The sequence below is a fragment of the Syntrophales bacterium genome (genome assembly GCA_030018935.1).
Classification (GTDB): Bacteria; Desulfobacterota; Syntrophia; order Syntrophales; family CG2-30-49-12; genus CG2-30-49-12.
On the sequence record JASEGZ010000009.1, the window covers coordinates 1 to 51,962 of the forward strand.

Annotated in this window: 51 protein-coding genes, 1 tRNA gene and 1 other RNA gene; 26 read left to right on the top strand and 27 right to left on the bottom strand. The window is 48.7% G+C overall.

Annotated features, from left to right (window positions below):
- A partial coding sequence (locus tag QMD03_03135) for an integron integrase (protein ID MDI6776225.1) occupies positions 1 to 656 on the top strand: 656 nt, incomplete at its 5' end.
- A 64-nt stretch (positions 657 to 720) separates the two neighbouring features.
- The gene (locus tag QMD03_03140) at positions 721 to 858 is read left to right on the top strand and encodes a hypothetical protein (protein ID MDI6776226.1); all 138 of its coding nucleotides are present in this window, start codon (positions 721 to 723) and stop codon (positions 856 to 858) included.
- A 38-nt stretch (positions 859 to 896) separates the two neighbouring features.
- Here the strand turns inward: QMD03_03140 and QMD03_03145 are convergent, their stop codons facing one another.
- From QMD03_03145 to QMD03_03155, 3 genes are read right to left on the bottom strand one after another with little or no spacing between them, the layout of a single operon-like run.
- The gene (locus QMD03_03145) at positions 897 to 1,760 is read right to left on the bottom strand and encodes an enoyl-CoA hydratase/isomerase family protein (protein ID MDI6776227.1); all 864 of its coding nucleotides are present in this window, start codon (positions 1,758 to 1,760) and stop codon (positions 897 to 899) included.
- A gap of 41 nt (positions 1,761 to 1,801) precedes the next feature.
- Positions 1,802 to 2,137, bottom strand: coding sequence for a hypothetical protein (locus QMD03_03150; protein MDI6776228.1), 336 nt, complete (start codon positions 2,135 to 2,137; stop codon positions 1,802 to 1,804).
- On the bottom strand, positions 2,091 to 2,402 hold the full coding sequence (locus QMD03_03155) for a hypothetical protein (protein MDI6776229.1): 312 nt from the start codon (positions 2,400 to 2,402) through the stop codon (positions 2,091 to 2,093). Before QMD03_03155 ends, QMD03_03150 begins: the two co-directional genes overlap by 47 nt.
- A 142-nt stretch (positions 2,403 to 2,544) precedes the next feature.
- Between QMD03_03155 and QMD03_03160 the strand changes: the two genes are divergently transcribed.
- The 4 genes from QMD03_03160 to QMD03_03175 all read left to right on the top strand — a co-directional run bounded on the left by QMD03_03160 (position 2,545) and on the right by QMD03_03175 (position 6,837).
- Positions 2,545 to 3,009, top strand: a complete 465-nt coding sequence (locus tag QMD03_03160) for a MaoC/PaaZ C-terminal domain-containing protein (protein MDI6776230.1) — start codon at positions 2,545 to 2,547, stop codon at positions 3,007 to 3,009.
- A gap of 15 nt (positions 3,010 to 3,024) precedes the next feature.
- Positions 3,025 to 3,768: a 3-oxoacyl-ACP reductase FabG gene (gene fabG / locus QMD03_03165; protein ID MDI6776231.1), complete on the top strand. Its 744-nt coding sequence runs from the start codon at positions 3,025 to 3,027 to the stop codon at positions 3,766 to 3,768.
- A gap of 54 nt (positions 3,769 to 3,822) precedes the next feature.
- Positions 3,823 to 5,601, top strand: coding sequence for a CoA-transferase (locus QMD03_03170; protein ID MDI6776232.1), 1,779 nt, complete (start codon positions 3,823 to 3,825; stop codon positions 5,599 to 5,601).
- Positions 5,602 to 5,679: 78 nt separating this feature from the next.
- Complete coding sequence (locus tag QMD03_03175; GenBank protein MDI6776233.1) at positions 5,680 to 6,837, top strand: CaiB/BaiF CoA-transferase family protein; 1,158 nt, start codon at positions 5,680 to 5,682, stop codon at positions 6,835 to 6,837.
- Positions 6,838 to 6,864: 27 nt separating this feature from the next.
- Here the strand turns inward: QMD03_03175 and QMD03_03180 are convergent, their stop codons facing one another.
- Positions 6,865 to 7,617: an MBL fold metallo-hydrolase gene (locus QMD03_03180; protein ID MDI6776234.1), complete on the bottom strand. Its 753-nt coding sequence runs from the start codon at positions 7,615 to 7,617 to the stop codon at positions 6,865 to 6,867.
- A gap of 272 nt (positions 7,618 to 7,889) precedes the next feature.
- On the opposite strand from QMD03_03180, the gene QMD03_03185 reads away from it, so the two are divergent.
- Positions 7,890 to 8,279, top strand: a complete 390-nt coding sequence (locus tag QMD03_03185) for a hypothetical protein (protein ID MDI6776235.1) — start codon at positions 7,890 to 7,892, stop codon at positions 8,277 to 8,279.
- Between the two features lie 119 nt (positions 8,280 to 8,398).
- On the opposite strand, the gene leuB is transcribed toward QMD03_03185, so the two are convergent.
- From leuB to QMD03_03220, 7 genes are all read right to left on the bottom strand, one after another.
- Positions 8,399 to 9,508: a 3-isopropylmalate dehydrogenase gene (gene leuB / locus QMD03_03190; GenBank protein ID MDI6776236.1), complete on the bottom strand. Its 1,110-nt coding sequence runs from the start codon at positions 9,506 to 9,508 to the stop codon at positions 8,399 to 8,401.
- Positions 9,509 to 9,625: 117 nt separating this feature from the next.
- Entirely contained in the window at positions 9,626 to 10,126 is a 501-nt protein-coding gene (locus QMD03_03195; GenBank protein MDI6776237.1) for a 3-isopropylmalate dehydratase small subunit, read from the bottom strand.
- A 101-nt stretch (positions 10,127 to 10,227) separates the two neighbouring features.
- Entirely contained in the window at positions 10,228 to 11,499 is a 1,272-nt protein-coding gene (gene leuC, locus QMD03_03200; protein MDI6776238.1) for a 3-isopropylmalate dehydratase large subunit, read from the bottom strand.
- A 54-nt stretch (positions 11,500 to 11,553) separates the two neighbouring features.
- Positions 11,554 to 13,119 carry a 2-isopropylmalate synthase gene (locus QMD03_03205; GenBank protein MDI6776239.1) on the bottom strand — a complete coding sequence of 522 codons (1,566 nt, stop codon included), beginning with the start codon at positions 13,117 to 13,119 and terminating at the stop codon, positions 11,554 to 11,556.
- Between the two features lie 329 nt (positions 13,120 to 13,448).
- The gene (locus QMD03_03210) at positions 13,449 to 14,573 is read right to left on the bottom strand and encodes a putative sulfate/molybdate transporter (protein ID MDI6776240.1); all 1,125 of its coding nucleotides are present in this window, start codon (positions 14,571 to 14,573) and stop codon (positions 13,449 to 13,451) included.
- A gap of 7 nt (positions 14,574 to 14,580) precedes the next feature.
- Entirely contained in the window at positions 14,581 to 18,900 is a 4,320-nt protein-coding gene (locus QMD03_03215) for an acyl-CoA dehydratase activase (GenBank protein ID MDI6776241.1), read from the bottom strand.
- 52 nt (positions 18,901 to 18,952) lie between these two features.
- Positions 18,953 to 19,513 carry an NAD(P)H-dependent oxidoreductase gene (locus QMD03_03220; GenBank protein ID MDI6776242.1) on the bottom strand — a complete coding sequence of 187 codons (561 nt, stop codon included), beginning with the start codon at positions 19,511 to 19,513 and terminating at the stop codon, positions 18,953 to 18,955.
- A 316-nt stretch (positions 19,514 to 19,829) separates the two neighbouring features.
- Between QMD03_03220 and QMD03_03225 the strand changes: the two genes are divergently transcribed.
- The 11 genes from QMD03_03225 to QMD03_03275 all read left to right on the top strand — a co-directional run bounded on the left by QMD03_03225 (position 19,830) and on the right by QMD03_03275 (position 29,479).
- A complete protein-coding gene (locus tag QMD03_03225) occupies positions 19,830 to 19,979 on the top strand; it encodes a hypothetical protein (protein MDI6776243.1) in 150 nt (49 codons plus the stop codon).
- Positions 19,980 to 20,066: 87 nt separating this feature from the next.
- A complete protein-coding gene (locus QMD03_03230) occupies positions 20,067 to 20,504 on the top strand; it encodes a hypothetical protein (protein ID MDI6776244.1) in 438 nt (145 codons plus the stop codon).
- Between the two features lie 17 nt (positions 20,505 to 20,521).
- Positions 20,522 to 20,881, top strand: a complete 360-nt coding sequence (locus QMD03_03235; protein ID MDI6776245.1) for an enoyl-CoA hydratase/isomerase family protein — start codon at positions 20,522 to 20,524, stop codon at positions 20,879 to 20,881.
- On the top strand, positions 20,868 to 21,317 hold the full coding sequence (locus QMD03_03240; GenBank protein ID MDI6776246.1) for an enoyl-CoA hydratase-related protein: 450 nt from the start codon (positions 20,868 to 20,870) through the stop codon (positions 21,315 to 21,317). The genes QMD03_03235 and QMD03_03240 overlap by 14 nt, the downstream gene beginning before the upstream one ends.
- Positions 21,318 to 21,403: 86 nt before the next feature.
- Positions 21,404 to 22,345, top strand: coding sequence for a nitronate monooxygenase (locus tag QMD03_03245; protein MDI6776247.1), 942 nt, complete (start codon positions 21,404 to 21,406; stop codon positions 22,343 to 22,345).
- A gap of 25 nt (positions 22,346 to 22,370) precedes the next feature.
- Positions 22,371 to 23,162, top strand: coding sequence for an enoyl-CoA hydratase (locus tag QMD03_03250; GenBank protein MDI6776248.1), 792 nt, complete (start codon positions 22,371 to 22,373; stop codon positions 23,160 to 23,162).
- 562 nt (positions 23,163 to 23,724) lie between these two features.
- Positions 23,725 to 24,663 (top strand): class 1 fructose-bisphosphatase, encoded by a 939-nt coding sequence (locus QMD03_03255; protein ID MDI6776249.1) that lies wholly within the window; start codon positions 23,725 to 23,727, stop codon positions 24,661 to 24,663.
- Between the two features lie 17 nt (positions 24,664 to 24,680).
- Complete coding sequence (locus QMD03_03260; GenBank protein MDI6776250.1) at positions 24,681 to 24,902, top strand: hypothetical protein; 222 nt, start codon at positions 24,681 to 24,683, stop codon at positions 24,900 to 24,902.
- 163 nt (positions 24,903 to 25,065) lie between these two features.
- Complete coding sequence (locus QMD03_03265) at positions 25,066 to 27,558, top strand: pyruvate formate lyase family protein (GenBank protein MDI6776251.1); 2,493 nt, start codon at positions 25,066 to 25,068, stop codon at positions 27,556 to 27,558.
- A 38-nt stretch (positions 27,559 to 27,596) separates the two neighbouring features.
- Complete coding sequence (locus QMD03_03270) at positions 27,597 to 27,971, top strand: hypothetical protein (protein MDI6776252.1); 375 nt, start codon at positions 27,597 to 27,599, stop codon at positions 27,969 to 27,971.
- 113 nt (positions 27,972 to 28,084) lie between these two features.
- On the top strand, positions 28,085 to 29,479 hold the full coding sequence (locus QMD03_03275) for a class II fructose-bisphosphate aldolase (protein MDI6776253.1): 1,395 nt from the start codon (positions 28,085 to 28,087) through the stop codon (positions 29,477 to 29,479).
- Positions 29,480 to 29,539: 60 nt separating this feature from the next.
- Here the strand turns inward: QMD03_03275 and QMD03_03280 are convergent, their stop codons facing one another.
- The 3 genes from QMD03_03280 to QMD03_03290 all read right to left on the bottom strand — a co-directional run bounded on the left by QMD03_03280 (position 29,540) and on the right by QMD03_03290 (position 32,903).
- Positions 29,540 to 30,277, bottom strand: coding sequence for a sugar phosphate nucleotidyltransferase (locus QMD03_03280; protein MDI6776254.1), 738 nt, complete (start codon positions 30,275 to 30,277; stop codon positions 29,540 to 29,542).
- A gap of 69 nt (positions 30,278 to 30,346) precedes the next feature.
- Complete coding sequence (locus QMD03_03285; GenBank protein MDI6776255.1) at positions 30,347 to 31,642, bottom strand: hemolysin family protein; 1,296 nt, start codon at positions 31,640 to 31,642, stop codon at positions 30,347 to 30,349.
- The gene (locus tag QMD03_03290) at positions 31,635 to 32,903 is read right to left on the bottom strand and encodes a hemolysin family protein (GenBank protein MDI6776256.1); all 1,269 of its coding nucleotides are present in this window, start codon (positions 32,901 to 32,903) and stop codon (positions 31,635 to 31,637) included. The genes QMD03_03285 and QMD03_03290 overlap by 8 nt, the downstream gene beginning before the upstream one ends.
- A gap of 198 nt (positions 32,904 to 33,101) precedes the next feature.
- On the opposite strand from QMD03_03290, the gene QMD03_03295 reads away from it, so the two are divergent.
- The 6 genes from QMD03_03295 to QMD03_03320 all read left to right on the top strand — a co-directional run bounded on the left by QMD03_03295 (position 33,102) and on the right by QMD03_03320 (position 38,559).
- Positions 33,102 to 33,959 (top strand): prohibitin family protein, encoded by an 858-nt coding sequence (locus tag QMD03_03295; GenBank protein ID MDI6776257.1) that lies wholly within the window; start codon positions 33,102 to 33,104, stop codon positions 33,957 to 33,959.
- Positions 33,960 to 33,991: 32 nt separating this feature from the next.
- A complete protein-coding gene (locus QMD03_03300; GenBank protein MDI6776258.1) occupies positions 33,992 to 34,360 on the top strand; it encodes a zinc ribbon domain-containing protein in 369 nt (122 codons plus the stop codon).
- Between the two features lie 103 nt (positions 34,361 to 34,463).
- Positions 34,464 to 35,792 (top strand): phosphoribosylamine--glycine ligase, encoded by a 1,329-nt coding sequence (gene purD, locus QMD03_03305; protein MDI6776259.1) that lies wholly within the window; start codon positions 34,464 to 34,466, stop codon positions 35,790 to 35,792.
- A gap of 47 nt (positions 35,793 to 35,839) precedes the next feature.
- Positions 35,840 to 37,399 carry a bifunctional phosphoribosylaminoimidazolecarboxamide formyltransferase/IMP cyclohydrolase gene (purH, locus tag QMD03_03310; GenBank protein ID MDI6776260.1) on the top strand — a complete coding sequence of 520 codons (1,560 nt, stop codon included), beginning with the start codon at positions 35,840 to 35,842 and terminating at the stop codon, positions 37,397 to 37,399.
- A gap of 15 nt (positions 37,400 to 37,414) precedes the next feature.
- Positions 37,415 to 37,927, top strand: a complete 513-nt coding sequence (gene purE / locus QMD03_03315; protein ID MDI6776261.1) for a 5-(carboxyamino)imidazole ribonucleotide mutase — start codon at positions 37,415 to 37,417, stop codon at positions 37,925 to 37,927.
- On the top strand, positions 37,912 to 38,559 hold the full coding sequence (locus QMD03_03320; protein MDI6776262.1) for an L-threonylcarbamoyladenylate synthase: 648 nt from the start codon (positions 37,912 to 37,914) through the stop codon (positions 38,557 to 38,559). The genes purE and QMD03_03320 overlap by 16 nt, the downstream gene beginning before the upstream one ends.
- Before the next feature lie 190 nt (positions 38,560 to 38,749).
- On the opposite strand, the gene ssrA is transcribed toward QMD03_03320, so the two are convergent.
- Together ssrA and smpB are read right to left on the bottom strand one after the other, a co-directional pair.
- Positions 38,750 to 39,103: a transfer-messenger RNA gene (ssrA, locus tag QMD03_03325) on the bottom strand.
- 91 nt (positions 39,104 to 39,194) lie between these two features.
- Complete coding sequence (gene smpB, locus QMD03_03330; GenBank protein ID MDI6776263.1) at positions 39,195 to 39,659, bottom strand: SsrA-binding protein SmpB; 465 nt, start codon at positions 39,657 to 39,659, stop codon at positions 39,195 to 39,197.
- Positions 39,660 to 39,933: 274 nt separating this feature from the next.
- On the opposite strand from smpB, the gene eno reads away from it, so the two are divergent.
- Positions 39,934 to 41,226: a phosphopyruvate hydratase gene (gene eno, locus QMD03_03335; protein MDI6776264.1), complete on the top strand. Its 1,293-nt coding sequence runs from the start codon at positions 39,934 to 39,936 to the stop codon at positions 41,224 to 41,226.
- On the opposite strand, the gene ptsP is transcribed toward eno, so the two are convergent.
- Together ptsP and QMD03_03345 are read right to left on the bottom strand one after the other, a co-directional pair.
- On the bottom strand, positions 41,213 to 43,006 hold the full coding sequence (gene ptsP / locus QMD03_03340; GenBank protein ID MDI6776265.1) for a phosphoenolpyruvate--protein phosphotransferase: 1,794 nt from the start codon (positions 43,004 to 43,006) through the stop codon (positions 41,213 to 41,215). The two genes, eno and ptsP, sit on opposite strands and share 14 nt — an antisense overlap.
- Complete coding sequence (locus QMD03_03345; protein ID MDI6776266.1) at positions 43,003 to 43,275, bottom strand: HPr family phosphocarrier protein; 273 nt, start codon at positions 43,273 to 43,275, stop codon at positions 43,003 to 43,005. The genes ptsP and QMD03_03345 overlap by 4 nt, the downstream gene beginning before the upstream one ends.
- A 473-nt stretch (positions 43,276 to 43,748) precedes the next feature.
- Here QMD03_03345 and QMD03_03350 point away from each other — a divergent pair, with 473 nt between their 5' ends.
- The gene (locus QMD03_03350; GenBank protein MDI6776267.1) at positions 43,749 to 43,988 is read left to right on the top strand and encodes a PxxKW family cysteine-rich protein; all 240 of its coding nucleotides are present in this window, start codon (positions 43,749 to 43,751) and stop codon (positions 43,986 to 43,988) included.
- Here the strand turns inward: QMD03_03350 and QMD03_03355 are convergent.
- From QMD03_03355 to QMD03_03395, 9 genes are all read right to left on the bottom strand, one after another.
- On the bottom strand, positions 43,985 to 44,323 hold the full coding sequence (locus QMD03_03355) for a MerR family transcriptional regulator (GenBank protein ID MDI6776268.1): 339 nt from the start codon (positions 44,321 to 44,323) through the stop codon (positions 43,985 to 43,987). The genes QMD03_03350 and QMD03_03355 overlap by 4 nt on opposite strands.
- Before the next feature lie 213 nt (positions 44,324 to 44,536).
- The gene (locus tag QMD03_03360) at positions 44,537 to 44,812 is read right to left on the bottom strand and encodes an integration host factor subunit alpha (protein MDI6776269.1); all 276 of its coding nucleotides are present in this window, start codon (positions 44,810 to 44,812) and stop codon (positions 44,537 to 44,539) included.
- 24 nt (positions 44,813 to 44,836) lie between these two features.
- Positions 44,837 to 47,263, bottom strand: a complete 2,427-nt coding sequence (gene pheT, locus QMD03_03365; GenBank protein MDI6776270.1) for a phenylalanine--tRNA ligase subunit beta — start codon at positions 47,261 to 47,263, stop codon at positions 44,837 to 44,839.
- Positions 47,264 to 47,265: 2 nt separating this feature from the next.
- Positions 47,266 to 48,282, bottom strand: a complete 1,017-nt coding sequence (pheS, locus tag QMD03_03370; protein MDI6776271.1) for a phenylalanine--tRNA ligase subunit alpha — start codon at positions 48,280 to 48,282, stop codon at positions 47,266 to 47,268.
- Positions 48,279 to 48,638, bottom strand: coding sequence for a 50S ribosomal protein L20 (gene rplT, locus QMD03_03375; protein MDI6776272.1), 360 nt, complete (start codon positions 48,636 to 48,638; stop codon positions 48,279 to 48,281). The genes pheS and rplT overlap by 4 nt, the downstream gene beginning before the upstream one ends.
- A gap of 121 nt (positions 48,639 to 48,759) precedes the next feature.
- Positions 48,760 to 48,963 (bottom strand): 50S ribosomal protein L35, encoded by a 204-nt coding sequence (gene rpmI / locus QMD03_03380; GenBank protein MDI6776273.1) that lies wholly within the window; start codon positions 48,961 to 48,963, stop codon positions 48,760 to 48,762.
- A 228-nt stretch (positions 48,964 to 49,191) separates the two neighbouring features.
- A complete protein-coding gene (infC, locus tag QMD03_03385; GenBank protein MDI6776274.1) occupies positions 49,192 to 49,701 on the bottom strand; it encodes a translation initiation factor IF-3 in 510 nt (169 codons plus the stop codon).
- Between the two features lie 120 nt (positions 49,702 to 49,821).
- Positions 49,822 to 51,735: a threonine--tRNA ligase gene (gene thrS / locus QMD03_03390; GenBank protein ID MDI6776275.1), complete on the bottom strand. Its 1,914-nt coding sequence runs from the start codon at positions 51,733 to 51,735 to the stop codon at positions 49,822 to 49,824.
- 152 nt (positions 51,736 to 51,887) lie between these two features.
- Positions 51,888 to 51,962: transfer RNA gene (locus tag QMD03_03395), tRNA-Val, on the bottom strand.

Sequence of the window (51,962 nt, forward strand, 5' to 3'; positions counted from 1 at the left end):
TTCCTGTTGTCTTGACTCGCGATGAGACGAAGCGGATCATTGGTGCGATGACCGGAATTCATCAGCTTGTTGTTAAACTGTTGTACGGTTCCGGGTTGCGCATCATCGAATGCCTGAGGCTGAGGGTGCATGATATTGACTTTGATATGAAGGCACTGACAGTCCGCAGCGGCAAAGGGGACAAAGACAGAGTCACGACATTTCCGCCCAGTCTCCAAGCGCCGTTGGAGACGCATTTGGGGCATGTCAGAATCGTACACGAAGGAGATCTTGCCAGCGGATACGGTGAAGTCTACCTACCCCACGCTCTTGCCAGGAAATACCCCCATGCCGCAAGGCAGTGGCAATGGCAGTACGTCTTCCCCGCTCAAAGCCTGTCAACCGACCCGCGCACAGGCATCGTTCGCCGGCACCATCTGGATCCCAGTCCCATCAACAAGGCAATTGCAAATGCCGTGCGGACCGCCGGTGTCCAGAAGCAGGTCAGTGCGCACACCTTTCGCCATTCGTTTGCAACGGATTTGCTCCGGCGAGGCACAGATATCCGTACGATTCAGAGTTTGCTGGGCCACAAAGATGTGCAGACGACAATGATCTACACGCACGTTCTACAGCAAGGCGGTGAAGGCGTAATCAGCCCGCTCGAAGATCTGTGATTCATCTTCATCTGCTGTCAACGGCTATCACATACCGTATAATCTTGACTATCCGGTGGTGTGCATGGATGAATCTTGCAAGCAAGTGATCGGCGAAATCCGTGAGCCGATACCTTGTGCACCTGGACAGCCGGTACGCATTGACGATGAATACGTGAGAAACGGGGTGGCGGAAATATTCATGGAAATAGACGTTACATAGTACTATGTCATTCGTTAAATTTTCCCTGTCCTGTCCCTCTATTCTTCAAATTGCCCATGAAGCCCGTGGAAACCACTCTTTGCCCCTTTGTTCTTCCTTTCCTTGAAGAAGTTATACTCCCCGGGCTGCCAGTGCACGTTTGTACCCAGGGTGTGGAGTAAACCGGTGGTATCCCATCCGGCAAGGATTCCCACCTGAGCATACGTTACCTGGCGTGATGCCTTGCCTATCGCAATGACATCCCGTCCCAGAGTGGCCAAATCAGCGGCCAAATTATCCGCCGCCTCATCCAGCTTATCATTCGGCACTACTCTGTTTACCAGCCCGATCTGCAATGCTTCCTCGGCGCTCACCGTTCTGCCTGTAAGCCAGATGTCAAGCGCCCTCTTCAGACCATAGGTCATAATCGCCAGAGGGGAGACCTGCCCGCCGAAGGCAAGCCTCTGCTCCCGATGACTGAATATGGCATCCTCGGCAGCAATCGCCATATCGCAGCACTCGGTAATAAAAAACCCTTCCCCGAAGGCTATCCCATGTACCACGGCAATCGTTATCTTGGGAAAGAGAAATAATCTGCGAAAAGTCTTGTCAAACCAGGTATTGTCAACTTTAAGCCTTGCCTGCTGTCCGGCAGTCTTTCCCGGCTCCAGTCCATACACAAACCCTACCCTGGTCAGGTCGTGTCCGGCGCAGAAGCCTCTCCCGGCCGCCTTTATCAACACCACCTTTATCTCGTCATCCTCCTCCGCCATCCCCAGTGCGTCCCTGTAGAAGTTATCACATATCCCCCCGTCTCCTGGAAAATCCATCACATTCAACTTCTCCGGGTAATTCAAAATAATCGTTGCAATGCTGCCGTCCTTCTCGTAGATAACTTTACCCACTTCTTTTCTTTCAGTCATTTTAACCTCCTCTGTTTATTTAAGGATAATCCGTAACAGGTTCAAGACCAGGGTGGCTTTTCTTTGAGTTTTAAAAGTGGTTCCCGGAAAATCTCTGCGGGCATTTCTTTCAGTTCACGGGAAATCAACGGTTTAAAGCTCATCCTGTTTAAGACATGTCCCTGAAGATTTACTCCCGGAGCAATTTCCGTAAGTACAAGCCCTTCCTTTGCCCATTCAAAAACGGCTCTTTCCGTAATAATTTTTACCGGTTGACCGACTTCTAACGCATATTCCCCACTTACACTAATTTGTTCGACCTGATCAATAAACTTCAGGACCTCCCCATCTTTAATGATCTTTACTTTCCCATCTTCGATCTTTAAGAAACCCACCAATCCTGGTTATCCTTCCCCCTAACTTGCTTGCATTTACATTTCCCTGGCGATCAATCTGGGCGAATCCAACGCAGGAGATATCATGTCCCCCACCATCGAGGAAATCCATCATAGATGGTTGACCGATGATACCCGCCGCATTAATTGCGGTGTTAAAGTTAAGCCCAAAGCCTGGCACACCACCGATCATCCCGGCTTCAATAACGAAAGTTATGTCCTCATATACCCCCTCCCCGTTGTCACGAATCGGCAACTGTCTTGCCATGGCTGTGATTTTTAAAGTGGACATCCCTGTTTTTTTATGTTAAGGATCAGGCGAACATTGGAGTTTTTGGGATCCAGATATTATAATACCACATACAGACATGTGGACACATGTAAAAAAATAAAAGGGAGGAGTTTTTGATATGGCAGAGGAATCAGTATCGAGGTACTGGGAAGACCTGGAGATTGGGGAGGAGTACACAACTCCCTCCCGCACTGTTACAGAGGCGGACATTGTAAATTTTGCCGGTCTTTCCGGAGATTACAATGAGCTTCACACCAGTGAAGAGTTTGGTAAGAATACCGCCTTTGGAACCAGGATCGCCCATGGGCTTTTAGGATTGGCCATCGCTTCCGGTCTCTTTACACGCACGGAATTTTGCCTGCAAACGTCAAAAAACCTTGTCGCCTTTCTCGGCCTGGAATGGAAATTCAAGGGGCCTATCAAGATCGGCGATACCCTTACCGTGAAGGTCCGGGTCGTGGATAAGAAGGAGACGAAAAATCCTGAGAGAGGGGTCTATGTCCTGAAGAGAGAGGTGTATAACCAGCGGGGGGAGATGGTTCAGGAGGGTGAAACCCAGTTAATGATAAAAAGAAGGACATAAAGGAGGATAGGTGTGATGAGAGTCAAGGACAGAGTGGCGGTTGTAACCGGCTCCGGAAGGGGCATAGGTGAAACAACAGTACGCAGGCTTTCCGAAGAGGGGGCCAGGGTTATAGTTACTGACGTAAATGAGGAAGGCGCTATCAAGGTAGCTAACGACATAAAGGCTAAGGGAGGGGCGGCCATCGCTGTAAAGACAGATGTGACCAGAATCGGTGAGGTAGAGGTCTTGATGGAAAGGGCAGTTAGAGAATTTGGAAGACTGGACATCCTGGTCAACAATGCTGGATTCAACAGAGATGTGCTGGTAAAAGATATGACGGAGGCGGACTGGGATGATGTTATTGATACCGACCTTAAAGGGGCGTTCCTCTGCGCCAAGTTTGCCTCGAAATATATGGTGGAACAAAAATATGGGAAAATCGTAAATATATCTTCCCGGGCATGGCATGGAAACCCGGGTCAGGCTAACTATTCATCTGCGAAGGCGGGGATCATAGGTCTGACCAAGTCCCTTGCCTGGGAATTGGGTCGGTATGACATAAATGTCAATGCTATCGCCCCGGGTCTGATTGCTACCGAGTTGACGAAATCTCATCCGAAGTTTGAGACGATAAAGGAGAGGATGTTAGCGAATCAGCCGATAAAGAGGATTGGTGAAACTATAGACGTGGCAAACACGATCCTCTTCCTCGTCTCAGATGAATCGAGTTTTATCTCGGGAGAAGTGATTCATGTAAGCGGGGGGAGATTCGGTTAATGGTAACCATACGGAAGAGGGGCCGGTGACAGTAAGAAAGGGTAGTGGAGAGTAATGAAGGAGAGAGTCAGAAGGGTATTAGAAAATAATTTCAAGATAAGGGAATACGAAGGGACAGACAAGGTATGTGAGCTGGGTGAGGCCATAAGGAAGAACGTAAAGCCCGGGATGACCATACATTTCTGCCAGACCGGTATCAGGTGGTGCACGGCGGCCATATACGAGCTGGCAAGGCAATTCTGGGGGAAAACCCCCGCTTTTACGCTGGTCGGTATATCGTTAAACCATCCCATTGCAGTCCTGGTGCATGGGGGGTTGGCAAAGAAGCTCATTACCAGTTACTGTGGAGATCCCTATCATACACCGGGACCGAATGCCGTCTTTCAAAGGGCATATAGGGAAAAAACAACGGAAATAGAGATCTGGTCTATCTTATCCGTGCCCTTGAGGTTGAAGGCCGCCGCCATGGGGGTGGCCTTCATGCCGACGAGATCGCTGATCGGAAGCAGCATGGCGGAAGAGAACAGAGAGGATTTCATTATCATGGATGATCCCTTTTCCAGCGGGGAAAAGGTCGGGCTGCTAAAGGCCCTCTATCCCGATATCTCCATAACCCACGGCTGGGCTGCGGATAGATACGGGAATACACTGCTTCTCCCGCCGTACGCGGATAACATGTATGGGTGTATGGCAAGCAAAAACGGAACTATTGTGACGGTGGAAAAGATAGTATCCACAGATTATATAAGGCAATACTCCCACCTCATGAAACTCCCGGGGGATTATGTAACGGCAGTGTGTGAGGTCCCCTTCGGTGCGCATCCCAGTGGACTGTCCAACAGAGGTATCAGTGATTTCCCCGTTTATTGCGAGGATTATGACTTTGTGGCTGCGGTATGCAAGGCGGCGAAGGACCCGGAAGAGTTTGACAGATGGATAAATAAATGGGTCCTGGGGTGTAGGGACCATAGTGAATATATCGAGAAGCTGGGTTACGAGAGAATCCTTAGCCTGAAAGGCAGGGTCCATCCCGATTCATGGCGGTATGATGTGGAGGCGCTTACAAAGGAGTATGACTCTCCCGAGTATACCCCCTTGGAGATGGCCGTTGTCGTTGCCGGGCGGAAGACAAGAGAGAGGATTAGAGAAAATGATTACAGAACGGTCCTTGCCGGGGCGGGGATCGCCAATCTTGCCGCCTGGCTTGCCTATTTTGCCCTGAAGGAGGAAGGATTTGACATAGAACTCATGGCGGAGATAGGGATATACGGTTACACCCCCACACCCTTTGATCCGGCCGTCTTTAACCACCGGAATTTCCCCTCCTGCAAGGCGATGACAGACATCCATGATGTGATGGGAATATTTCTGAGCGGTTCGAGAAACAGGTGCATCGGGACCCTCGCGGTGGGTGAGATAGACAGGTACGGCAATATCAATATCACAAAGATCCCCGAGAAACTCTTATACATCGTCGGATCAGGGGGGGCAAATGATATCGCCAGTTCCGCCAGGGAGGTGATCGCCATCGCCGTCCAGATGGAGGGAAGGTTTGTAGATAAGGTGAGTTACATTACCTCCCCGGGGAAAGTTGTAAAGACACTGGTATCTACGCTGGGTCTCTTCGAAAAGATAGGGGACGATCAGGAATTTACCCTTACCGGTTATTTCCGAAACCCCCAGTTTAACACCCCGGAAGACCACGTCCGTCAGATCAGGGAGAACTGTGGCTGGGATTTAAAGGTTTCTTCCCATCCGGAGGAGATACCCCCACCAAGCTTGGAAGAATTGATTTTACTGAGGATGTTTGACCCGAGGAAATACTACCTATAAGACATACGTCATACGTCATACGTCGTAGGACATAAGACATACGACATAAGACATACGACATAAAAGAAGGAGAATGGTATGTTGTTAAAAGGAATGAAAGTCTTGGATCTATCGTCATTGCTTCCCGGTCCGTTCTGCTCTCTCATGCTTGCATCCTTAGGGGCGGAGGTGATTAAGGTGGAACCGGTGGGGGGGGGCGATCCCATGCGGCAGATGATATCGGGGCTTTTTGCCTTTTTAAATCGCAACAAGAAGAGCATCACCCTGAATCTGAAAAGCGAAAAAGGAAAAGAGATATTTTTCAAGCTAACAAAGGATTGCAACGTGATGCTGGAAGGCTTCCGACCGGGTGTGGTCAAGAGATTGGGTATAGATTATGAGAATGTCAAAAAGGTAAATCCTGCGATCATCTATTGTTCTATTTCCGGTTACGGACAATCCGGTCCCTATGCGGATATCCCCGGGCATGATCTCAACTACCAGGGCGTGTCCGGTCTTTTAAGCATAAGCGGCAACATTGATTCTCCTCCTGAAGCTGTCAGCGGGATTCAGGCGGCGGATATATGCGGGACCATGTTTGCCCTTTCCTCGATCCTTGCCGCCTACTGTTACTATTTAAAAGAGAAAAAGGGGCGCTACATTGATGTTTCCATGACAGATGGGCTATTTGCCTGGATGGGGCCCCGTATCTGTGAATGGCTTGCCCAGGGGAAACCGGATAAAAGGACGTTTATGCAGCGAGGCTCCTATGGGATATTCAGGACAAAGGATGGGAAATATATCTCTCTCGGTGCCGTGGAGACACATTTCTGGGAAAATTTCTGTCGTCTCATCGGACGGGCCGACCTGCTGATAGAAAAGTACAACACTTGGGAGGGACGTAATAAACATAGCGAGGAGATCAAGCCCATCATGGAAAAGGTGGTCAGCGAAAAGGACAGGGATGAATGGCTCAAGCTCTGCACGGAGAACAATATCCCTGTAGCGCCGGTTAACGCCCTCTCGGAGGTGGATGCTGATCCGCATCTGATATTTCGCGGATTGATTGAAAAAAACCGGGAGGGAGGATATTTTGTTCATCCCTTTCCCGTAAAATTTTCCGAGAAAAAGGATGCTGAGCTCTCCCCTGCCCCTGAGGTAGGAGAACACAATAAAATCCTGCTGAGAGAGTTGGGCTATGGGGATGAGGAAATAGCATCCTTAGAAAAGGAAAAAGTAATACAGGGAGGAGTATAAACCCAGAGCCCAGAGCTTTAGAAACTGTCACTCCAGCGTCATCAGGGACTGCCATCTTTCCCATTCAGTTTCCCAGGAGAGACCCATTTTCCTGAGAAGGGTAATCATCTTTTCCTCATTAAAACGGAGATACGGATTAACCCTCCGCTCATCTTTCATGGTGGAGTACACATGGCCTGGATTATAGTTCCTCAGAAAAAGATCAATGTCCCTGTTATCCGGTTCGAGACGTCTGGCGAAGGACATCGCATCTTTAAGGTAATCGTGTCCTGCGTATATAATGGTGCTGCAGGGTAAACTCATGATCCTCTTGATGGAAAGATAAAATGCCTTGATGTCACCGGTAAAGCAGTTTCCGATCGTGCCGTTAAAAAAGGTATCTCCTGTGATCAGAATGTTATCTAAGTGAAAGCATATGGAGTCGTAGGAGTGCCCCGGGGTATGGTAAATATGAATCTTGTGGCCTTCGAGGTTAAGCTCTCCGTTGTCTGGCATGTCCCCGTACATTAAAAGCAGGGTCCCTGTTCTCTCGAGAAGATCTCTATTTCCCGCCATGTGATCGGGATGAGCATGGGTGTTTGCCACGAGTACCAGATTCAGCTTGTTGGTCTTAATGAAAGAGAGTATTTTTTCGGAAGCGCCGCCGTCAATGGCCAGGGCAGAGCTCTTTCCGTAAACCAGATAACCCAGGTTGTCTACAGCGTAGCGAAATTGTTTAACTTTCAACATGGTCGAAAAAAGATTTTGAGCCCTGATGAAGCCAATTTTCAAAGGTCTCATCTGCCTCTAAAGTTTCTTCATAGAGTATTTTCCGGGAAGAGGCAAGGGGTAAAAGACAAGGAGTGAGAGGGTAAGGAGAGGAAAAATTTCCAGTCATTTGAGGAACAATTCGCCAATTTTTCCGGGCCGATTTTTATTTTCTTGTCTGAGCGATAATTTTTCCCTTGACTTTCTCATAGTTAATAGATTAATCTTAATACTATTCACAGTGTGGCATACCAATTGCGTTACATAACATAACGGCAAATAAATTAAAGAGGAGGTAGTTCAAGATGAAGCGTTTTTTGGTGTTTTTTGTTGCAGTGTCTTTTCTCTTCTGTGCCTCGGCCTTTGCGGTTGAGAAGCCCGGTGCCGCTCCAGCTAAAGCAGCTCCGGCTGCTAAGGAGACCAAGATGAGTGCTACGGGGAAAGTCATGGAGATCTCCGATACGATGTTGAAGATCGAGCGTACTGTAAAGGGAAAAGCAGAGATCATGGAAATTGTTTTAGAAAAAGCATGTCCCTGTCTCAAGGTATGTCCCAAGATCCAGGTAGGGGACAAGGTAAAGGTCAGCTACGTGACGAAGGACGACAAGAATGTTGCCCTTAAAGTAATTAAGAAGCGTGCCAAGAAGGTAAAGAAGGAGGGTGCTGCAAAGGAAGAAAAACCGGCTGAGGAATGAGGAAGAGGTAGCCCCTGCTGCTAAGTAACCTTTGATTGACATTTATGAACCTTTTTTCGGGGTACGGAGATCACACATCTTTGTACCCCGTTTTTTTACCTCCTGCCATACCTTCTCCTTCACGCCGGTTTCAGCAATGCTTTGAGCTTTCTTACTACCTCGTCTCCCATTTCTCTGGTACCGATAGGGAGTGTACTGTCCCGGTAAATATCACCTGTCCGGAAACCATCTTTCAGTACCTCCCTGACGGCATCCTCGATCGCATCGGCTTCTTTTGACATCCCAAAGGAATACTGGAGCATCATGGCCACGGATAGGATGGTGGCTAGGGGATTGGCGATATTCTGGCCGGCAATATCCGGGGCGGATCCGTGGATTGGCTCATACATGGCCGTCTTCTGTCCCAGACTTGCGGAAGGGAGCATCCCGATAGAACCGGTCAACATGGAGGCCTCATCACTCAGGATATCGCCAAACATGTTGGTGGTGACGATCACGTCAAACTGGGAGGGATGCCAGATCAACTGCATGGCACAGTTGTCCACATACATGTGTTTCAGTTCCACATCGGGAAAGTCATGGCCGACCTCGGTTACCACATCTCTCCAGAGCTGGCTGCTCTCCAGGACGTTGGCCTTGTCCACAGAAACAAGACTCTTCCGGCGTTTCAGGGCAGTCTCAAAAGCAATCCTGGCAATCCTCCTGATCTCCTCCTCAGAATAAATAATCGTATTTATCCCGACTCTTATCCCGTTCTCCACTACGATTCCCCGTGGTTTGCCGAAGTAGGCGTCACCCGTCAGTTCCCGGACAATCATGATATCAATACCCTTGACGATGTTGCACTTCAGCGGTGAGGCATCTAACAACTCCTCAAAAGCTACAACAGGTCTCAAATTGGCAAAAAGTTCCAGCCTTTTCCTCAACCCGAGGAGCGCCCTTTCCGGCCTTAAATGGTAAGGAAGAGAATCCCACTTCGGCCCTCCCACGGCGCCAAGGAGAACAGCATCACTCCCCAAGGCCATGTTCAGGCTTTTCTCGGGGAGGGGGTCTCCGTGGTGATCGCAGGCAGCACCACCTACCAGCCCTTCTTCGATCTCAAAGATTACATCGGAGACGGCGGAAATTACCTGTAAAACCTTCAGGGCCTCTCTGATAATCTCTGGACCGATTCCATCACCCGGGAATACGGCAATCTTACACCTCTTCTCTTTCACTTGAAAATGCACCTCAAATCCCCCCTCCCCCCCTTTACTAAAGGGGGGAAATTCCCCTCTTTGGAAAAGAGGGGTTAGGGGAGATTTTCATCATTCTTTGTGACGGGTACCCGTCATGTGGGTTTCATTTCAATACTGTCCGCTCTTTCTCGCTAGATGCTTCATCAGGCCGCCGTCTCTGACGAGTTCCTGCATAAACGGTGGAATGGGATTAGTATAGAGTGGTTCCATATCAGAGTTCGTAATGACAATACGTCCCGCATCCCCGTCCACCTCAATCTGCTGACCTTCCGAAACTAAATCCCATAGATCCCTGCACTCGAAGATCGGTAGGCCCATATTGAATGCATTTCTGTAAAATATCCGGGCAAAGCTTTTGGCGATGACACAAGAAATTCCCGCCGCCTTGATGGCGATGGGTGCATGCTCCCTCGAAGATCCGCAGCCAAAATTCTTCCCCGCCACAATAATATCACCGCTTTTGACCTTCTTCGCAAATCCGGGATCGGCGTCCTCCATACAGTGGGCGGCAAGTATCTCAGGATCCGATGTATTTAAATAGCGGGCCGGAATGATTGCATCGGTGTCTATATCGTTGCCAAACTTCCAGACTCTTCCCCTGAACTTCATGACATCAAGTTTCCCCCGAGATTTCTGAAAAAGTTGTCGGTTGCCAGTTGTCAGCGATCAGTTGTTTCCCGACTTACGACTTACGACTTATGACTTACGACTTACGACTTATGACTTATTTCCTCGGGGCTGGCGATTCTTCCCAGGATTGCCGAAGCGGCAGCAACAGCCGGATTGGCCAGGTATACTTCGCTTCCTGGATGTCCCATGCGCCCGACAAAGTTTCTGTTCGTGGTGGCAACGGCCCTTTCGCCAGCGGCGAGTATTCCCATGTGTCCGCCCAGGCAGGGCCCACAGGTCGGGGTACTGATGACAGCATGGGCATCGAGGAATATCTCGAGGAGACCTTCTCCCAGAGCCATCCTGTACGTCTCGCGGGTGGCAGGTATAATGATCAACCGGACGTAGGGAGCCACCTTTCTATTTTTCAAGATGCCGGCGGCCACCCTCAGGTCTTCGATCCTGCCGTTGGTACACGAACCGATGACCACCTGGTCTATCTTAACATCCCCTGCCTCACTGATGCCTCTTACGTTTGAGGGGAGATGGGGGAAGGCAACCTGCGGCTCGATTCTGCTCACATCAATTTCCATGACTTCAGAATAGACTGCGTCAGGATCGGAAGAATAGGAGGTATAAGACCGTTTTGCCCTGCTCTGCACATACTCTTTCGTTACCTCGTCGGGGATAAAGATGCCGTTTTTTGCCCCCGCCTCGATGACCATGTTGGCAATGGTGAATCTATCTGCCATACTGAGATGGCAGATGGTCTCGCCGGTAAACTCCATGGCCCGGTACAGGGCCCCATCCACCCCGGTCAGACCGATGACATAGAGGATCAAGTCCTTGCCGGAGACCCATTTCCCGGGGCTGCCGTAAAAGATAATCTTTATCGTTTCGGGAACCTTGAACCAGGCTTCACCGGTCAGCATGGCCGCGGCCAGATCGGTACTGCCGACACCGGTGGCAAAGGCCCCCAGAGCACCGTAAGTGCAGGTATGGCTGTCTGCCCCAATGACCAGGTCCCCGGGAAGGACAATACCCTGCTCGGGAAGGAGGGCATGCTCGATGCCGACCTCACCAACCTCGTAGTAGTGGGTGATTTCCTGTTCTTTCGCAAAGTCTCTCAGGATCTTGCACTGCTGGGCTGAAGCGATATCTTTATTGGGTGTAAAATGGTCTGGTATCAGGACCACCCTGTTCCGGTCAAAAACCTTCCTCCCGCCGGCTTTTTTAAATTCTCCGATGGCGATGGGCGCCGTCACATCGTTTCCCAGAACAATGTCTGCCCTCGCATTGATCAGCATTCCGGGACATATCTCTCTGATGTCCGTATGCTGAAAGAGAATCTTTTCCGTGATCGTCATTCCCATCTGCTTTTTTCCGTGATCAGTTTTACATGGATTTACAACAAAATCCCATTTTATTCAACGAGACCTTTGAAAAGGTCTCTCAACTTGAACCTCTCTGGTATCTCTCCTGAGGCCTTCAAGCCGATTCAACGCATTGATATATGCCTTCGCCGAGGCAACGATGACATCGGGATGGGCGCCACGTCCCACCACAGATCGCCCATCGAATTTTAGTTGAACCGTTGCCTCTCCCTGGGCATCAGTTCCTCCCGTGACAGCATTGACTGCATATCTTAAGAGGGGGTAGTTGGTCTTTGTGATTTTTCTGATCGCGGCAAAGGTTGCATCCACGGGACCGACACCGAAACCGGCATCCTGAACGATCACTCCGTCAACCTCCATCTGCATGGTTGCCGTGGGGATGGCTACATTGCCGCTTACCACGTTGAGGTAGATCAGTTTGTATTTATCCTCTGTCTTCATTACCTCTTCATAGAGAATAACTTCCAGATCCTCATCGAATATCTCTTTTTTGATGTCGGCAAGTTCCTTAAACCGGATAAAAACCCTGTCCAGTTCTTCCCTGGTCAGGGTGTGACCCATCTTTTTGAGGTGTTCGGTAATGGCGTGACGGCCCGAATGCTTCCCGAGGACGAGATGAGTGTCCGCTATGCCCACTGATTGAGGTGTCATAATCTCGTAGGTAATTTTCTTCTTTATCAGACCATCCTGATGGATACCTGACTCGTGGGCAAACGCGTTGGCGCCCACAATTGCCTTGTTCGGCTGAACGGGGATGCCGGTAATCTGGGTTAAAAGCCGGGATGTTTGATAGATGTACTCCGTCTTGATCCCCGTGTAAAATCCGAAGAGGTCTTTTCTCGTTTTGAGGGCCATCACTATCTCCTCCATAGCGGCATTTCCGGCCCTCTCCCCGATGCCGTTGATCGTGCATTCTACCTGTCTTGCCCCCTGTCTTACGGCGGCAAGAGAATTTGCCACTGCCAGACCGAGATCGTCATGACAGTGACATGAGATGATCGCCTGATGGATATTTTTGACCTTCTCAAAGAGGTAGGTGATCAATTCGCCGAACTCTTCAGGGATGGCATAACCCACGGTATCCGGTATGTTTACCGTTCTGGCGCCTGAAGAGATAGCCGCTTCGACCATATCACACAGGTAATCCTTGTCCGTCCTTGTGGCATCCATGGGTGAAAATTCAACGTTCTCAGTATAGGTACGGGCATGTGCCACAGCGGCACATGCCTCCTTTAGGATCTGATTCCGTGTTTTTCTGAGTTGATACTTCAGATGGATGTCCGAGGAGGACAAAAAGACATGTATCCAGGGGGTATTTGCCTCTTCAACGGCTTCCCAGGCCCGGTCAATATCGGCCAGATTGGCCGTGGCAAGAGCGGCAATCTGTGAACCCCTAATCTCCCGGGCAATTTGTCTGACCGAGGCAAAGTCTCCCTCTGAAGCAACGGGAAATCCAGCCTCAATAATATCCACCCCTAATTTTTCGAGCTGCCGGGCGAACCTGAGCTTCTCGTCCAGGTTCATGCTCGCCCCCGGTGATTGTTCGCCATCCCTGAGTGTCGTATCGAATATAAATATCCTCTCCCGTGTTGAATCCATAAGTCTGCTCCTTTCATCTCAAATAATGTTAATCGTCTACTTTTCTGCCAAAAATAAAAAGGCCATGGGTTTTTGCCCATGGCCTTCAGGTTACACTCTTGATTGTTGGTTATGGATCACCTAAAAACGACGGGCGGTGGGTATGATACAAGCGGCAAAGGGGGAGGGCGAGGCCCAGGATGGCCACTGTGCTCATCATTATTGCCAGATCTATTCCCACACCAGAGTACATTTTCAGGAAACCTCTAAAACAATATGTTTTTATCTAAAACAAAATAATGCAGATGTCAATACTTTTTGGGGGGGGGGTAACCTCCAACTCCTAACTCCTAAATCTTTATCCAGCCCCTCTTTAACGCATTGTCGAGGATCACCCCCACAAGGAAAGCCACCCCCATATTCCACATGGCGAATCCCGCTACAATGAGCATCACATAAAAGTCAGTCTTGTTATCACCAATATCCCTTACCACCAGCGCCAGTTCGGCACCTGCAAAAAAGAGGATCACCCCCAGGATCGCACCGGGGAAGATCTTAAAGATAATAGACACAGAATCGCTGAAAAATAGGGCGATAATAATAACAATGGTTCCGAGTATGACCAGTGCACCACCTGTCCTTGCTCCGAAGCGGACATGCCCTGCCATACCGCCGGCGCCATGACACATGGGAACACCTCCTAAGAGAGGCGAGATGATATTCATTATCCCGGTGGAGATGGCCATCTTCTTTTCGGTTACCGGTCTGTCGTGAAAAAGTTCGTTGTTCTCGGCAGTTATTGCGATGACTGCGTTGCCCAGGGTCAGTGGTATCTGTGGCAGGGTAAAGATCAATGTGCCTTTTACAATGTCATTCCAGGTAAATTTACCAAGGGCAAATGTAGGCAATTTAAATCCCCAATTGATCTTTGCCAGCTCAGAAATCAGGCCGGGATTTATGATAATTGCTGAGATGACGCCTATAATCAGAAGGATAAACATGGCCGGTATCTTGGGGTTGGTCAAAAGGAGATAGGTAACGACGAGGGCGATCCCGGCCAGTAAAAAGTTTGTCCTCATCTGCTTAATCCCCTCCACGATGAACGAAAGCCCCAGTCCGAGCATAATCCCGCGCACAACAGGTTTGCTGGCAAGGCCACTTACCTTTTTTACCATTCCTGTGGCGCCTAAGACGAGCCAGAAGAGTCCTGTGGTAAGACCAGCGCCAAAAAGCATCGAAGGGCTCACGCCCCCGGCAATAGCCGCCGCACCTATGGCTTTCATGGGCTGGATGGGAATCGGTGTCTTGTAATAAAAACCGGCGACAATTTTGGAGATGCCGAACATAAATAGAAGTCCCAGGGGATCAATGCCTACGATGGTAATATAGGCGACAACAAAGGGTATTAAAGTCCCGATATCACCAAACGCACCGGCCCATTCCAGACGGGTATAGAGATTTTTCTGTAAAACCATCTTCCCCTTATCCTCTCATTTCTCTATGTACCCTTGCCGCCTGCAACAGGAAAACCTCTAATTTCGCTGTGATGATCTGGGGAAAGGGGTTCCCATCGCTCTCAATGGCGAGAAACGGGAGTTCCCGAACATTTTTTAGAAGATTTCCTGCGTCTCTGCGATGCTTACCCGATGCCGGTGAGCTCCAATCTGCACTCATCTCTCTCGTCAGGATGGCTTCCGATAGACGATTGGGCATGCACCCAAAAGGACCAATGGCTATCACCCCGCAGTAAGGATTGAGTATCTCGGTTACGGCGGAACCAATCGTCAGGATGGCTTCACCCACTAACTCTGGATTAATCAAATGTCGCACATTACTGATCAGGTGGTCCACCACCTCCATCCTGTAGGGAAGCAGGTTTGACCTGGCCATGATTTTCTTGAATGCCCTTTCATAGCTTTTCATCCACCTTGATCTCAGAAAGAGTGACAGCCTTTCCCTGAGGTTGGGCGTGTTACCACCCAGATTTCTCAGATAGCACCAGTCTGTGTAATAAACCCATTCCATAAGGCTGGAAACCTTTGTGGCCAGACCTTGTTCGGCCAGCTTTTCCACGAGAAACTGTCTCGAAATGTCGTCATGGCGGACAAATATTTCGCCGGCGACTAAAACAGTGGGGGTGTCCCGCGGATGTCTCTTTACCGGTATCGCCTGCAGATTATCTGCCACGGTGAGAAGAGCCTTTTTCAGGTCTTTAAAATCTGGCGATCTCTCCAATGCCTCGATGATCCTCCTGCATTCATTCTCGTAAGCGGCAAGAGCCGCCTCCCTGTCCCTCGCATTTACGAGGAGTAAGGAATAAATATCCTGCATAATATCGGAGATCACGATGGCAGACCAGAGCTTCAGGGTGAAATCATTGCCGCCAAAACCTGTATAACTGTTTTCCGCATTAAGGGAAAAGAGGGCAACATCCTCTATCCCTGCCCGGGAAATCAGGTCCCTGATAAAATAGTAGTATTGCCCGAACCGGCAGGGTCCTGACGCTCCGGGCATAAAATAGACGAGGAGTTCGTCATCCGTTTCCCTGCTCTGGAGATATTTCAGGAGACTGCCCACAGTCAACAGCAGGGGGAGGCATTCTTTGCAGCTCGTGTTTCCCCTGCCTAATTTAAGCGCTTCCTCATTAGCGGCCGGGAAGGCGGTGGCGCGGATACCCATGGATCTGAATACAGCGGAGGTCGTTTTAGTGGTAAGCCTACCCATGGAGGGAAAAACAAGGTGAACATGGGGGTGAGCGAAGGGATACTCCCTGCCTTTTACATCTATGAAGACCTGCTTTCCGGGATCGAAATATGCCCTCGCCGGCGCGGCAGGAACGGGGGTATAAAGGCTTTTCCTTGATAACTCTCTGTAATTTTTAATGATGTCCATGAAGGCCTCGATCCTTGTCTCTAGGCCGGCATCGGCCACGTGAGAATCCAGTTCAAGGATCAGAAAGGGTTTCCTTCCCATAATCGTGCGGAAGTATCCCACGAGGAAGGAATCTGGACCGCAGGAAAAATTCGTCATGTAGCACCCGAAGAGTTGCGGATGTCTTTCCACGAACCGAGCTCCTTTGAGAATCACCTGTCCTGCCGACCAGTACATCCCGTCCTCAACCGCTTCCTCACTGAAGGGGAGAAAATCGAAGGGGATCGCCGCCACTCCCCGGGAGGCAAATTTTTGGGGAATCCCCATATTTGCCTCTGATACGAAGGCGTTGTAGGATCTGCCAAAGATGACAGCAGCATACCGCTCCGGTTCCCTTTCCAGCTCTCTTAAGAACTCAAGCCCCACCTCCTTCATCTCCTCTGTGACCCTTCTTCGAACCTTCAATGCCTCGGCGAAGGCGTGGTGTGCCTTTTTCCTTCCACATCCCAGCTTTCCCGCCATCACGGTAAAGACATCCCCTGCCGCCTCATACCCCCTGGAAAAGTCAATGACCGGCTTGAGCACTCTCTTTTTGGAGAGCATTTCTCTGAATGTCTCCTGATCCTTGAAGGCACTGGTGAGGTAATAGGGTTCACCCTGGAGAAGTGGACAGGTTGTGCTGTGCCTGTAGCCCCTTTCCGCATACATCCCTTTTAATTGGGGGAGAAACAGGTAATCCGGTTTCCTTTTCAGGAGATGGGAGAGAAAACCATGGGCGATTTCAGCGGGATAACAGAAAGGTGCCCGGGCACGGTCAACCCCCTCCTGCTCGGATGCCTCCGGGAGCAGTACACGAAAGCCGAGGCGGGAGAAAAAATGGTGGTACAACGGATAGTAGGTGTTCACCAGGAAAGATTTATTAATCCCTATCGTTTTGGAATGACCCCCTGGCTCTTCCGATGGGGGAACATACTTGCGGAAGATGAGATTCTCACGGTTCCTTACGAGATCGAGTTTTTCCGCATCCACGTGGATATTGAAGCGCAGGTTGTACCATCTATTACAGGCACCCCCGAAAGGATAGGTCTTTCCCTCTATTCTGATCCTGGCGATCTCACATTTCCGATCGCATTTCTTCTTTCCTCCCGGACAGATGAAAGGTTTTTCGTATTCTATGGTCCTGTCCTTTAGCGTTTTGAGGGAAAATTCTCTCTCCTCCACGAGATTGAGTTGCATCCTGCGTTTTATCTCGAGGGCGACACCAAAGGCGCCCATCAGTCCCGCCTCCGGGGGCACGACGATTCTCTTCCCCGTGAGAGAAGCCATGGCTATCGGCACCGCCTGATTGTAACAGACGCCTCCCTGCATGAAGATATTATTCCCCACGGGCCTGTTTCCCTTTACACGGTTGTTGTAGTTCATGCAGATCGAGTATACCAGGCCCGCGACAATATCCTCTCTTGTCATGCCCTCATGGGAGGCATTCTTTATATCGCTGCTGATAAAGGCGGCGCATTGATCATTGAAGTTGGGGGGCTTTCGTCCGCAAATGGCGATGTCTCCGATTGCCTCCATCTCAATTCCCATTGTTTCTTTGGCCGCTTCCTCGAGGAAAGACCCCGTCCCTGCGCTGCAGGCATCGTTCATGGCGTAGTCCGAAGGCACCCCATTCCTTATATAGGTATATTTTGCATCCTGCCCGCCAATCTCGAAGATAGTGTCCACTTCCCGGTTAAAAAACAGCGCCCCCGTGGCATGGGCAATAATCTCATTGACGATTCCCTCGGTCATGGCGTGCAATCCCGCTATCTGCCTGCCGGAACCGGTTACCCCAAGACCAACAATACATATTTTATCTTTCAGGTCGCCGAGCTGGGCATGGAGACTGGCGTAACATTCTCTCGATGCCTGTACAGGATTACCCTTCGTCCTCAAATACACGGAAGTTAGGATCCTGTCGTCTTCAATCCTCAGCAGGACAGCCTTCGTGGTGGTTGATCCCACATCGAGTCCCAAAATACAGCGGTCACCCTCCCTTACGACCCCCCTTTCCATGGTCTTGAAATCCACCATGTCTTGAAAATCCTGCAGAGGAGGAAGATAGGAAAAAGACCCCCCTTCCTTTCGGAAAAGTCTTTCCCGTGGAGGGATGGGTACTGTTTCATGATTCAGGGCCCATATGGCGGCGCCGAGTGCCTCGAAATAAGGCGCCTCTTTCGGCACGGTTAAATTTCTGATTTCCCTTTTCAGACAGTCAATCAGAACGGGGTTCTGGGCGGTACCACCGACAATCATAATATTGTTGCGGGGGACATGCTTCATCACCTCCAGTATCTTGCCGGCCATCATCTCACATAATCCGGCGGCAATCCGTCCCTTCGGCACCCCCTTATTTGTTGCATGCGTACAATCACTCTTGCAGAAAACGCTGCAGCGCCCGGAAACCTTGTAGGGTTTCTCCTCGCGGGCAAAATGAATCGCCTCCGCAAGGGAGATGCCTATCCTCCGGATCTGCTGCATAAAAAACTCTCCTGTCCCTGAAGCACATTTGTTGCCCGTCTGAACAGAGCAGATTCTTCCATCCTTCCCCAGGACGTAAACGAGAAATGTTTCCCCTCCGGCGCTTACAACGGCATCGAGGTAGTTTCCATCGCTGTTTAGATGTGAAAGGGCAGATTCCACCGCTTCCGCCTCTGGGATAGAGGAAAGATTAAGCGCATGCCTGAACTTTCTACCCGTGACGGCCACCCGGGAAAAGCTGTCCCCGGGTAAATTTCTGAACACTTCAAGGATGGCCTCTCGTGGGTTCCCGTCATGAGACCCTATTTGTGTAAATATTGTTTGGATATGACCATCTCTTTCCCTTTCGATTACAACGGCGGACAGGGTTGTGGCGCCTATGCATATCCCGAGACTTTTCACTTCCTTCACCCTATTTCATTGTCCTTTGTGTCTCTTTGAGACATGAATATTTTGTTTTATGTTAGCCCTTCAATTTTTTGACCAGCAGTGCCACCCTCTTTCCTAATTTTGCCGCATTGTCGGCCGCATGGTTATCCGGCGCTCCGACACAGGAAACACCGTAATGACCGGTTGCATCTAAGGGGTCCCCTACGATAATCATACCATAGATCAGAAAGGCGTGGATGATCGTCATCATGGTCGTCTCTTTTCCGCCGGAAGGATCGCCGGACGTTGCAAAGGCGGCGCCTATCTTATCTTCCATGTTCTTGCGGATGCCAACATATTTATCGAAAACCGCCTTCATTTCTGCCGCCATTCCTCCAAAATAAACGGGCGAACCAGCGATAATGCCGTCAGAAGTTATAAAATCCTCTTTCGTCACTTCAGATATCGGCTTTAGAAGACAGGCTACATTTTCAACTCCCTTGACACCCCTGGCGATTTCTTCGGCCAATTTCCTGGTATGTCCCGATTTGGAGTAATACATCACTAAAACCTGCATGATTTGTATACCTCCCTGGATAAATTTTTTCTCTAAATCTTTGCCCTGAAGATACCCTTCTCTACGCTCTTTCTTCAATGAACCTCATAATCGAAAATCATACACAACTTCCGTGTACCTGGCAATCTAATTTTAGGTTGGTGATGCTTCGGATACTTTCGCTGCATTTAATCAATCACGGACTTGTACCCTTTATTATCCTTATACAGACAGCCCTTTATTATTATCCTTTGACAAATAGTCTTCCTTTCTGTAATATCTTTTGGCAAAAGAAGTAAGTTCCTGCTAAGCGTAATGGGTTTGTAAGTATAATAAAGGTAAGCGTATCATCCTGTTTCAACTGAAGACTGGAGGGTGATAGCTGAATGCTTACAGCGAGGACATGGGTAAACTTTTGGTTATCAACAAAGCTACTGGTGAACAAAGAGAGCTTCCCTTAAAGGAGTTTCCCATGACCACGAGTGGCAAGGTGAAAGAGGTAGATTTGAGGAAAAGAGGAAGGAAAATATTTGACCAACCGGAAGAGAAGGGGTCTATTTCTTGAGACCATCTTTACACGAATATAAGCTCCAAAAAACCTTTAATTTGCAATGAAAAGCGACTGTTAAATTAGGAAGTTGTCATGGACTCGTTGAAAGAAGTTGAGGTGAATACTGCGAGGGATGCACTGGCACTCCTGAGCCGTATGGTTTATAAAAAGTATGGTGATGAGGTTTTGCCTCTTATAGGGGAGGTGTGCTGTAAGTTGGGAAGGGCTATTGGAAACCAAATGAGAAAAAATTTGGGTTCCTTTGACCTCAAGAGTGTTGGCAATGCATTTTGGGAAAGTGCCAGACGGCGTAAAAGTCCGGTAACACTACTCGAACTCACAGAAAAGAGGATTAGGGTAAAAAGTGAACGGTGCGCATTGGGCTTGGCTGGCGCCGGTCGTCCCATATGTGAGGCTATGATGAATATGGATATAGGGATCTTTGAAGCGGCTACAGGGGAAGAAATTGATCTCTCTATCTTGAAGACAGTAGCAGCTGGCGACGAATGTTGTGACGTAATATTTACTTTAAAGGGTTAGTGCCGAGGAGGTGATTTATGTCGTTAGTTATCTATGAGAAGAAGGGTAAGATCGCCCATATTACCCTGAATCGTCCTGAGAAGTTGAACGCCCTGAATCCTGAGCTTGTCAGTGAGTTAGCGAAGACCTGGGTGGATTTCAGGGACGATGATGACGTGTGGGTGGGTGTACTCACAGGCGCGGGGAGGGCATTTTGCGCCGGGGTTGATATCGCATCGGACGTAGAGATGTTGGAGGCGATGAAGGGCAATCCTCCGTCAAGGGTGATCTCTTGGGAGAAAGAGGCGCCTGTTTGGCGTGCATCTCCTGCACGCTATGATGTCTCGAAACCCATTATTGCGGCCATCAACGGATATTGTCTTGGTGGAGGTTTGTGACTGGCGTTGGATAAGCGATATAAGGATTGCTGTTGAGAGCGCTCAATTTGGGGTACCGGAGCCGAGGTTGGGCATGCCGGCGACCTTTACCGCGCTTCTCCAGCGCTATATCCCCCGAGGGGTTGCCTATGAAATGCTCCTTACCACTGATAGAATCAGCGTTCAGAGGGCCTACGAGGTGGGGCTGGTGAACCGAATAGTTTCCACTGATAAGCTTCTCCCTACGGCAACGGAGATGGCGGAGAGGATGTGTCAAAATAGTCCTCTCGCAATAAGGGTAGTAAAAGAGCTGCTTCGGAGAGGCGAGGATATGAGCCGCCCTGATGCCATGTCTCTAACAGACCATGCAATTCATAGCCTGATGCGCACTGAGGACATAATGGAGGGTTTTAAAGCCTTCGTGGAGAAGAGGTCACCTACCTGGAAAGAGAGATAGCGCTCATTTTTAAACCTAGGGCAGGTCCATGACTTCCCTATCTTATACTCTGTGAAGAGTGAATGTACCATTGAAAAGGAGTTTTTATGAAAAACAGGATCACCGAGATATTGGGTTCTAAATACCCGATTATCTTAGGGGCGATGCGGTTTATTACCCTTGCTGAAATGGCGGCTGCCATGTCCAACGCTGGGGGCTTTGGTTTAATTGCTGCTTCAGGAATGGAAGCAGAGCCTTTGAGAAAACAGATTAGGAAAGCCCGTGAATTGACGGACGAACCCATCGGCATAAATATCCCCGTATACAGACCCAATGCCTTTGATGCCCTGGAGATAGCTATTGAAGAGGGGATAAAGACAATTACTACCTCTGCCGGGGATGCGGCCAAACTCATAAAGAGGATTAAAGAGGCAGGGATTAAGGTATTGCACGTGGCCCCTACAGTAGACATGGCGAAGAAGGCAGAGGATGCGGGGGTAGACGCTGTTATTGCCGTAGGAACGGAAGCAGGCGGACACGTGGGACATGATGAGGTGAGCACATTGGCTCTCATACCACAGGCAGTAGATGCGGTGAAAATACCGGTCGTTGCAGCAGGGGGTATAGGTGATGCACGGGGTTGGGTAGCGGTGCACGCCTTAGGTGCAGAGGGGATTCAGATGGGGACCCGTTTTCTTGCTACAAAGGAGTGTCCAATCTCTGATGTGTACAAGCAGGCGATCCTGGCCGCCAAAGATAATAGCACTATGATCGCAGCAAAAAAGGGCTTCCCCCTCAGGACGCTGAAAAATAAAGGAGTTATGGCTATCCGTGAATTGGAGGAAAGAGGAGCAAGCCAAAAGGAAATCAATGCTTTTGTAGACAAACTCGGCAATGAGTATAGAGATGATCCGGATAATATGCTCATGGTAGCAGGACAGATAGCTGGATTGATAAGGGAGGTTATGAGCATTGATGAGCTTATTAGACAGATGGTTGAAGAAGCCAAGGGATTATCTTCAGAGCTGGCTAGAACCTTTTGTTCATAGGTTACTATAAAAACAGGGGGTAGAAATGGAATGGGAATTCGTGTTATTTGAAAAGGAGGGCGGTGTTGGTACGATCACTTTAAATCGCCCTGAGAAATACAATGCCTTAGGCGGCAATATGCGACAGGAGATACTGGAAGCCCTTGAACTTGCCTGTTCGGATAGTGATGTAAGGGTTATAATTTTTACAGGAGCGGGGAAGGCATTTTGCGCAGGCGGCGATGTGGATGAATTTGTTTCTGAGAGCACAAAGGCCATTTCGAAGACTGCTACCAATGAACGACCTGCTATGAGTAAGATCGTTCTGTTAATCAATTCTGTAGAAAAACCGGTTATTGCCTCTGTCAATGGGGTGGCTGCAGGTGGTGGGTGCAACCTTGCCCTTTCGTGTGATATCCGGATTGCAAGTGACCGTGCCAGATTTTCCGAGGTATTTGTTAAGCGGGGAGTCCATCCGGATTGGGGAGGTGTATGGTTTTTGCCGAGGCTGGTTGGCTACGCCAAAGCAGCGGAATTGATCTTCACCGGGGATATAATAGACGCTGAAGAAGCGTTGCGAATTGGTATGGTTAATAGGATAGTGCCCCATGATGAACTTCCTCAGGCAACAAAGGAACTGGCCCAGAAGATCGCAAAAAACGCCCCGATACCAATAGCCCTGGCAAAGAGAGGCCTTCAGAATTTTTATAAGATGGACCTGGCCCAGGCAGTGGATTATGAAGTGATGACTCTCAGTGTGTGCTGGAACAGTGAAGATAGGGTTGAGGGTATGAAGTCTTTTGTTGAGAAACGGGATCCAGTTTTTAGAGGGAGATAATGCCAGTGGGAATACTGGCAAAAAAGGCTCCGCGCATTAACCCGCTGCTGCTGGCGACCCCTTGCCAAAACCTTTCCCACATCCATCCGGTAGATCTCTGCAACTCTTTTTACTATCGTAATGGGAAAGGCGATTGAATATTACACGAAGGCATTTCCCAACCTAAAACACTATTTAATGAATCAATTACACTTGCAGAGGCTCTCCATGAAATGAAGGATTTTACCAGTCATGTAAGTGAGAGTGCCCATCCTGAACAACCAAGGTTGCCTAAGTCTTATGCTCAAAACATTATATCCTTGACAAACAGCCTTCCTTTCTGTAATATCTTTCGGCAAAAGAAGTAAGTTCCTGCTAAGCGTAATAGGCTTGTAAGTATAATATTTAAGGTAAGCGATCAGCTATCAGCGATCAGTAAGACAGGTCAAAACAAGAACTTACGTATTTTACAAGCATTCAGCCGTCAGCGATCAGTGCCCCCTGGCATCTTTTTGTTTTAGCTGAAAACTGGAGGCTGATAGCTGAATGCTTGCATAAAGATTGTTGTAGAGGGATAAAAATTATGGGCGAGGGTATATCGGATTATACAAAATTTACCGTTGACCTGCGGCGGCAAATGTGGCTGGCCGGTGTAGAGGTAGAACTCCGGAGGCTTATATGGCAAATAGCCGTTACAGGAAAATACATCTCTGCCAAGATCCACGAATCAAACCGGAAACTGGCCGGTTTTAGAAATATTTACGGGGAAGAGCAACTGTCCCTCGACAGAAGTGCCGACGAGATCCTCAGAAATCAACTTCAGTTTTCAGGATTTGTCCGGGAGTATAGCTCAGAGGAGGGTGATGCCGTTATAAAGATCGGCAAGGGTGACGAGAAATATTTCGTCACGGCGGATCCCCTTGATGGTTCTTCTCTCGTGGACAGTAATCTTTCCATCGGTACCATCATCGGCATTCATAAGGAGTCAATCTTTGCTGAAGGAAAAAAAACAATGGTAGCAGCTATGTATATCACGTATGGTCCCCTGATCACGATGGTATATACGGCTGGCAAAGGGACCCATGAGTTTGTTTTAAACAGGGAAGGGGAATATGTCCTCTCTGAGGAAAATATCACCTTGAAGGAACGGGGGTCAATTTACTCTCTGGGGGGATTGAGGAAGGACTGGACGGCGGAACACCTGAGCTATGTGGAATATCTGGAAGAGGCGGGATACAAACTCCGTTACAGCGGGGGGTTTGTACCGGACATTAATCAGATTCTGATCAAAAAGGGCGGCATCTTTACCTATCCTGCATTAAAAAAGAGCCCCCGGGGGAAATTACGCCTCCTGTTTGAGCTTCAACCCGTTGCATTCATCGTTGAACAGGCTGGCGGATTAGCCACCGATGGCAAAGAAGACATCCTGTCCATTAAGGTAGAAGAGTTAAATCAGCGTTGTCCCATCTATATAGGAAGCCGTTTTGAGGTGGGAAAGGCAAAGGAATTCCTGGCTAAATGAAAGGAGGGAATGAGATTATGAGATGTGTTGAGTGCGATTATGAGGCACCGGTTAGCAAGTTCCGTTATTTGTACAACGCTCGGGTGGACGATTCCATCAGCATGAGGCAATGTCCCAAGTGTATGGCGTGGCTTGCAGTTGATGAGTTAATGGGTGAGGCAAAACAGAAGGTAAATCCAGGAGACTCGCCATGGGGCAAGTCAGCTGGAATTGAAGATCTTGGAGCTGAGGTAAAGTGAGAAATTTTTCGCATGACCATATTTGAGGATTGTAAGAATTTTCCTCCCTTAAAGAAGACTCTTCAATTCAGAAGAATAACCGATCATACGGAATTGACAGCGTAGGGCAATGGTTCAGGCATATTACAGGGGGGATAAACCTTAACCAAAGGAGGGTGATATTATGGAAACGATGGCAAAGGAAAAGGAAATTCAGGAATTGGTAGAGAAACGACAGTGGTGGGATGTGGCTGAGAAGGCCCGCTCCAAGAGACTTAACTATTTGAGGAAGGCTGTGTGGAAGAAGGGAGCGCTTGGTGGGGTATATACACCTGGTCTCAAGATCTGCCTCGACTTCCCCCGGCTCTTCACCGAAGCGTGGAGGGAAAACGAGGACATCCCCATCATACTGAGGAAAGCCAGAGCATTGGCTAATGTGTGGGAGAATATACCCATATTTATCACTGATCAGGCTCAACTTGTTGGGTACCTCGGTAGCGCTCCCCATACGATGGCATGGCACTGGCAGGCGGCAAGTATGATTAATGAAGAGATCTATAATGAGACCGGCATCATACCGGAGCCGGAGAAAGAATCGTTAAAGCTTATAGCGGAGTTCAATGACTATTGGGGAGGTAAGACATCGCTGGATCTTTTCACAAAGGTTGTTGATCCTGAGGATGGGGTCAAGTTTATGAGTGGCGCCATCGGTTGGGGTACCCCTTCCTCTGCCGTAACGTATGCCACCAGGGACTTTGGCTTCATATTTAAAGGCTTTGAGGCCATAATTGATCAAATTGATCGAGAGATGGAGAAGGCCGAGGAGATAACCCATGGCACTCCAAGTCCAGAAATCTTTTCCTACTATGAAAAGTTTCATAAGTGGGAAGCCATGCAGACTGTGCTTAAGGCCGCCATCGCCTATGCCAGGCGCTACGCACGGCTTGCACGGATTATAGCTGATAACTTTGAGAGTGATCCCAAACGGAGGGAAGAGCTATTGAGAATTGCTGAAACCTGCGAGCGGGTACCGGCCAAGCCGCCCAGAAACCTGCAGGAATCCATCCAGTTTGATCTTTTCGTGAATATTTTGAACAGGTATGAGGCGGGAGAATTTGCCTGGCCCTGCCGTCCTGACTATATTCATGGTCCCTTCTATGACAGAGACGTAAAAGACGATAAGCGTTTGACAGAGGATGAAGCCCTCGAATTGATCGGTGAATTCATGATCAGGGCGTATGAGATTGGTATGTTTGCGCCCAGGTGGACCAGGGAAGGGCTTCAGGGTATCGTTGGTACCTGGGTATGGACCATTGGTGGAGTTGACGAAGATGGCAATGATGCCTGCAACGATATGACCGTTGCGCTAATGAAGGCGGCAAGGTTCGTGCGCGTGGCAAATCCGACCTTTTCCTTCAGGTGGCATCCCAGAGTGAAGGATGAGGTATTCAGAGAGGTATTCGAGTGCATCAGGCATGGTCTTGGGTATCCGAACGTACGTAACGATCCTGTCCTGATCGCCAATGGGATGTACTGGCATGGGCATCCATTAAAGGAAATGAGGACGTGGGTAAATCAGGCCTGCATGTCACCATGTCCCACTACAAAATACGGCTGTCAGCCTTTCCGTATGGCCTCCTGCACAGCCAATACTGCCAAAATGGTCGAGTATGCCTTGAGCAATGGCTATGATCGGGTGGTCAATATGCAAATGGGACCCAAGACTGGTGATGCCAGGAAGTTTAAGGACTTTGAGGAATTATTTGCCGCCTGGGTCAAGCAGATGGAATGGATAATGAACATTCTTATACGTACCGTGGCCCTTGGTCGGGTCAAAGACCCCGAATTCTACTCAAGACCCATGCTATCCGCCTGCTATGAACGTGCGGTTGAGACGGGGACGGACGCTGTTGATCCCTCTAATGGGGAGCGGGGGAATACATGGATTACCTGGTTCACCTGGGTGGAGAACGTGGATAGCCTTGCAGCCGTTAAGAAGTTAGTTTTTGATGAAAAGAAGTACACTATGGAAGAGTTGATAACTGCCCTCGAGGCCAACTGGGACGGCGATGAAGAAATGCGGCTTGACTTCGTGAGAAATGCGCCCAAGTGGGGTAACGACGATGATTACGTGGATAGCATCATGGTTCGCTGCTTAAAGGAGATTGCACGTCACTCTTGGGAGATAAAGGGTCCGGAGGGGAAACCGTTTCCAGCTCTACCGGAGAACGTGAGTGGCAACATCCACTATGCCAATATCGTTGGTGCTCTGCCCAACGGCCGCAGACTGGGCGACGCTCTTTATGACGGTGGTGTCTCTCCTGGGCCAGGTCTTGACAGAAAAGGACCAACTGCGGTTTTAAAGTCCGTAGGCAAGATTGATCACATAACTCAAGGCCGTGCCTTCCTGCTGAACCAGCGGCTTTCCCCGATCCAGCTTGCCGGTGATAAAGGCTACCACCTCTGGAGATCATACATGAAGACATGGGCTGACCTGGGGAATGACCATGTACAGTTCAACATGGTAGACGATTCAACCCTGAGAGCTGCTCAGAAAGATCCCGAGAAGTACTCCGAGGTAATTGTCCGGGTTGCCGGTTACAGCGCGCACTTTGTGGACATCAGCCGTAAGACCCAGGACAATATTATCCAGAGGACCGTTCAGGGATTAGGCTAATTTTGACTACGAACAGCTTAAAACAGGGAGGAAAGGAAATGGTGCGATCGCGAAGAGAGGAATGGGAACAGATGCGAAAGAGTATGACCAGTCAGTTCTCTACGGCTAAAGGCGTAGAAGGTCGAGAAACCGTACCCGATAAGGCCTGTGGGAAGTGTAAGAACTTTTCCGAAAACGCCTATGCATCCGATGGAAGGGGATCTTGCGGGGTCTTGAAGATGGGGAGTAACTTCCTTGTAGACCCGCCCATTTTTGTTCTGGAGGGGGAAGCAGGGCTGATGTGCATGTTCAATATAGATGCCAGCCGATGTAAATATTATGAGATGATGGAATTCATTGATACCGATGGCACAGAGTGTGCCGACCCGCAGTTCCGCCGTGCCCAGAGGCAAATGGAAAAGACCCTGAAATAGTGCAGGAGGTTGGGGGGATCCCCCCGGTCTTCGGGATCTCCCCAACTTCGAGCGTGTGAAGTGCTTCCGGGAGGAAGCTCAGGCCGCTACATAGCTCTAAAGGGGTGAGTTCTATGATTTATGAAAATATGGATCAGTTGAAAAAAGGTCTGGAGGGGATACTGGAGGTTGCCGGCGATGATGTCATGGTACTTGATGAGGAGAGGTTCCGGTGTTCTCTCATTGATGCTCTGATCTATTCCGCCGTCTTCAGTCCCTGTCAAGAAACGAGGGAAGCTGCCCGATGGCTGATCAGGCGGGCCGGGGCGTCCCTTGGGGTTGTTTCTGCGTCTATCCAGTCTCTCTATGAGGCGATGGGTCGCAAGGAGGTGTCTGGTTTTACGGTACCGGCCATCAACATCCGTGGTCTCACCTATGAAGTTGCCCAGGCCGTTATTCGTGCCGCCATAAAGAACCGTGTGGGGCCCGTGATCTTTGAGATCGCCCGGTCGGAGATCGGTTATACCCTCCAGCGTCCGGCGGAATACACCAGTGCAGTGACGGCTGCGGCCATCAAATGCGGGTACTGTGGTTCTCTGTTTATGCAGGGGGACCATTTCCAGGTAAGTGCAAAAAAATTCCTCAAAGACCCGGCAGCAGAGGTTCAGGCAGTCAAAGATCTGATCTGGGAAGCTATAGAAGGCGGATTTTATAATATTGATATTGATACCTCAACACTGGTGGATCTGACGAAACCCACGGTGGCCGAACAACAGAAGATGAATTATACCCTGGCGGCAGAGTTGACGACCATGATCCGGGATCTGGAACCTGCCGGTGTGACAATTTCTGTGGGCGGTGAGATCGGTGAAGTAGGGGGGGAAAACAGCACTGTCGAGGAGTTGCGGGCCTTTATGGATGGTTATCTCGAAGAACTGAAAAAAAACGGCGAAGATCTGAGGGGCATCAGTAAGATCAGCGTCCAGACTGGTACCACGCATGGCGGCGTTCCTCTACCAGATGGCAGTATCGCTAAAGTGAAGATTGATTTTGCTACCCTTGAAGAGCTATCCGAGGTTGCGAGGACAGAATATGGCCTTGCCGGTGCTGTTCAACATGGGGCCTCCACCCTCCCCGATGAGGCCTTTGATAAATTCCCCGCGATCAAAACGGCGGAGATCCATCTGGCGACGGGCTTTCAAAATATCATTTACGACAGTCAGAACTTTCCTGCCGGGCTCAGGGATAAGATTTACCACTATCTAAAAACGGAACTCATCAGCGAGCGGAAAGAGGGCGATACAGAGGAACAGTTTATTTATAAGACCCGAAAGAAGGGGTTTGGTCCCTTCAAAAGAGAACTATGGCATTTTCCCTCGGATACGTTGCATGCCCTCGGTAAGGAACTGGAAGATAAGCTTTCCTTCCTGTTCCATAAATTGAATGTCGGCGATACGGAAGAGCTGGTCAAGAGATTTGTGAAGCCGGTGGTTGTTCCCTTAAAAGTCCCTCCGGCCCTGAAAGGATAGTCTTACGTCTTATGGCCACGACGGAGCGTGGCCCTCCTCTTATGACTTATGACTTATGACTTATGACATACGACATACGACTTTAAGGTCGTCAGGTGTGTTGATACCCATAACTTCCTTGGGGTCGCTTGCGGTAAACGATCTGACCAGGTGGCCCTCCCTGCATGCAATCTCAACAATATCCGTCAGATAATACTCTTCCTGGGTGTTCTCACGCCCAATTTTTGCCAGTGCCTCAAAGAGAAATTTACTTTCCACGCAGTATATCCCGCTATTTATCTCCCTGATTCTCTTCTCCTCCTCCGTAGTATCTCGTTCCTCCACAATTCTCAGGACCTCCCCTCTTTCCCCCTTGACCACCCTCCCGTAACCTGAGGGATTATCGTGGGTAGCTGTAAGAACAGTAACTACCGAGTTTTCTGAAATATGATATTCAAACAGGGCGCGAACCGTGGAAGACCGGAGGAGGGGCACATCACCACAGAGGATAAGGATGGTACCGTCATAATCAGGGAATGGTTCCTGTGCCTGAAGTACGGCATGGCCGGTACCCAACTGCTCGCGTTGCTCGACAAAGATTAATCCTTCATCCTTGAAGGCTTCTCTAACGAGGGATGCCTGATGCCCGATGATGACTACAATTTTCTCTGAACCAGCCGCCCTGGCCACATCCACCGGATACGTCAGCATGGGCTTCCCGCAAATAGGATAGAGCACTTTTGCCAGATCAGACTTCATTCTCGTTCCCTTGCCGGCAGCAAGGATAATGGTACACAAGCGTCTTCTTTTTCCCGTCATGTTTTTACCTAATGAAAAAGTGTCTGAAGTGCCTAAAGTTAAGGTAATATCTTCTAACTTTAGCTCACTTTAGGCACTTAACTTGATCTCAGGAGGAAATACAACCAGAACTTCTCTAATGGCTTTCATATCGGCATCTTCAATCACAAAGAGTATGTCACCATCTCTAAGTGTCTCCTTCCTCTTTGGTATCCTTCCCATCCTGTAAAGCAAAAATCCACCCAGAGTCTCATAGTCTCCTTCAGGAATTTCGAGGGAAATCATCCGGCGTATCTGTTCCACACTGATCTGTGCCTGGAAAAGATACTTCCCCGGACCGATCTTTTTGTACAGTTTTTCTCCGTATTCATCATCAATCTCACCAACGATCTCCTCCAGGATGTCTTCAATTGTTACGATACCCACAGCGCCGCCGTATTCATCAACAACAATAGCCATTCTTTCGCCCCTTCCCTGTAGCTCAACGAGAAGCTCTTTTGCCAGTTTCGTTTCTGGGACATAAAATACCGCCGGTCTGAGACAGGAGGCGGTAGTATCGTCTTCAGACAGGGGGGGCCGGCCCCCCTGGTCATGTCCGTGCAAGGCATTGAGAAGATCAAAATAATGAAGAATACCTGTGATATTGAATGTCTGGTCGCGGTAAACGGGAATACGCAGGTATTTTTTTTCTGCCGCAAGCAGAGAAGCTTCCCGGAGTGTGGCCGTCACCGGCAGGGCAGTCATCGTAGATAAGGGAACCATGATCTTACCGACAGTCACCTCACTAAAATCAAAGATGCGCTTGACCATCTCCTTTTCTCTGCTTAGAATGTCACTTCGGGGTCCCCTGTTGCTGAGAATGGCCTTTAACCCCTCCCTCGTTATATAAGGGGAGGGGCTAACATCTTTTTCTCCCGTAAAGATACTAACGGTTCCCCGGGATATTCTCGAAATTAGATAGACTACGGGAAACAGTATCCATGATGCTATCCAGATAAACCAGCAGAGTCTTGTGGCCACAAATTCCGCATGTTGCTGACATATACTCTTGGGAATGATCTCAGCCATAAGGAGGACTGTTGGCACCATCACTACGGCGGACATAATCCCACCCTGAACCGCTCCAAAGATAGATATAAACACAGCGGTGGCAACTGTCGTGCCGGTAACAGCGCATAAATTGGTTCCCGTCAGGGCTGTTGCGAAAAACCACTCCGGTCTTTCTAAAAGTTTAATTGTAAGCGCGGCGGATCGTGATCCGCTTCTGGCCTTCTGTCTGATCTTGTTAATGTCAGAGCTTATGAGGGCAATCTCTCCCCCGGAAAACAAACCTTCCAGAGATAAACAAAGTATTATCAATAGGAGAGACAAGAGGTTATCACTCATCTTGTTCAGCCTTTTTTTCTACCCTTATCGTTAAAATCCTGGCCTTGCCCATTCTTTCCACTCTGAAGATACAGTCCCCCTCCCCAAAATGCACCTCTTCCCCTGGTGATGGCAGTTTTCCGAAAAGATGGAAAACGAAGCCACCCACCGTTTCATAATCTTCCGCCGGTATGGATATATCCATAAGGTCGTTGAGGTCATCGGTTGACAACTTACCCGACACCATGAGCGTTCTGTCATCTATCCTCTCCCACAGGTTTCCCCTGACACCATATTCATCGTAGATATCTTCAAACAGGTCCTCGACAATATCTTCGAGGGTCACCAGACCTGCAACGCCGCCGTATTCATCAACCACAATGGCAATTTGCATCTTCCTTACCTGAAAATCCAGGAGCAGGCTACCAACACTTTTTTCCAGGGGGACGAAATAAGGTTTTCTTAAAAGTGTTTCTACATGAGCCGGTCTTTTCCCTGAGATTCTACCCACAAGGTCCCTAACAAACAGAATCCCCCGAATGTCATCCTTGTCAGTTCCATAAATAGGTGTTTTTGTATGCCCGGTTTTGATAATTTCTCTTTCCAACTCCTCCATACTCAGGGAAATGGGAAGGCAAAATATATCTACCCGGGGGACCATAACCTCTGAGACAGGCTTATCGGCCAGATCGAAGACCCGATGGATGAGATCCCGCTGGGACTCTTCCAGTACCCCCTCCTTTTGACCAACGTCAATAAGGGTTCTAAATTCATCTTCCATCAGGGAACCGCCATTCCTCGCATCATCTCGTGGAGGAAGAGATACAAACCATCCGGATACCCTCTCCAGGGTCCACACGATGGGTCGTTCAATCCGGGAAAAGAACATTAAAAGAGGGGCAACAAATGAGGAAATCTGTATGGGGCGGGTAACGCCAAAGGTCTTCGGGATACCCTCTAAGAGGATGAGGAGCAGGGAAGATGTTACCGCAATGGCAACCCACCTCCCCTCTGTGCCGAGAAGATAGATGAAAAGAGAGGCCATCAGAACAGATATAGTGATATTTACGGTCTCGTTACCAACGATAATGGTGATCAGGAGTCTCCGGGGGTATTTGAGAAGACTGAGAACGTAAGACAGGAAGGGGGAACGCTCCGTTGCCATTTTGTGCAGGTGAAGGGAGGTCAGGGAAAAGAGGGCGGCCTCGGAACAGGAAAAAAATCCTGAGAGGAGGAAGAGAAAAAAGAGAGAGGCAACGTTGAATGTAATCTGATGATCCAAGCTTACAATGTCTTGAGTTAAATAATTCCCGAACGGATCAGTCTTTTTTAACGGACTGCCTTCTTTGGCCGTTCGCTCTTTGTCCGAAAGATATACCAGATTTTGCATGGAAAAGACAGAACAATTTTTATCGTATTTGTTTGACACGGAGAATTTTTTCCGATATTATCAAAAAACTAAAAAAAAGGAGGTAGCACAATGAATGAGAGAGATGTTTACAGGGCAAAAGAGGACATGCAGTCTATAATGAAGAAAGTCCCCAGGCTGGCATGGATTATTGGAGCAATTCTGGTGTTTTTCCTGTTGTTTTTAAGGCCATGGGTTCAGGTTGGCGCTGGTGAAAGAGGGGTTGTCCTTAATTTTGGCGCTGTTCAAGATGTGGTGTTGAATGAAGGACTGCATTTCAGGATACCTATCATGCAGAAGGTTGCCATAATGGATGTCAAGGTGCAGAAGGCAGTGACTGAAGCCGTATCCGGCTCGGCTGATCTTCAGGATGTGACATCATCGGTTGCGCTTAACTATCATGTCACACCTGATAGGGCAAATGTTGTCTATCAAACCCTTGGGGTAGAATTCAAGGAGCGTATTATAGACCCTGCAATACAAGAGGTAATGAAAGCTGTGTCAGCCAGGTATTCAGCAGAAGAGCTTATCACAAAGAGGCCAGCGGTAAGCGAGGCAATGAGGGCAAACCTTGCTGAAAGACTCATAGCGCACAACATAGCAGTTGATGCATTTTCTATCGTCGCATTCAGCTTCTCACGAGTATTTGCAGAGGCTATTGAGGCAAAGCAAACAGCAGAACAGCTTGCGCTAAAGGCAAAGAGAGACCTGGATAGGATAAAGATTGAGGCAGAGCAGAAGATCACAGCAGCCAGGGCAGAGGCAGAGTCCCTGAGACTGCAGAGGGCAAATATTTCACCGGATCTTATAGAGCTAAGAAAGATAGAGGCCAATCTCAAGGCTATAGATAAATGGAATGGGATCCTCCCCCAGGTTACAGGCGGTGGAGCTGTGCCATTTATTGGCGTAGGTGATATACAGAAGAGATAAACGAATAATCATAAAAAAGGTAGAGAACCCCATTGCTTAGATATGTCTTACTGTTTATCATTGCAGGCATTATCGGAAGCATTGTAGCTAAAAGAAAAGGTCGTAGCCCCGTATGGTGGTTTGTACTATGTGCGGCTATCCCATTACTTATTGTTGTTATTGCAGTGCTTTCACCTATGGTATCTGAAGGGTATACTCAAAAGTGCCCTTACTGTGCAGAGATTATTAAAGAAGATGCAATAGTTTGTAAGCATTGTGGCAGGGAGCTGCCCATAGAGATGATCAAGGTTCAAAACAAAAGGAGTATTTTGCAAGGATGGAGTTTGAGAGAAAAAAGAAAGTCGAAGAAGAAAAACACAGGAAACTTCCAGTACCCCCCTCCTTTTAACCAACGTCAATAAGGGTTCTAAATTCACCTTCCATCAGGGAACCGCCATTCCTCGCAAAGACCATTTTTCGCCAGGATCAGCGGCTTACAGCAGCAAATGATAGGGACATGTCAAGATGTTGAACGTACTTTTGATCGGCAATGGCGCCCGGGAACACGCCATCGCTGAGGCCCTTGCCCGGTCGAGCCGGCAACCGAAACTTTTCTCTTACATGAAATCCAACAACCCCGGCATTGCCTCACTTTCAGAAAAGGTTACCATTGGCAGCTACAGTGAACTTCCGGCAATCAGTGAATTTGCGAGGGCATGTCATATTCATTTTGCCGTGATCGGTCCCGAAGAACCACTTAACAATGGAGTGGCCGATGCCCTGAGAGAGGTGGGGATTCCGTCCATGGGCCCCTCAAAGAACCTGGCGCGTCTCGAGACTTCAAAGTCCTTCACGAGGCGTTTATTCGAAAAATACCGGATCCCGGGAAATCCAGGATTTAAGACATTTTCCTCTCTGAATGGCATTAGGGAGTTTCTCGACGAACTGGACGGTATTGTCATCAAGCCCGATGGACTGACCGGTGGCAAGGGGGTCATGGTGCAGGGAGATCACTTTCAGACCAGGGAAGAAGCGATGGACTGCTGCCGGACCATCCTGAAGGAATATGGGAATGTGATTATTGAAGAGAGGATGGAGGGGGAAGAATTCTCCCTTCAGTGCCTCTGTGACGGCAAAACCGTCGTGGCAACACCCCCTGTCCAGGACCATAAGAGACGATTTGCCGGCGATAGAGGCCCGAACACGGGGGGGATGGGTTCATATTCCTGTGAAGACCATACCCTGCCTTTTTTGCGTCCTGAGGACATCGCGGAAGGTCTTAACATTACGCGGCAGGTGGCCGATGCTATATATAGAGAGACGGGAGAATACTACAAAGGGATCATGTACGGTGGATTCATGGTTACAAGGTCTGACGTCAAGTTACTTGAATATAACGCCCGCTTCGGTGATCCCGAGGCGATGAATGTCCTCCCTCTCTTAAAAACAGATTTTATTGATCTGTGCAAGGCCATCATTGATGGCGCTCTCGACAGGATGAATGTGGAATTTGAGAGAAAGGCAACTGTTTGCAAATATATTGTTCCGAAAGGATACGGCCTCCCCGGTGAGCATCCCGATTCTGTATCTTTATCGTCAAAAATTGAGGTTGGCGATGTGGGCGCCGCACGGCTGTACTATTCTTCTGTTGACAGGAGGGAAGACGGTTTGTATATGACCACCTCGAGAGCAATCGGTGTGGTGGGCATAGCCGATCACCTCGGTGAGGCGGAAAAAATTGCGGAAAGCGCCGTGGCGGCCATCAGGGGGCCCGTGGACCACAGATCCGACATCGGCACAGAAGAGTTAGTCAAAAAGAGAATCCAGCATATGCAAGAAATCAGGGGGCGATAGAAAAAGCTTCCTGTTTACCTGAAATAACTCAACAGGAGATTATGGCAATGAACGAAATCAGGCGGGCGCTGATCAGTGTTACAGACAAGAGAGGGATTGTAGAGTTTGCCAGGGAGCTTTCGCAATTTCCTGTGGAGATCCTCTCCACGGGGGGAACGGCTTCCAAGCTGAGAAGCGAGGGAATAAAAGTCACGGATGTCTCTGATTATACCGGTTTCCCCGAAATGATGGACGGCAGGTTAAAAACACTTCATCCGAAGATACACGGTGGTCTTCTGGCCCTGCGGAATGATGGAGGGCACATGAGAGCCCTTAAAGAACAGGGGATAGGTCTGATTGACATGGTGGTGGTCAATCTCTACCGCTTCGAGGATACCGTGGCAGAAGGCTGCACTCTCCGGGAGGCCGTGGAAAATATAGATATTGGTGGGCCGACCATGCTCCGGGCCGCGGCGAAAAACTACCGCTTTGTCAGTGTCGTGACCGATCCCGAGGATTACCCGAAAATATTAAAAGAGATGAGGGGAACGGGGGGAAAGATCACGGAGGACACCAACTTTGCCCTGGCGGTAAAGACATTTCAACTGACGGCAAAATACGATGCCGCCATTTCCAACTATCTTGGCAGGATAGTTCCCGAGGGGGGAATGAAGGTATTTCCCGATACCTTCACCTTCCAGTTTGTTAAGGCGCAGGACCTCCGCTACGGGGAAAATCCCCATCAGAAGGCCGCCTTCTACAGGGAGATGGGACCCCCTCTTTCCGCCATATCCAATGCACGGCAGCGCCAGGGAAAGGAATTATCCTACAACAACATCATGGACAGCGATGCGGCCTGGCAGATGGTATCCGACTTTGAACTGCCCGCCGCGGTGATTGTCAAGCACGCCAACCCCTGCGGTGCGGCGACCTCCGCTTCCGACATTTCAGAGGCCTATCGGAAAGCACGGGAGACAGACCCCGTATCCGCCTTCGGAGGGATTGTCGCCTTCAACCGTCCGGTGAACAGGAAAACGGCGGAAGCAATAACAGAGACCTTTATCGAGGTTATCATCGCCCCGGCGTTTGACGGGGATGCCATCGCGATATTAGGCGGAAAAAAGGATATGAGGGTCCTGGAGATCCCACCGGCTTGCGGGAAACAGCCTGCCGGTTATGACTTCAGGAGAGTTGCGGGGGGGCTCCTCATCCAGGACAGAGACTGCGAGGAGTTCGATATCAGAAAGGCAAAGGTTGTGACCAGGAGGGCGCCAACGGCAGAGGAGTACCAGGCCCTCGATTTTGCCTGGCGGGTGGTGAAACACGTTAAATCAAACGCCATTGTCTTTGCCGCGAGAGACCAACTGGTCGGCGTGGGGGCAGGACAGATGAGCCGGATGGATTCGGTAAGGATCGCCGGTATGAAAGCAAATCTGCCGACGAAAGGATGCGTTCTTGCCTCGGATGCCTTCTTTCCCTTTCGTGACGGCATTGACATTGCCGCCGAAGCCGGTATTACAGCCGTCGTACAACCCGGCGAATCAATCAGGGATAAAGATGTGATTGCCGCCGCCGATGAACACGGGATGGCGATGATCTTCACCGGAACAAGGCACTTCAAACACTAATGGGAGATGATCAATATGGAAGAAAAAACAGCGGTCTCCGTCAGTGTCGTCATGGGGAGCGACTCTGACCTCCCTGTCATGCAAGAGACCATTCGGATACTCGATACCTTCGGCATCCCTTACGAGGTTTTTTTGACGTCGGCCCATCGTTCGCCGGAGAGGACCTCATCCTTTGCCCGAACAGCGGCGCAAAGGGGCATCAGGGTCATCATCGTCGGGGCCGGAGCGGCAGCCCATCTCGCCGGGGTAATCGCTTCCCAGACCATCCTGCCGGTCATCGGTGTCCCTCTCGAGGCCACGTCGCTCATGGGGCTGGACGCCCTTCTCTCCACCGTGCAGATGCCTGGCGGGATACCGGTTGCCACGATGGCCGTCGGAAAGGCAGGGGCAAAAAATGCGGCCCTGCTGGCCGTCAGGATCATGGCCCTGGAGGATGGGGACCTGCGCGAAAAGTTGCAGGCCTATATACAGGACATGGCACGGGAGGTCGAAAAAAGACAAGAAGATATTTCATGCCAGAAATCCTGAAGATTGACCCATCCAATCCCGATGTAGCCTTGATCGCTGAAGCTGTCCGGATCATGAGAAGGGGAGGGGTTATCGCCTATCCCACCGAGACCTTTTATGGACTGGGTGCCGACGGGAAAAACGAACAGGCTGTGGAGAAGGTCTTCCTGATCAAGGGAAGAGATTTTAAAAATCCAATCTCCCTGATTGTCGGAGACCGAAAAGATTTAATCGGCCTGGTTGATGAAATAACCGATACCGCCCACTGGCTCATGGAAAAATTCTGGCCGGGGGGACTTACCTTCGTATTCAGGGCATCTTCGAGCATACCCTCCCGGCTGACGGGAGATACAGGGAAGATTGGCATCCGTATTTCCAGCCATCCCATAGCAACCATCCTAACAAAGACCCTCTCCCATCCCATTACGGCCACCAGCGCCAATCTGTCCGGGGAAGGTGAATGCTTATCAGCCGGCGAAGTTGTTCAGTATCTCGGGAATCGTATTGATGCTGTTGTTGATGGGGGACCGACACGGGGGGGGAGCGGAACGACTATCCTCGATGTAAGCGCTCATCCTCCGGTGATCCTCCGGGAGGGAATCATTCCCACCTTTCTGATTCAAGATACCTTAAGGAGGATGAATATAAGCTGAACTGATCAATCTAATCTTTTTATAGGTGTGAATACCTGGTAACTAAATCACACCTCATGAATATAGGCAACTGTTTCCGGTTATTTGTGGGAAACTTTGGGTAGATTTCAAAAGACCTTGGAATTATCTTTATGCTCTGCCCGCCGAAGCCCGAGCCGAAGGCGAGGCAGAAAACTCCAAAAATTCATTATGGTGGAGGCGGCGGGAGTCGAACCCGCGTCCGAAAATATTCCACTGCAGCTTCTACGTACATATCCCTTGCTTTGTATTCGCCCCGGAAAACTCCCAAAGGCAGGATTAATCCGGTGCTATCCTGTTTTTGTGTCGCCCTTCTCACTCCAGGAAAGGGAGAAAAGCTATCCTGCCTTAATGACGTCCTCATCTGAACCGACAGGCGGATTCAGGAGAACGTTAGCCGTCTAAGCGGCTAAAGCGTAATCGTAGTTGTCTGCGATTATATGTTTCCTACCTATTTAACGAGGCCTGTAGGAACCTCGGTACGCTTCTACAGCTTCACTATCCCCGTCGAAACCGTGGCGCCCCCAATTGTTCTGAGAGGTTATATAAAGATCATTTTCATTTATTATAAACATTTTTATATTAAAGTCAATAAAAATATTGGCCTGGCGCTGTTGTTATCGCTTAAGATTTCCCATGCTGAACTCCTTTTCCATATCCCGTCGGTGCTGCCTCATCTTGAGGTGCTCTCTTTTGTCATATAGTTTCTTACCTCTGCCAACGCCAATTTCCACCTTTACCTTCCCATTCTTGAAGTACAGTTTTAAAGGAACCAGCGTTAGTCCCTTTTCTCGGGACTTGCCGTAAAGTTTCTTTATCTCTCTCCTGTGAAGTAACAGTTTCCGTACCCTCAACGGATCGTGATTGGACCGGTTGCCGTGTGAATAGGGACCAATGTGCATATCGTGGAGATACACTTCATCATTCTTCACCAGGGCATAGCTGTCCTTCAGGTTTACCTTCCCCTCGCGCGCTGACTTCACTTCCGTACCCATAAGGACAATACCCGCTTCATAGGTATCATCTATTGAGTAGTTGTGCCTTGCCGTCTTATTCTGGCAGATGATCTTTTCTGACATCATATTCTTTCCATTTTTTTAGATGGAGGAAAAGCTCCGTTTTTCTACTTTCTGTCACATCCGATTCATTCCCTTACGATTCCTGCGGGAGAAGTTTACAAAAATTCTGCGGACATATCAAGGGACTTTAGTACCCCTCATGGTATTGCAAGATGTACTTTTGAGAATAGCTTTCGAAGATAGGATTGAAAATTGCTACCGTTTGGTATATAGGAAAACAGAGAAATAACCGCAGGATATAGTATATAACGAATTCCATATAAGGAGGATCTATAATATGACAGAAATTATTGGAGTACATGCAAGGGAAATACTGGACTCGAGGGGGAACCCGACTGTAGAGGCGGAAGTGACACTGATTTCAGGGATTACCGGCCGCGCATCCGTTCCATCGGGTGCGTCAACGGGAGAACATGAGATGCTTGAACTCCGGGACGGAGATAAAAACCGGTATCTCGGGAAAGGTGTGGAGAAGGCCGTTAGCAACATTATCCATAAAATTGGGCCGAAGATCATCGGCATGGACTGTATGAGGCAAAGAGAGATTGATTATGCGATGATTGCACTGGACGCTACGGAGAACAAGGCTTTCCTCGGGGCCAATGCCATCCTGGGTGTTTCCCTTGCCTGTACCAGAGCGGCGGCAGAGGCCTTAGAACTGCCCCTGTACAGATATATAGGAGGTATTTTCGCCAAGGATATCCCCATCCCTATGACGAATATTTTAAATGGTGGAAAGCATGCCGACAATAACGTTGATATTCAGGAATTTATGATCATGCCGGTTGGTGCCCAAAGTTTTAAGGAAGGAATCCGCATGTGTGCCGAGGTTTTTCACCATTTAAAGGCGGTCCTGAAAAGTAAAGGTTACAGCACAGCGGTGGGGGATGAGGGTGGATTTGCACCCAATCTCAAATCCAATGAAGAGGCCCTTTGCCTGATCATGGATGCTATTGAGAAAGCAAAATATAGTCCCGGGAAGGATATATTTATCGCCCTCGATGCGGCAGCAAGTTCCTTTTTCAGCGATGGTAAATACATCTTGTCAGCGGAAGAGAAACCTGACAAAACAGCGGAGGAGATGGTCAGGTTCTACAGCGATCTGGTCAAAAAATACCCGATCATATCCATTGAGGATGGGCTGGCAGAAGATGACTGGGAAGGGTGGAAACTCCTGACAGGTGAGCTGGGCTCTAAAATTCAAATCGTGGGGGATGATATTTTCGTAACAAACAAGACAAGACTGGAAAAAGGCATCTCTCTGGGTGTGGCCAATTCTATTCTGATCAAGCTCAACCAGATCGGAACCCTGACCGAAACCATGGAAACGATGCAGAGGGCGAAGGAGGCAGGATATACAACGGTGATATCCCACAGGTCCGGGGAAACGGAAGACAGTTATATGGCCGATGTGGCGGTAGCGACAAATTGCGGGCAGATTAAGAGCGGTTCTCTCTCGAGAAGTGAGCGGCTGGCAAAATATAATCAACTTCTGAGGATCGAGGAAGACCTTGGTGATTACGCCGTATACAGGGGTAAATCTGCTTTTTATTCCATCAGGGGTAAGTAGCCCGTAGATTGCTTAAGGGAAATACTTCCGGGAATCGCTCACGCATGTAGTTCCCTACATATCCCCGAATCTCGACTGCCGAGGAAAAGGTCATTACCTTTTTTAGGAGTTCTTTGGATTCCTCCAGGGTTGTTTCCCTGATGATCTTTTTAATCCGCGGGATGGCTGAGGGATTCATACTTAATTCATCCAGCTCCAGACCGAGGAGGATCATCGTGCAGGCCGGTTCACCCGCCATCTCCCCACACATGGCTACCCGTATACCCGCTTCATGGCCAACATCAACCGTTTGTTTGATGAGTCTCAAAACTGCCGGGTGAAGTGGTTCATATAAATAGGTAACCCTTTCGTTGATCCTGTCAATTGCTAAGGCATACTGGATGAGGTCGTTGGTCCCGATGCTGAAAAAATCCACTTCCTTTGCCAGCTTATCGGCAATCATAACCGCCGAGGGAACTTCAATCATAACACCGAGCTCTATGTCATTGCCCAAAGGTAGACCCCTGGTAAGGAGTTCATCTTTCACTTCATAAAATATTTTTTTGGCTTCCCTAATCTCCTCGATCCCTGAGATCATGGGAAACAGTATCCTCGTCTTGCCGTAGGCGCTGGCACGGAGAATGGCCCGCAACTGTATCTTAAAGAGGTTAACCTCCTTAAGGCAAAATCGGATCGCTCTTAAACCCATCTGGGGATTCATCTCTTTGGCCAATTTGGGATCAGAGAAAAACTTGTCCCCACCGAGATCAAAAGTTCTAATGGTTGACCATGTCAGACCATCTACCCCAATAACGCGTCTGTAATTGGCAAAGTGCTCCTCCTCCGTCGGAAGTTGTTCCCTGTTAATATAAATAAATTCAGTTCTGTAAAGGCCGATACCATTTGCACCATGTGCTATCGCAGAAGGGATCTCCTCGCTAAATTCTATGTTCCCCCCTATCTCCACCCTATAATTGTCTTTTGTAATGGCAGGAAGATTGGCATCCTTAAGAAAATCCTCCTGGACGTGCTGGTAATCCTCCTTTTTATCTTCGTACCTTTTTAACATTTCTGGAGCGGGATTCACAATGATCAAACCGGAGGAACCATCAACAATAATATCGTCATTAGTCCGCACTACACCGGTAATGTTTTCCAGGCCGACAACAGCAGGAATTTCAATCGCCTGGGCCACAATGGCCGTATGGGAGGTCTTTCCCCCGATATCCGTGGCAAACCCGAGAACCCTTTCAATCTTCATCTGTGCTGTATCCGCTGGCGACAGATCTGGGGCAACGATGATGAACCCTTCACCAACATTAATTACCTCTCGCTTTTCCCCGGCAAGATTCCTCAGAACCCTCTGTCCCACGTACTGCACATCGCTGAACCGCCCCCTGAGATAATCATCTTCTACCTTGGCGAAGATTTCTTTGTATTTGTCAATAGTCATCCCCACGGCCCATTCTGCATTGACAGACATCTCTTTGATTTGCTGGATCGTATGATTGATGAATTTCTTGTCTCTCAAAATCATAATATGGATATCCATAATGTATAATGGCTCCATCACCTCAAGATTAGCGAGTTTATTTTTTACTTCGAGGAGTTGTTTCTCAGATTCCTTCAGGGCTTTCTTGAACCGTTTTATCTCTTTGGAGACAAGGTTTGCATCGCTGAGTTTGTAAAAGGATATTTGGGGGTCGAGACGGTTAAACAGATAAGCCTTCCCTATTGCTATACCAGGAGAAACGCCAATTCCTTTTAAAAGATAGGTCTTTTTCAACACATCAGAACTCATTGATTTTCTCCAAATTTACCTTCGATTAGCCTGCCGAGGGCTTTAACGGCATCGCTGGCATCTATTCCCTCTGCCCTGATTGTAATATGGCCTCCATAAGGACAGGCAAGTGTTAAAATGCCGAGAAGGCTCTTTCCGTTAACTTCTTTACCATCTCTTTCAAAAAATATCTTTGATTTATATTTGTTTGAGACGTTTACCATCTTGGCTGCAGCCCTCGCATGAAGGCCAAGTTCGTTTTTTATTTCAAAAGTTCTTATTTCCACCATGTCAAAAGATTAGCTTTCCTTTGCTCCGCAACTGAAAGAGACAAGATATAGCAGTCCAAAATATTTTGTTCCTGGGTTATATCTTCTGTTTCCTGAATTTTCCTGGAAAGAGCCCCTCCCATCCTTTAGCAGATTGACGAGCTTGACTAACACAAATGTTACGTGAAGTCAATTAACTCTGCGTGACAATTTTTTTCTTGACATGGATTATTTTTTTTGTTAGCTAAGCCCCCCTCGTAATTATAAGCTGTCAACTATCAGCGATCAGTAAGACAGGTCAAAACAAAAACTTACGTATGAGAACTTTTCTTGGGGGTAGGGGCGTATTGCAATACGCCTCTACCCCTGGTATCATCCCGCTTTCACTGAAAACTGAAAGCTGATACTGAACGCTTACTATTTAAGGATATAGAAAGGGAGGATTTCTAATAATGGTCTGTCAAACCATCAAAGTCGGGTCTGAATGCGCTTTTATGACCAAGAAAGGTTGCGTATTTAATGGAGGTAGATGTCATGTTATTATTGATAGGTGCGAATCCTGCAATAATGTTATAAATTATCCTGCTGGTCAGTATTGCAGGGTCTATCCCGATCCTGCCAGCAAATGGCTATCCGGAAATTGTCCAAAAGCATCACACCTCAAGAAGGAAACCAGCGAACCTGTCCAAAAACTCAATCCACTTAAGGCTTCAAAGAGATCGAGTAAACATTAACTCACCATATCCCTGATCTGCTGCAATCCCCTTTTAATTTCTACTAACCGTTTCTGATCGGGATCTTCACCAGCACGGACCGTTTCGCCTATTGTTTTTAACAGTTGCTTTTTTGCACCACTGATGGTGAACCGGTCCGTATAGAGGAGGTTTTTGATAATTACCAGGTCTTGGACATCCTTTTTCCTGTAAAGCCGTTGATCGGACTTTGTACGAATAGGTTTTATCGTTTTGAATTCAGATTCCCAGTACCTGATCACATAAGGCTTAACACCGAGTATTTTGCTGACCTCACCGATACGAAAGTATGCTTTGTCGGGAATCAATGTATCCATACAAAATCCTACGGTTATGGCTAAGGATTGGGGAAAACGAATTTTTTTAGGTTAAAAAAAGTGTTGGAATATAAAGCATGGCAGGCATTTTGCCTGTCTTGATAGGTTGAATCGTAACGACAGCCAGAGATGGTTTCTGGACGGTTGGACATGATCGTAAAAAAGATCGTTCACTTTAGATTATGTGATCTGTCATCGAGATTAGGGCGATATTCATTCGTTCAACACCTTGCGGAGCACCTGGCTTGATTTGAAAGTTAATACTTTCCGCTCAGATATCTCTATAACACCGCCGGTCTGGGGATTCCTGCCCCGGCGGGATTTCTTTTCCTTAATAATAAAATTGCCAAAACCGGAAATCTTTAACTTTTCACCTCGCGTCAGACAGTCTTTCATAACATCAAACACCGACTCCACGATTTTTGCAGAATCTTTCTTTGAAAGCCCTAATTTGTCACATACATTCTGGATTATGTCAATCTTTGTCATCTCTTTCCTCCTCTGATCTTATGCCTAAAGCTGCATTTCTTCTCCCCTGATTTTTGCCCCGGCTGAGGCAACTATGTTTTTTACAATCCTACTATGCACCTGATTGACTTCAACGTCCGTCAATGTCCTGCTGGAAGAACGATATGAAAATCTCAATCCGAGACTCTTCATCCCCTCCGGGATACCCTGACCCGTGTATATATCAAAAATGTGAACTTTTTCAAGTAATTCTTCACCGGTTCCGAGGGCAAAATTAATTATCTTATCTGCCTCGAGGGTTTCAGGGACTAAAAAGGCCACATCTCTCGAACTTGACGGGAATCTTGAAACTTCCTTATAGAGGACCCTGTGGGGAAATTTGGCGGCCAGAACATCTAAGTCAAGCTCGCAGATTATAGCCCGATTTTTTAAGCCCAGACTGGTAAGAATATTTGGATGCACCTCCCCCAGGAACCCGACAAACTGACCACAGATGTAGATTCTGCAGGACCTTCCCGGGTGGAGAAAGGTCTCCGGGTTATCTAAGCTAAATTTTACATCCGAAATTTTTAGATTATCAAAAAGACCTTCAACACATCCCTTCAGATCATAAAAATCTGCGTGCAACTTAGAGCGCCAGAAGTCATCATACCGTAAGCCTGCAAGGAGACAGCCAAGGTGGTTCTTCTCGCAGGGAAGTTCACCCTCTTTTCTCTGGAAGAAGACCCTTCCTATCTCGAATATCTTGAGGTCAAAACAGCCGTCCCGGGTGTTTTTCTCGTATGTATTAAGAAGGCTGTAGACAATGGTTGTTCTCATCACTGACTGATCTTCCGTGAGGGGATTTTTTATCCTCACCAGTTGCCGCCGTTCGTCATCTTTTCTTAGGGCGAGAATATCCACCGACCCAGGACAGATAAAGCTGTAATTGATTACCTCGGAATATCCATATCCCACAAGAACTATCCTTATCCTGTCTTCGAGGATCTTTTTGGGATCCTTTGTGACTGGCGTAACAGAAACATTGGGCAGTTTTATGGGTATGCGGTCATAACCGTAGAGCCTGGCGATCTCTTCGATAAGGTCAATCTCTCTCGTAATATCCACCCTGAATGTGGGTGGATTAACCTGGTACACCCCCTCATCCCTGTCCACCTTGTTGACGATCACTTCGAGGCTTTTTAGAATTCCGATCATTTCACTGCTGTCAATCGCGGTGCCGAGGACTTGTTTGACCTTTTTGGGCCGGAGGGGGATACTTACCGTTTCTATCCTTTTAGGATACTGATCAATGTAATTCTTACAGATCTGCCCACCAGAAAAGTCCGCGATTAACTGGGCCGCCCTGTTCAGCGCCCTGATCACCCCCACGGGGTCGCAACCACGCTCAAACCTGAAGGATGACTCCGTACCCATCCCCAGCGTTCTCGCTGACCTACGAATAGAGGAGGGATTGAAATAGGCGCTTTCCAGAAGAACAGTTTCTGTATTCTCTCTGACCTCGGAATTAAGTCCGCCCATGATACCACCGATGGCCACAGGTTTCGCGCCATCGCAGATCAGTACCGTATCTGCCGGGAGGTTCCTCTCCTTCCCATCGAGGGATGTGAATATCTCCCCCGGGCGGGATCTTCTGACCACGATGCGACCCTCTTCGAGGAGATGGTAATCGAAGGCATGTAGGGGCTGGCCTAATTCCATCATGACAAAATTGGTGCAATCAACAATATTGTTAATGGCCCGCAGGCCCACCGCTTCAAGTCTCAAGCGCATCCAGAGGGGAAAAGGTTTTACCCTGACGTTCCTGATAACTCTGGCACTGTAGCGGGGGCAGAGGTCTGGATCGAGGATCGCAACCGACGTAACGTGATGGATGTCTTCCCCCTCTTCCGAAAATGTGATCCGGGGATACCTCAGTTTTCTCCCGGTAATCGCTGCAATCTCACGGGCCACACCAATAACAGACAGACAGTCGGCACGGTTGGGTGTGATCACGACATCGAGAACTGTATCTTTTAAATCAAGGGCATCTGTTAGGTTACGACCGATAGTAAGGTCGGCGGGAAGGATCATGACCCCTGTCGTGTCCTCACCGAGGCCGAGATCCTTCTCGGAGCAAAGCATCCCCTCCGAGACCTTTCCTCTGATCATTGATCTCTTGATGGTGATACCATCCGGTATCGTTGCCCCCACTTTTGCCAGGGGAACAACATCACCGGGATGTATATTCCCGGCGCCACAGACCACAGGATACGCGTCTTCCCCTGTGGTTACCTCACAGAGGGAAAGTTTATCGGCTTCGGGATGGGGTTTAATAGAGAGAATCTTTGCCACAACCGTTCCGGTAAAGGAGGGGCCCCTCTCATGGATGGCATCCACTTCAAGACCTGCCATGGTCAAACACCCGGCAAGTTCCACGGGCGTGAGCTCTATATCCACATAATCTTTAAGCCATCTCAGACTGAGAAGCATGATTAAAACTGCTCCAGGAATCTCCAGTCATTCTCAAAAAACAGCCGGATATCCGCTATCCCGTATTTGAGCATGGCGATTCGCTCCAGGCCAAGGCCGAAGGCAAAGCCTGACACCTCTTCCGGGTCGTAGCCTACGTTCTTGAACACCTCGGGATCCACCATCCCCGAGCCGAGGATTTCAAGCCATCCGCTCTGACCGCATACCTGGCAGCCATTACCGTGGCACATGACGCACCGAATATCCACCTCGGCGGAAGGCTCTGTGAAAGGGAAAAAACTGGGGCGAAATCTCAGGGTTGTATCCTCACCAAAAACCTGTTTGAGAAAGGATGTGAGAATGCCTTTCAGGTCTCCAAAGGTAATTTCCCTGTCAACCAGCAAACCCTCAATCTGGTGGAACATGGGGGTGTGGGAGATGTCCGAATCGGGCCGGTACACCCGCCCGGGTGAGAGGATCCTTACCGGTGGCCGTTGCTTTTCCATGACCCTGATCTGGACGGGAGATGTGTGGGTGCGCAGGACGATATTATCTTCCACATAGAACGTGTCCTGCATATCCCTCGCAGGATGGTCCTTGGGAATGTTCAGGGCCTCGAAGTTGTAGTGATCCAGTTCGACTTCCGGGCCTTCAACAACCGAGAATCCAAACCCGGCAAATATACCGCATATCTCCTGACAGACCTGAGTTACTGGATGGATGCGGCCATGCCTCACCCCCCTGCCGGGGAGAGTCACATCAATCTTTTCATGGTGGAGAGCCTCTTCTCTGTTCCTTTCGGCTATCCCTCTCAGGATATTCTCTATCTTCTCGGAAAGGGTTTCTTTGATGACATTACCAAGTTTCCCGAAGAGAGGCCTCTCTTCAGGTGTGACACTCCTGATGTCCCGGAGAATCCTGGTTAGAAGACCATTTCTCCCGAGATACTTAGTCCTGACGGCAAGAACCTCCTCTTGCGTCTTTGCGAGACTTAGGTCGGCTTCCGCCTTTTTTTGCAGTTCTTCAAGGTTTCCTATCACGCTGTTAGCCTGGCCTTGACAAGGGTGACGACCTCTGAAAATGCCTGGGGATCATGAATGGCCAGGTCGGCCATTATCTTCCTGTCAATCACCACGCCCGCTTTTTTCATACCTGCGATCAACCGGCTGTATGACATATCTTGCGTACGGGCAGCGGCATTGATACGGGCGATCCATAGTTTCCTGAAATCTCTCTTCCTTGTCCTCCTGTCCCTGTAAGCATACTTCATGGCCCTCTCTACCGCTTCCGTAGCTGTTCTTAACAAGCGGCTTCTGGCGCCGAAGTACCCTTTTGCCATTTTCAGGATCTTTCTCCTCTTTTTCTTGGCGGTTATGCTTCTCTTTACCCTCGCCATCTTATTCTATCTCCTTATACAACATAAGTCATACGTCATATGTCATATGTCATACGTCATACGTCATACGTCATACGTCATATGTCGTACGTCATATGTCATTGACATAATGACTTACGACTTACGACCAAAGACATGGGATCAACCTCCTAATCGCCCCGGCGTTCGTCTTATCGAGAATGGTAGATTTTCTCAAATTTCTCTTCCTTTTTGCCGTCTTCTTTGTTAGGAGATGGCTCGCATAGGCCTTACTCCTCTTTATCTTTCCCGTTCCTGTAACGGAAAATCGCTTTGCCATCCCCCTGTGTGTTTTTAACTTTGGCATACAATCACCTCATTATTCCCTTGTCACTTGGTAACTACTCAGGAGCCAGGAGCCAGAATTCAGGAGCCAGCTTTAAGAAAAAGGCAAAGCCGGATAAAGCCAGGTATAATATTACAAAAGCTTCTCTTGAAGAATACCAGTACTGTGCTTCTATTCTGGATTCTGGCTCCTGACTTCTGACTCCTGAGCAGTTACGTCACTTGTAACTGCTCTCCCAGGTAGTTACTGTCACTTCTTTGGCGCCACAATCATGGTCATATTTCTCCCCTCCCTCCTGGGATGTTGCTCAATAATACATGTGTCTGCCAGCGCATTTTTTACCTCCTCCATGATCTTCATGCCCATGTCGGTGTAGGTGATTTCCCGTCCCCTGAAAATCATTGTTATTTTCACCTTATCGCGTTGATCGAGAAATTTTTTAATATGCTTGATCTTCCTCTGTAAATCGTGTTCCACGGTCTTGGGTCTTACCCTGATCTCCTTGATCTGAATCGTACTCTGGCTTTTCTTCGCCACCTGGAGCTTCTTGCTCTGCTGGTATCTGAATTTTCCATAGTCCATGATCCTGCAAACAGGCGGTGTAGAAGCGGGAGATACCTCTACCAGATCCAGACCCACCTTACCAGCTTCCGCCAGGGCATCTGCCACAGACATAACACCCAGCTGTTGCCCGTCAGGATCAATAACCCTGACAGTGGCAGCCCTGATTTCGCGGTTTACTCTTAATTCCTTGACTATACGACACCTCCTAACCCGGATAAAGCGGAAAAGTGACTAAAGTGAACTAAAGTGTGAAGTGACTAAAGTTTTTGATTTTTCTGTGACTTTAGGCATTTTAGCTCACTTCAAACTTCACACTCATTTAAACTGTGTGCACTTTTCCCGAATCAGGTCAATAAAATTTTCCACACCAATGGTTTCCAGGTTCTTTCCATCCCGCTCGCGGGGAGAAATCCGGCCCGATTCCATTTCCCTGTCTCCGATCACCAGCATGTAGGGAATCTTCATCATCTGTGCCTCCCTGATCTTGTATCCCAATTTTTCATTTCTGAAGTCCTTCTCTATCCGGCAATCGGCATCAACCAGATGACCGTAAACCTTCTCAGCATAGGGGATATGCCTGTCCGTTACGGTAAGGAGAATACCCTGGACCGGCGAGAGCCAGACAGGAAAAGCCCCCCCGTAATGTTCAATCAATACTCCCATGAATCGTTCTATAGCCCCCAGAATCACCCTGTGCAACATCACAGGCCGGTGCTTTTGTCCATCTGCACCTATGTAGCTGAGATCGAACCGCTCAGGCATGGTAAAATCGCACTGAATCGTGGCACATTGCCATTTTCTCTTCAGGGCATCCTTCAGCTTGAAGTCAATTTTTGGCCCGTAAAATGCCCCCTCTCCTTCGTTAATCTCATAGGCGATACCCTTATCTTTCAGGACCTCTTTTAAGGCAGTCGTGGCCATTTCCCAGTTTTCATCCGAACCGATAGAGTTTTCCGGCCTTGTGCTGAGTTCTACCTCATAGCTAAAGCCGAAGATGTCCATCGCATAAGCGACAAAATCGGCAATTGCCTTAATTTCGGCATTTAGTTGTTCCGGTGTACAGAGGATATGGGCATCATCCTGGGTAAACTGTCGCACCCGCATGAGACCATGAAGAACTCCGGTCTTTTCGTGCCGGAGAACAGTGCCGAGCTCAAAGTACCGGACGGGCAAATCCCGGTAACTGTGGATATTTGCTTTGTATATCAGCATGTGGGAGAGGCAGTTCATGGGTTTTACACCGTACGACTGACCTTCCACCTCGGTAAAATACATACTATCCCGGTAATGATCGAAGTGCCCCGATTTTTTCCAGAGATCGAGCTTTAAGATCTGCGGCCCCATCACCATTTTATAACCACGCTTCAAGTGTTCTTTCTTCTCCCAGTCTTCAATGATTTCCCTCAATATGGCGCCTTTGTGATGGAAAATGACCAGCCCTGCTCCTGCTTCCTCATTTATCTGAAAAAGGTTCAGTTCTTTTCCCAGCTTCCGGTGATCTCTCTTTTTGGCCTCTTCGATTAGTTGGAGAGATTCAGCGAGCGCCTCTTCCGTCGCAAAGCCGGTTCCATAGATCCGCTGGAGCATCTTATTTTTCTCGTTACCCCGCCAGTAGGCACCTGCCACATTCAACAGCTTGAAGGCCCTGATCATCCCTGTCGAGGAGATATGTGGTCCACGGCAGAGGTCCAGGTATCCCCCTTGACTGTAGAGACTGACCGTTTCTACGTCTTCCGGCAGATCATTTAAAAGCTCAACCTTGTACGACTCACCCCTCTCCTTGAACTGGGAAACAGCTTCATCTCTCGATACCTCTTTGCGTTGAAATGGATAATCAGCAGCGGCTATTTCCCTCATGCGGACCTCGATCTTTTCAATATCTTCCGGGGTAAATCCTCTATCGTACTCAAAATCGTAGTAAAAACCATCTTCAGTGGCAGGACCTATGCTAACCTGAACATCTTTGAAGATTTCCTTGACAGCCTGGGCCATCACATGTGACATGCTGTGTCTGAGAATCCCCAGACCCTCTCTGGACTCAAGATCAATCACATCGAGAGACACATCTTCCCCAAGGGGATGGCTTAAATCCGCAGGAACACCATTCACCTTAGCCGCAACTATAGAAGACAGATCGTGCCTCCACGAGGCAATGATCTCCTTTATGGTAACTCCGGCGGGATATGAGACCCTCAAACCATCCGGTAAGGTGATCTTGATTTCCTTCATCGTCTTAGCTTTCCAACTCCCACTTTGTTGGTTCAAGTCTCAGACTTGAACCAACAAAGGCCAACAAAGGAAAGGGCATCACCACATGATTCCTCTGATGCCCCTCTCAAGCCTACCTGAACAGTTACTAAGTTTTTATCTGATTTTAAAAATGGTAGGCACGCAGGGATTTGAACCCTGGACATCCACCGCGTCAGGATGGCGCTCTCCCCCTGAGCTACGTGCCT

Bases quoted from the DNA above. Each gene is read 5' to 3' on its own strand.
- QMD03_03140 (MDI6776226.1), top strand. From the start codon at position 721: ATGGATGAATCTTGCAAGCAAGTGATCGGCGAAATCCGTGAGCCGATA.
- QMD03_03145 (MDI6776227.1), bottom strand. From the start codon at position 1,760: ATGACTGAAAGAAAAGAAGTGGGTAAAGTTATCTACGAGAAGGACGGC.
- QMD03_03155 (MDI6776229.1), bottom strand. From the start codon at position 2,402: ATGGCAAGACAGTTGCCGATTCGTGACAACGGGGAGGGGGTATATGAG.
- QMD03_03160 (MDI6776230.1), top strand. From the start codon at position 2,545: ATGGCAGAGGAATCAGTATCGAGGTACTGGGAAGACCTGGAGATTGGG.
- fabG (MDI6776231.1), top strand. From the start codon at position 3,025: ATGAGAGTCAAGGACAGAGTGGCGGTTGTAACCGGCTCCGGAAGGGGC.
- QMD03_03170 (MDI6776232.1), top strand. From the start codon at position 3,823: ATGAAGGAGAGAGTCAGAAGGGTATTAGAAAATAATTTCAAGATAAGG.
- QMD03_03175 (MDI6776233.1), top strand. From the start codon at position 5,680: ATGTTGTTAAAAGGAATGAAAGTCTTGGATCTATCGTCATTGCTTCCC.
- QMD03_03180 (MDI6776234.1), bottom strand. From the start codon at position 7,617: ATGAGACCTTTGAAAATTGGCTTCATCAGGGCTCAAAATCTTTTTTCG.
- QMD03_03185 (MDI6776235.1), top strand. From the start codon at position 7,890: ATGAAGCGTTTTTTGGTGTTTTTTGTTGCAGTGTCTTTTCTCTTCTGT.
- QMD03_03195 (MDI6776237.1), bottom strand. From the start codon at position 10,126: ATGAAGTTCAGGGGAAGAGTCTGGAAGTTTGGCAACGATATAGACACC.
- leuC (MDI6776238.1), bottom strand. From the start codon at position 11,499: ATGGGAATGACGATCACGGAAAAGATTCTCTTTCAGCATACGGACATC.
- QMD03_03205 (MDI6776239.1), bottom strand. From the start codon at position 13,119: ATGGATTCAACACGGGAGAGGATATTTATATTCGATACGACACTCAGG.
- QMD03_03210 (MDI6776240.1), bottom strand. From the start codon at position 14,573: ATGGTTTTACAGAAAAATCTCTATACCCGTCTGGAATGGGCCGGTGCG.
- QMD03_03235 (MDI6776245.1), top strand. From the start codon at position 20,522: ATGTCGTTAGTTATCTATGAGAAGAAGGGTAAGATCGCCCATATTACC.
- QMD03_03245 (MDI6776247.1), top strand. From the start codon at position 21,404: ATGAAAAACAGGATCACCGAGATATTGGGTTCTAAATACCCGATTATC.
- QMD03_03250 (MDI6776248.1), top strand. From the start codon at position 22,371: ATGGAATGGGAATTCGTGTTATTTGAAAAGGAGGGCGGTGTTGGTACG.
- QMD03_03255 (MDI6776249.1), top strand. From the start codon at position 23,725: ATGGGCGAGGGTATATCGGATTATACAAAATTTACCGTTGACCTGCGG.
- QMD03_03260 (MDI6776250.1), top strand. From the start codon at position 24,681: ATGAGATGTGTTGAGTGCGATTATGAGGCACCGGTTAGCAAGTTCCGT.
- QMD03_03265 (MDI6776251.1), top strand. From the start codon at position 25,066: ATGGAAACGATGGCAAAGGAAAAGGAAATTCAGGAATTGGTAGAGAAA.
- QMD03_03270 (MDI6776252.1), top strand. From the start codon at position 27,597: ATGGTGCGATCGCGAAGAGAGGAATGGGAACAGATGCGAAAGAGTATG.
- QMD03_03275 (MDI6776253.1), top strand. From the start codon at position 28,085: ATGATTTATGAAAATATGGATCAGTTGAAAAAAGGTCTGGAGGGGATA.
- QMD03_03280 (MDI6776254.1), bottom strand. From the start codon at position 30,277: ATGACGGGAAAAAGAAGACGCTTGTGTACCATTATCCTTGCTGCCGGC.
- QMD03_03285 (MDI6776255.1), bottom strand. From the start codon at position 31,642: ATGAGTGATAACCTCTTGTCTCTCCTATTGATAATACTTTGTTTATCT.
- QMD03_03295 (MDI6776257.1), top strand. From the start codon at position 33,102: ATGAATGAGAGAGATGTTTACAGGGCAAAAGAGGACATGCAGTCTATA.
- purD (MDI6776259.1), top strand. From the start codon at position 34,464: ATGTTGAACGTACTTTTGATCGGCAATGGCGCCCGGGAACACGCCATC.
- purH (MDI6776260.1), top strand. From the start codon at position 35,840: ATGAACGAAATCAGGCGGGCGCTGATCAGTGTTACAGACAAGAGAGGG.
- purE (MDI6776261.1), top strand. From the start codon at position 37,415: ATGGAAGAAAAAACAGCGGTCTCCGTCAGTGTCGTCATGGGGAGCGAC.
- QMD03_03320 (MDI6776262.1), top strand. From the start codon at position 37,912: ATGCCAGAAATCCTGAAGATTGACCCATCCAATCCCGATGTAGCCTTG.
- smpB (MDI6776263.1), bottom strand. From the start codon at position 39,659: ATGATGTCAGAAAAGATCATCTGCCAGAATAAGACGGCAAGGCACAAC.
- eno (MDI6776264.1), top strand. From the start codon at position 39,934: ATGACAGAAATTATTGGAGTACATGCAAGGGAAATACTGGACTCGAGG.
- ptsP (MDI6776265.1), bottom strand. From the start codon at position 43,006: ATGAGTTCTGATGTGTTGAAAAAGACCTATCTTTTAAAAGGAATTGGC.
- QMD03_03345 (MDI6776266.1), bottom strand. From the start codon at position 43,275: ATGGTGGAAATAAGAACTTTTGAAATAAAAAACGAACTTGGCCTTCAT.
- QMD03_03350 (MDI6776267.1), top strand. From the start codon at position 43,749: ATGACCAAGAAAGGTTGCGTATTTAATGGAGGTAGATGTCATGTTATT.
- QMD03_03355 (MDI6776268.1), bottom strand. From the start codon at position 44,323: ATGGATACATTGATTCCCGACAAAGCATACTTTCGTATCGGTGAGGTC.
- QMD03_03360 (MDI6776269.1), bottom strand. From the start codon at position 44,812: ATGACAAAGATTGACATAATCCAGAATGTATGTGACAAATTAGGGCTT.
- pheT (MDI6776270.1), bottom strand. From the start codon at position 47,263: ATGCTTCTCAGTCTGAGATGGCTTAAAGATTATGTGGATATAGAGCTC.
- rplT (MDI6776272.1), bottom strand. From the start codon at position 48,638: ATGGCGAGGGTAAAGAGAAGCATAACCGCCAAGAAAAAGAGGAGAAAG.
- rpmI (MDI6776273.1), bottom strand. From the start codon at position 48,963: ATGCCAAAGTTAAAAACACACAGGGGGATGGCAAAGCGATTTTCCGTT.
- thrS (MDI6776275.1), bottom strand. From the start codon at position 51,735: ATGAAGGAAATCAAGATCACCTTACCGGATGGTTTGAGGGTCTCATAT.